Origin of the sequence: Pantanalinema rosaneae CENA516 (genome assembly GCF_050753385.1) — a bacterium.
GTDB classification, from domain to species: Bacteria; Cyanobacteriota; Cyanobacteriia; order Leptolyngbyales; family Leptolyngbyaceae; genus Pantanalinema; species Pantanalinema rosaneae.
Map to the genome: position 1 here is coordinate 1 of NZ_JBLZFZ010000030.1, position 57,671 is coordinate 57,671.

Sequence of the window (57,671 nt, forward strand, 5' to 3'; positions counted from 1 at the left end):
GTCGGCAGCGTCAGATGTGTATAAGAGACAGCTCCCCATCTCCCCATCTCCCCATTTCCCCATCTCCCTATCTCAGTCTCTACACATACTCTGGCTGTTTCACCGACTCCATCGCGGGTTCTTCTGGGGGTAGCCCTTTCGCATCCCGATAGAGTTTGACGTACTCCGCCGCCGATTGCTTCCAACTGAAGTTTTCTGACATGCCGCGTTGCTGGAGTTCTTGCCACTCTTTCTTGTAGTGGAAGCCTTCCCATGCCCGCACCAAGCAGGTATACAGATCGAGTGGTTCGTAGCGATCGAAGCAATACCCTGTTCCCGCATGATTCATCGGATCGTGGTGGGTGACGGTATCGACTAAACCCCCTGTACGGCGGACGATCGGGACGGAACCATACCGCAATGCCATCATTTGGCTGATGCCGCAGGGTTCAAATCGGGAGGGCATCAGGAAGGCATCGGTTCCGGCATAAATCCGGCGAGCTAGAATATCGTTATGCAGCAAGTACACCGACATCCGACCGGGATAGCGGGAAGCCAGTTGCCACATTTGGGTTTCGTAGTAGCGATCGCCTGTCCCCAACAGAATCATTTGAGCATTGGAATACGCCATGAAGCGATCGAGGATCTGAATCACCAAATCCAACCCTTTTTGCTCCACCAACCGCGTTACCATGCCCATTAAGAACGCGCCCGAGTTCACCTCTAAGCCCACTTCTTCCTGTAGGGCAATCTTGTTGGCGACCCGGCGATCGAGGGAATCGGCAGTAAAGGTTTGGGGCAGGCTCTTATCCACTGCGGGATTGTAGGAGTCGGTATCAATGCCATTCAGAATCCCGGATAGCTTGCCACTAATAAAGGACAGTAACCCTTCCAACCCTTCCCCATACGAAGGGGTTTGGATCTGTTTGGCATAGGTTGGCGATACGGTGTTAACGCGATCGGCGAACTGTACCGCCGCCGCCATGGTGTTATGTCCTTGCATAAACCAGGGACACCAGGTAATCTGCTCTAACCGCCAACGCCAGGGCCCTTGATAGGCAAGGTTATGAATTGTGAATACCGTGGCTACTTCGGGATCTTCATGCAGCCAAACTGGGATCATGCCCGTATGCCAATCGTGGCAATGGACAACATCAGGCTTCCAGTAATGCCAAATGAATTCAACTGCCCCATTGGCAAAAAAGGTAAACCGCCAGTCTTCGTCTTCCCCAAAATAGATGCGGCGGGGAATGAAGACGGGATGTCCAAATAAGTAGAGCGGCACATCGCTACCCGGCAACGCCGATTCATAGATCTCGAATTCTTGGAACATGGCACTGCCACGCCAGATCGGTTCCTTGGGAATTTTGAGCTTGTCAGGAAGGAATCCGTAATACGGCATTAATACCCTCACATCATGCCCCATTGCCTTCAACACTTTGGGGAGTGAGCCTACGACATCTCCCATGCCGCCCACTTTTGCCAGTGGAGCCGCTTCTGCGGCAACAAACAGAATTCGCATGCTTACCTATGTACCCCCTAATTGGTCTTGCCGATCTCAATGTCCTAACTAGTAGCCAAGAGTAGCACTGTCATCATAAACCAGTCAGGGGTCTGAGTCTGTTCATCTGGTTCAGATTTTTTTAATCATTGTAGCCATGCGACTTTGGCAATTGTTTCTTAAAAGCAAAATGATCCCTGGGGGAGTGCGGCTACTGCCGATCGAGCAGGAAATAGGTTTGCATCTGCCCCCGACCTTTTACCTGAATGCTGCCTCGGGGTTCAAAGCGGTATTGGTCTTTTAGCAATCCATAGGTAGATTCCGTCACCTGAATTCCACCGGCAATCCCATGAGACTCCATCCGGCTTGCCATATTCACCGCATCGCCCCACAGATCATAGATAAATTTCTTCTTGCCGATCACCCCCGCCACAACCGCGCCAGTGTTAATCCCCACTCGTACCGCGATCGGATCTCCTTCGTAGGTGCTAAATTGCTGCATCTCGGCTTGCATGTCTAACGCCATTTCCGCGATCGCCTGGGCATGATCCGATCGCGGCTGAGGTAAGCCACCCACCACCATATAAGCATCGCCAATAGTTTTGATCTTCTCTAAGCCGTGTTTGTCACATAGATCATCAAACATCAAGAAAATTCGGTTCAGTAACCCGACTAAATCCGCCGGAGAAATATTGGCAGACAGCGTTGTAAAGTTGACGATATCCGCAAAGAGGACAGTCACCGATTCAAAGCTATCGGCAATCAATGCCTTGCTATGGGCAGGTTGCTCAATCAAATCCTCACTTTGTTTCAGCCGATCGGCGATCGCTCCTGGCAAGATGTTCAGTAACAATCGCTCAGACTTTGCTTGCTCAGCTCGGAGGGCAATCTCTACCTGTTTGCGGGCAGTGATATCCTGCACAATCCCTTCGTAGTACAACAAACGCCCCCGTTCATCTCTGACCGCCCGAGCATTCTCCGAAATCCAGATCACACTGCCATCTTTGCGGTACACCTGCGACTCAAACGCCGCCACTTCTCCCTGAGCTTGAATTAACTGAATAAACTCGGCTCGGCGCTGCGGTTCCACATATAACTGTTGGGCAATATTGTGGAGGTTATTAAACAGATCCAAGGGGGAATCAAACCCATAAATTCGTGCTAAAGCTGGGTTGGCACTCAGGTAATGACCATCAAAAGTGGTTTGAAAAATTCCTTCAACCGCATTCTCAAAAATACTGCGATACTTTTCTTCCGCGTCCTGTAAGGCTTTTTCAGCCCGCAGACGAGCCTGGGCTTCGATCGCCAAAGAGGTCAAGTCAGCCAATGACCCGGCAAAATTTTGTTCTTCGATCGTCCATTGGCGGGGTTCCCCGATCTGCTCCAGGCAGAGAATTCCCATAATTTGCCCACCCAGTTGAATGGAAATATCCAATAGGGATGTCACCCCTAACGGCGATAGATAAGCATGGTAAAACTCACGAGTTTTGGGATTGGTTTGGGCATCATCGGCACAGATGATCCAATCCTCGGCGAGAGCCTGGAAATAGGTCGGGTAGTCTGTGGCGGTCAGTGTCATGCCTTTGGAGTGACGATCGCGGCTAGACTCAAACAGATCGTGGCAACGGAGTTGGGTTTTCATCTCGTCATACAGCCAAATGCTGGCCCGTTCAATTCCCAGGGTATAGGCGGCAGCATGGGTGATTTCGCGCAGGGCGATCGTCAAATCCCCCCGATACAAGGCTTTATTCCGAGACAACGACATCAATACAGTATTCTGATTCCGCAGTTGTAGTTCACTCTGGCGTAATGCCGCCTCTGCCCGTTGCCGCTCTTGAATTTCTTGAGAGAGTTGACTATTTTTCTGACTCAGTTCCAGTGTCCGGACTTCAACCCGGTGTTCTAAGGTGCGAGAGTATTCTTCTAGCGATCGATAGGAGGCATTCAGGGTTTCCCACAGGATATAGGCTTTGTTCACCACGGTAGCGCCAATCATGGCAAGCATCGGCGGTACCACAATGATCCAGCCGCCCTGGAGAAACAGCAAATAGGCACTCACTCCTACCGCCGCATTCGCTAGTAGCAGATTGACGATCGTCCAACGGGGTGGTTTTAGCGTCCAACCTAAACGCGCCCCCACAAGTGCCCAACCCAAAATCCACAACCACTCAGCAGTCTCTGACCAACTCCAGAGTAACGGACGACCATCTAAAGCAGCACTAATAATTTGGCTAACCACATTGGCATGGATGCTGACTCCTGCCGAGCGATCGATCAAATCTGTACTATAGGACGTATAAAAATAATCCCCTAAACTTTCTGCCGTCGCCCCTAGTAGCACCACCTTGTCCCGCAGCAGATCCCTGGGAATCTTGCCATTCACCACATCCGTAAATGAAATGCTGGGGAAGGGATGGATCGGATGGCGAAAATTTGCCAGAATTTGGTAGCCACCTACTTCAATATTGGCATAGCCCCCCTCCTGCTCTTGCATCGGCGTAAAGATGGCTTTGCCAAGCTGGAGTTTACTGGGGTCGGAGTCTAAAACCTTTGCTTCAATCCCTTCCGCCTGGAGGTACATGATTGCCAACTTCGTCCCCAGGGCGGAGATCGTTCTGTTCTGGCTATCTTTTAACGACAGCAAGATCCGCCGGATTTTGCCATCGCCATCAATGACTAAATCACTGGCTCCAACCTGTCCTAACTTGTCTAAGGTCGGGGGAGGTTGCACCGCCGAACCCAGGGGATTACTGACAATTTTGCCAATGCCAATCAGATTTGGGGTCGATTCAAACACCTGAATTAACTGTTCCCGTCCCGGCGCGATCGGCAATTCTCGATACAAATCAATCCCGATCGCGCGGGGTTGCTGCTGTTTCAGGGTCGTTAATGCCTGTGCCAAGCGAGCATCAGTAATCGGCCAGCCTTGTTGGGCAATATCGGTTTCATCGATCGTCACCAACACGATCCGAGGGTCTGCGGGTTCAGCCGAACGCCAGCGAAAAAACTGATCAAGCGTTGCCCACTCCAGCAGTTGCAGGGCACCCGTAAAGCGCAGGGCAACCACAGCTAACGTCATCGTGGGAGCCGTAATCCAAATCCCCCGCCCTTGCCATAGGCGCTGTCTAAGTTGTTTTGCCCACATCCTGGTGGTATCTACGGTAATGTGTACAGCGGACAATCTGGCAAAAATCGATCGTGACCCGTTCAACGTGAACTAAGCCCATCAGCTTTTACGGTTGTACCAGCGATCTGGAAGTTGGGAATGGGTCACCCTGATGGGATCTGTCTGATCAGGTAAATATTGCTGTAGATGCCGTCGATCGCCCTAATTACACTACAACCGCTGTTGTGAGGAATATCAGGATTAATTGCTTCAGTTTAGAGGATGAAAATGAGTTTCAGCTATTGAGCCGCCAGTTTCAAGGGAGCCGCCGCGATCGCCGCCAACCCAACCGACTGCAACAACTTTTGCCAAGCGGCGGTTAATTCTGGGTCATTAGGCTGGGACGATCGTAGCGCTACCAAGCTATTCACCGCTTCAAACCAGATGCCCGACCTGGCATACAGCGTCACTTGCTCTAATGGGGTAGCTTGAGCCAATTGGCTGACTAAGGCAGAATCCGCTTTAATCCGGCGAACGCGACCTCGGACTAAGGCATCCTCCACATCCCCCTCCTCACCACAAACCATTGAAAACACCCAGGCATACTCCTGATCGAGTTGCAGTGGAGTCGCGAGATCGGGCGTAAAACTGTAAATCCCCGGCGATTCTGGGATATTGACGACGGCACGAACTAACCGCTGACCGGACTGTACATCATCCAGCACAAACTCAGCCGTTTTCGCCGCCGTTTTTGGGACATAGAAGAGGAAGGTAGGACGCTCTGCCAAGACCAGCCCTGTCATATTTGAGGGCATCAATGCCACGAGCGATTGCTCCAGCATGGAAGCAGGGCTATTGCTACAGATGCCTCCCTGCCGTCTCCCTCCACCCGCCGTTTGACTGGGGGCACCCTTCCCCACGGGTGGTTCAAATTGTGCCAACTTTAGGGTTGGGTGAGCGGGGACTGCCGCGATCGCCAAACACTGCATAGGCGAAATGATCATGAAGGCAGCGACTGCAATATAGGTGCCAACGGAGTAAATTTTTGTCCAACCCACCGTAAGTAGCCTCCTATGCTCAATTCGTTCAACGTGAGTCCAGCACACCCAAAACCTGATGAATCACCCTAACGTTTGCCACTGGCAGGAACCACACGACTCACTGACTTCAATTTCAGGTGACAGCCAAAAAATCCTTGCTTCACTATCTTAAGCAATCCCCTCTGCCGCCATCGGCTAAATCAACGAAATGTTAAAGCCAATTGCCGACTAAAACGAACGGTGCCCAATAGTAAGGATGGGCAAATCCGGGCTGTTTTTGCAAGGCTAGTTGGGCTTGCCGCAGCGCTTCAGCCTTCGTCAGGCTGGGTTGAGCCAACTTTTGATAGAACTGTGCCATCAAGTAAGCCGTGGATTGATCATCCACAGACCACAGAGTTGCCAACGTGCTGCGGGCACCCGATCGCACCGCCACTCCTGCCAGTCCTAAGGTCGCCCGCCGATCGCCCGCCGCCGTTTGACAGGCACTCAGCACCAAGAGTTCAATTGGACGGCGATCGCGTTGTCCCCTCGCCCGCAACAACCCATCCAATTGTTTGACATTAATCGGGTTATCCCATGCCAAAATAAACGTCTCCTTGGCATTCGAGCTAAATTGACCGTGGGTTGCCAGATGGACGATCGGGTAAGGAGCAGCCGCAATCTGATCCTGTAACGTGGTGCTGGTAAATTGTTGATTCAGCAATACCTGAGCGGGCACTTCGGAGGTAACTTGTTGAACTTCTGAGGCAACCCCCGGTAGGGCAGAAAATCCCTGACTGGCTTCGGTCAGTCCACCCACCAACACCCGAATTTGCTCCCGCTCCAACCGTTGTGGATCAAACAGTTGTAACCCTGGAGCCAGGGCAATACTGTATTTCTCTACCAAATACTGTGTGCCATCGTAGAGTGCTGCCATGGGGATACTCTGCAACGCCCCATCTAAGACAAACACCAACGTCTCCACCCCACTCATGGTCAGATCGGCTGCCATCGGTCGCATCATTAAGTCATACACCTGCTGAGAAATTTGCAGGCGTTCCTCCGTGGGAGCGGTCAGCCGCAATAACCGGCGAGCTTTATCCAATAGCGTGTCCATTTGGGACTGGCTAATCGGGGTGGCATAGTGGCGCAGGGGCTGGTTCGGCAAGGACAGGATGACTTCTAAATGATTGGGCAGGATGATCGAATAAATTACTGCCGCTTTAGTATCTACCCGATCGATCTGGGCTCGTTGGGCATTCAGGCAGGCTTCCTGAAAGAAGTTATCCAGTTGTGCCAGTTGTAACGACTCAATCACCTCTCGTGCTTGCTGCAAATGATCTGGCGTGACATCCCCTTGCTGCGGCTCTAACAGAAGTTCCACTAACTCGCGATAGACTGGCTCTACCTGTTCCCGGAAGGAGAATTGGATATCGGTGCTAATTGCCACCAGATCATTACGCAGGGCTTGCAGGGTAGTGATGGCATCCGTGTAGGCGGCGATCGCAGAATTTGCCGAATTTGCCGAGTTTGGTGACTGCGCCTTCAGCAACCGTCCCATCTGCCACTGCCACTGATAGGCAATATGAGGGGCATTAATACTGTGGGCTAACACAAGTGCCTGTTGGGTCAAGTCTTGTGCCTCTGTCCACTGTTGCGTTTTTTCATACAGACCACCTAAAGTTCCCAGGGCATAGGATTCTGCCTGAGCATCCCCTAAGGTGCGAGCCTGTTGCACCGCCGTAGCCGCGATTTTGGCAATGTCTGTCCAGGCAGGAGTAGATTGGGTAGTCTGTAAACGGATCAAACTTTGAATGAAATTGATCTGGGCATAAACCGCCGATCGACTCAGTGGCAAACTTGTCACCTGGGGCAGCAGTTGGGTTTGGAGGGATTGCGCCTCTGCCCATTGTCGCCGATCGATCAGCACACTTAGACGATTCAGTTGTGCCTGAGCTTGCAGTAAGGGGGAGGTGGATTGCACTGCGACCTGCTGGTAAATGTTTAAGGCTGTCACCAGATCGTTTTTTGCCCGAGCCGTATTGCCTAGACTCAGGCGAATTTCACTGTCATCGGGGAGTTGGAGTTGTTGCGCCAGAGTGAGACTTTGTTGTAACACCCGTTGAGCCGCCTCCAGATCACCGATCGACCGCAGTACATCCCCCAAATTCTGCAACCCGAACACTTTTACCTCTGAGTCCGGTTGCTGCTGAAGCGATCGTTCTACCTCCATTAAGGTTTTCTTCGCTTGCAGATAGAAGCCGAGCGATCGTTGTGCCTGGGTTTGGTTAATCAAACTGCCAATCCGACCCAGTTCATCCCCCGCCTGTTGATAGGTCTGTGCTGCCTGCTCCCAGGTTGCCAGTGCGGCTTCTGCCTGCCCCTGAGCCAATTGCAAACTACCCTGCGTATTCAGAACTTGTGCCAAAATGGGACGCTTTGTAGCCGCATCTAACGGTTGAATTAACGCTAGACTCTGGGCGATCGTCGTTTTCGCGATCGCCAATTGTCCTAACTGTTGCTGGGCTAATGCCAGATAGCTTAATGCCAAGGCTTGGTTAACGGGATCAGCCTGCGTTTGATAGATCGCGGCAGCCTGTTGCCAGAATTGCGCGGCTTCAGTCAACTGTCCTACCTGATACCGTTGCCGCCCCTGTTGCAGCAATTGGGCAGGATCACGGCTAGCCATTACCTCAGTCGCCGGATGGGCGATCGCAGGTGTTCCCCCAATTAAAGAGGGTAGGTTGACTGTCTCCCCTTGTCCTCCCAGCAGTAAACAGATAATCAGTCCCAGGCAAATTCGTGTCAAAAAGCGCCGTTGGTATCGCCACAACCTGGCTAGTGTTAATGCCATGTTCTCTACCCAGTTCGATCGGCCACAAACCTATGGACTTTTATACTGTAGGAGGGAAGCATACACCGAGTTTCTACAACAATTCTGCATATTTGCCAGCCGCGATCGGTGTCCCTGAGAGATTTTCGCTCAATCTGCGGTCTGAAGCGCTAGAGTTAGAAACATGAGTGACAATAGTACGGGATACAAAATCGTTAGTGACAACCGCCAAGCTAGGTTCCAGTACGAGATTCTGGAAACCTATGAAGCAGGGGTGGAGTTGTTCGGCACAGAGGTCAAATCAATTCGGGCGGGTAAAGTGAACCTCCGAGATGGCTTCGCATTGATTCGCAATGGTGAGGTACTTTTGCTCAATGTGCATATCTCGCCCCACCATACAACAAGTCAGGTGTTTAACCATGACCCGCGCCGTACCCGCAAACTCTTGTTGCACCGGGAGCAAATTCGCAAGTTAACCGGCAAAGTGGAACAGCAGGGACTCACCCTGGTGCCACTAAAAATGTACCTGAAACGCGGCTGGATCAAGATTGATCTGGCATTGGTACGCGGTAAGAAACTGCATGATAAGCGAGAAGATGTCAAACGTCGGGACGACCAACGGGAAATGCAACGGGCGCTGAAAAACCGTTAAGAGGGCGAGTCCGGTTGGGTTGGTTGCCCCGGAACCAGTTTGGAGGTAAATTTGGTGACTTCCAGATGTTGGTTCTCTGACCAGGTGCGATAGCGAATCGTGCTGCCACTGGGGAGGGATAATTTTTCAAAGCCCTCATCCTGCCCCGGTTTGCGATAAATTTTATTGTCCAATAACACTAACGTTCGTACTTGTTTGGGTAGCACGATCGGTTGTCGTTCAACTAAGCGAGACAGATGCCGGAACTGAAATTCCGGTAAATGCACATCCGGCAGCCGTCCGTAATGTTTTTGTGCCAGAACCGCCGTACTTTCTGGGGGAAAATTGGCTCGGACAAATTCAATTCGCTCCGTGAACTTTGTATCGAATGCCTGGATACTATGCAAGCTGCGAATACTACTGGGTGCTAACAGAAAGAACAGCGCATTGACACTGACGATCGCCGCCACAACCAGCAATCCGGCATGACGATATTGTTTCTCTAAACGATCGCCCAATCCCACGATCGCTAATCCTGCCAGTAAGAGAAACGCTGGCATCACTGTAAAGGTATGTCCCTGTCGTTGTAAATGCACAAAGGTAAAGTACATTACGCCTGGAAAGAGCCAGAGGGCGATCGCCTGACAGCGCCAATCGCGATTTAACCGCCGGATAAACGCCGAGCCATTCTGCCAGAACAACCCTAACATCGGCAGGGCGGCTACTCCCACGACAAACACCACCGTTTTCAGGAAGAAAATTACATTATCCAAAACTTCGATCAAGGTCGTGGCATCATCCACATGCCCCCGCATCCAGCCCTGAATCATCTCCCAGTAGGTGACAGGCCCCCCGGCAATGATTAACAGAGGAATTAACCAGACCGCCAGCGCCGCGACCCCGATCGCCACTGCTGCCAGAACATGCGGTACTTTAAAGCGTCGGGTCTGCAAGCCGCGCACCACCGCAAATAACGCTAGGGGTAATAAGAAAATGGGTGTATTGGGACGAATGCCTCCGGCTAATCCCATCAACATGCCTAAAAATGGTAAAGCGGTGCGTTCTCCTAACCCCGTGAAGTAGGCAGCCAGGACAATTAGCGTCACGGTACAGAATTCTGGCATATAGGACAACGGCATTTCGCCATAAAACCAGACCAGAGGACTGGCTAGCATCAGTAGTGCTGTTGCCCAACCGACCCGCGCATTAAACCAGAGCGTTCCGATCGTATATAACGCTGCCGCCGCAATTCCTGACGCGATCACACTCACCATCGTTAGACTGGCAGTGGGATTGTCCAGCACCATATTCAGGCAACGAGCCAGAGACACATAAATCAAAAAAGTGCCGGGACGGTGCGGTTGCTCCAGTTGTAGATTATAGTTCTCTACAGCCAAGGCAAAATTACCCGCATCCCATTCCTGCACGAGTTCTGCTTGAAACGGTAAACGAGTCGCAATCCCCAAGCCAAACAGCAGCAGAATGGGGGCAAACCGGGCGATCGTTTGGGGAATCAAGCGATCTGGGCGAGCGTCACGAACCTCGGTCTGGAGCATGATGAAATTCCAGCATCTAACTGTAGGGTGATGTCAACCTGATGGGTTGCAGCAAAACTGTTGCCGATTGTGCCCTGATTTCGCTGAGTTGACAATACAGTAGTTCAGATTTCCGTTAGGTTCGTGACGCGATCGCTACAGTTTGAAGGTTTGGGTAATCCGTTGCATGGCTTCGTTGACTGCCTCCCGACTGTTAAAGGCGGAAATCCGGAAGTAGCCTTCGCCAGCGGCACCAAAGCCGGAACCCGGTGTGCCAACGACATTACAGGTTTGCAGCAACTTATCGAAGAAATCCCAACTGGACAACCCGTTGGGCGTTTTTACCCAAACATAAGGAGCATTTACCCCTCCGTAGACGGCTAATCCAGCCGCTGTCAGTTGTTCCCGGATGATGGTGGCATTCTCTAGATAAAACCGCACTAACGCCTGGGTTTGTTGTTGTCCGGCTTCAGAGTAAACTGCTTCTGCCCCCCGTTGGACAATGTAGGATACGCCATTGAACTTGGTGGATTGGCGCCGGTTCCAGAGTTTCCATAATTCGACATCACTACCATCGGCAGCTTTGGCAGTCAAGGTTTTGGGAACGACCGTGAGGGCACAACGAGTGCCGGTGAAGCCTGCGTTTTTGGAGAATGACCGGAATTCGATCGCGCAGTCTCTAGCACCCTCAATTTCGTAAATCGAATGGGGAATGGCGGGATCGGTAATAAACGCTTCGTAAGCGGCATCAAAGAAAATAATTGAACCGTGGGCGCGAGCATAGTCTACCCAGGCTTGCAGATGGGCTTTACTGGCAACGGCTCCCGTGGGATTGTTGGGGAAACAGAGATAAATCAGATCCACTTTCTGACTGGGAATCTCGGCTGTGAAGTTGTTTTCCGCCGTAACGGGTAAATAAACTAAACCACCATATTCCCCTTGATCATTGGCATCCCCGGTATGTCCTGCCATAACGTTGGTATCGACATACACGGGATAGACCGGATCTGTCACCGCAATCACATTGTTCTTACCAAAGATGTCCAGAATATTCCCGGTATCACACTTGGAGCCATCGGAGATAAAGATTTCGGAGGCATCTACCTCGCAACCTCGCGACTGGAAATCATGCTTGGCGATCGCCTCGCGTAACCAGGCATAACCCTGTTCGGGGCCGTACCCTTTGAACGTAGTGCGATCGCCCATTTCCTCTACCGCCTGAATCATCGCGGTACGGCAGGCTGCGGGCAATGGTTCGGTGACATCGCCAATCCCTAACCGAATGATTTTGGCAGATGGATTTGCCTCCGCAAACGCATTCACCCGCCGAGCAATTTCGGGAAACAAGTAACCCGCTTTTAGTTTGAGGTAATTATCATTAATCGTTGCCATGTTGAATCGCCATAAACCCCGTACAACAGCTTATCGCGTTCTTGGCAATAGACAACTTTAGACCGTTTGCACTGGCAAAGTTACTATAAAGGTGGTTCCCTGTCCCTCTTGGCTCTCAAACTCAATTCGTCCACCATGTAATTCCACACAGTTTTTGGCGATCGCCAATCCTAGCCCAGTGCCTTGAATTCTAGAGACATTACTAGCGCGATGGAAGGGATCAAATAACCGCTCGTGATCCTGGGACGGAATCCCAATACCGTGATCCTGAATCTGGAAAACGGCAAGGCCGTCATGACACTCTAGATCGAACTGAACGGTGCCACCCATCGGGGAATACTTGATCGCGTTTGATAACAAATTCGTCAGGATGTGATGCAGTAACACGCGATCGGCGATTACATGATCGGATTGCCCCGTGTAGGTATAAAGCACCTGATGATGCGGATTCACCAGCACCTGAAGACCTTCGACCAGTTCACTACAGAAATCCCACAAATCAATCCGTTCTGGGTGATAGCCAAAGCTGCCAGACTCGGTTTTGCCCAGTAGTAGCACTTCATCCAACAGTTGAGTCATGCCATGAATTGCTGTCTGGATTTGCTTGAAGTAGCGATCGCGTTGCTGATTCGATAATGTCTGGCGTTCTAATAGCTCGGCACAGAGACGAATCGCTGTCATTGGTGCGCGAAATTCATGGGACACCATTGACACAAAGCGAGACTTCAAGCGGTTCAATTCCCGCTCTTTTTTCAAAGCACTCCGGATTTCGGCTTCTGTCAGAATGCGATCGCGGATTTCATTTTCCAGGTCTGGAATTGAGGTCGGTTGCCAATCCGCCAAAGTGGCTTCTGAGATTGCAGCCAGGTTAGGAGCGGTAGCCTTCATGGGACAATGTTGAGCTTGCCGACAAAACTGGGTCACATCCTGGATCGAGAGTAGGGCATTAAAGCCAGTCCCATCAGTACGCCGGATCGGTTCGATGATCGAGCGCTGAATTTGGAATGTCCCATTCGCCAGCCGACAGGGAATCAAATGGGGATGAAATTGGGCTGAAAATACAACCCGTCTGCCCTGGTGAAATGTGCGATTCAGGCGATCGCGATACTTAGGTTCCGCAAAATGGGGGAAATAACTCGCGATCGAATGCCCGACAACTTGCGTCCGAGCAATGCCTGTCCATAGTTCTAAAAAGGCATTCCAGAACAGAACAATGCCATCATTTTGAAGAACACATACTCCCATTGGGATCGCATCCAACGCCATGAATGATTCTGCTGATAGATTGAGCAGTGGTTTCTGTTGCTTCACCAATGGGCACCCTTGTAGAGGCTAGAAATAGGTTGACAGAATCTTGAGGAGTCAAAGCATTTGCCGCCCAATAGCAGTTCAACCCAGGCTGCTACATGCTGGCATCATAAGTCGCAAATCTAAAGAACTAATGGGGAATTGAGCTTTTTATTCAATTAACAAAAATTTGAATTTGCTCCACAAAAAAGCAGCTTCGATCGCGATCGAAGCTGCTGAAGTTATTCTCGTTTCGGGATTAGAACAGATCGAAGACTAAGCCGCTAGATTAGCTGCCACAAAGTCCCAGTTCACCAGGTTATCCAGGAAGTTTTTGATAAACGCGGGACGGGCATTGCGGAAGTCAATATAGTAGGCGTGCTCCCATACATCCAAAGTCAGTAACGCTTTCTGACCGTGAACTAAAGGATTCTCAGCATTTGGAGTTTTAGTGACTTTCAGAGTGCCACCATCATCCACCAGCCACGCCCAACCACTACCAAATTGAGTGGCAGCCGCGTTAGAAAACTCTTCTCTAAACTTATCGTAGCTACCAAAGGCACTGTCGATTTTGGCAGCCAGGTCGCCTGTTGGTGTGCCACCGCCGCCAGCTTTCAAACAGTTCCAGAAGAACGTGTGGTTCCAAACCTGAGCGGCATTGTTAAAGACACCCGCGTTACCATCTTTGTAAGCGGTCTGAATCACCTCTTCCAAAGACTTATTTGCCAAGTCAGAACCTTCAGTTAGCTTGTTCAGGTTGTCCACATACGCTTTGTGATGCTTGCCGTAGTGATATTCAAACGTTTCCGCTTTCATGCCATACGGTTCAAGCGCACCCATTGCAAAGGGAAGGGGGGGCTGTTCAAATGCCATTGTGTTCTTCTCTCTCTCTAGTCTTGCGTTAAAGTCTATCAGCCTTGCTTGCCCGGTCAATTATCCTGGCAAACTGTCTTCATCCAGAAAAATGTCTATGTAATGGACGGAAACAGAACTTAACACCTGGATTTTACCTTAGATAGTACAAGCCGCACTATCGCAAAGCGTATTTCTAGGGATAGAGATTTATCTAAACAGGAGGTGAATGTTGCGTCGTTTTAGCCAAATGCTGGTTCTAGGCAGCCTGTTGCTACTGGGGAGTTGCCGGGAGGGGGAGTGGACGGTGTCCATTCAACGAAATTCCCCCGATCGCCCTGCGTCACCTGCTCCCCAAGCGTCGATCGCCGATCGTCCGTCACCTAACCCCGATCGTCCCGGTGATCCCGCTTCTGCCACTATCCTTTATGTTGATCCACAAGCCGAACGGGCAGGCACAGGGACGGAGGCAGATCCATTTCGGACAATTACCCAGGCTCTGGCAGTGGCAAAAGCGGGTAGCACAGTGCAACTGCGTCCGGGAACTTACACCAGTCAATCTGGCGAAACCTTTCCGTTGATTCTGCCCACCGGAGTCACCCTGCGGGGAGAACCGTCTTCCCGAGGGCGAGGGATTGAGATTAGTGGGGGTGGTAAGTTTCTCAGTCCCAGTTGGGCGGGACAAAATGTGACGATCGTTGCCAAGGATGGTTCCACGGTATCCGGACTGACGTTGAAAAATGCCAATACTCGTGGCTCCGCTGTCTGGGTGGAAGCGGGTTCTCCCACGATCGCCAACAACACGTTTATCGACAACAACCGGGAAGGAGTATTTGTCTCGACTACAGCCACTCCGATCGTGCGCGATAACCTGTTTAATCAAAATCAGGGCAATGGGGTATCCTTTACCCGCGACAGTGGCGGATTGCTGGAACGTAACATTATTCGGGATAGTGGGTACGGTGTCGCGATCGGCGAGCGAGCCAAGCCAGAACTGATTAACAACCAAGTGATTCAAAATCTCGATGGATTAGTGATCGTCGGTAATTCCCGTCCTACCCTCCGCCAAAACTTGATTGCCAACAACAAACGGGACGGTATTGTGGTGGCGGGTGATGCCCAACCGATGTTGCAGGCAAATGTTCTGCGGGAGAATGGGCAATTTGATGTGCAGAATGCCAGTAACCAACCCCTAAAAGTGACGACTGGCGACCTGGCAAACCTTAAGGTGGATGGCAAGGTGGAATAGATCCATCACCCACTCATGATCCAGGACTATGGCAACCGGGCGATCGTCAATCTGGAGGGATCGAGTTCTGATGAATAGATCGCATTAAGATTGAGGGAGCGATCGCAAGAATTATAGATAGAGGTCATGCACGTATTTGTCTTGCTGTTTAACCCCGGAACCGATAATGAAGGACTTCATACCCTGCAAGTTGGCGAGCATAACCTGGTGTTGATGTTTGAAGACGAGGATGATGCCACTCGGTATGCCCTGTTGCTCGAAGCACAAGACTTTCCCGCGCCTTCGGTCGAAGAGATTGAGCAGGAAGAGATTGAGGAATTTTGTCAAAGTGCCGGGTACATCTGCCAGATCGTTCCCAGTGGCTTTGTGCCCCAAACCGATGCGGAACGGTTACTGATCGTGCCACCCGAAAAGAACGTGGATGCGACAGATTGGCAGCTTGAGGCGGAAGCTGAAGAATCGACCTTACCCGACAGTGATTTAGATTCGATTCGTCGCCGCTTAGAAGGCTTGTTGTAACCACAGACCTCGCAACCGGAAGGGATAGCACACCAGAACTATGCAGAATTTAACCGAACGGGGTCACTTGTTGACCGAACAAGCCAACCCCAATAGTCACAATCTGGATCAATTGACGGCATTAGAATTAGTTGATTTATTTAACCAGGAGGATGCCAAAACGATCGCCGCGATCGCGGCTGCCCGTCAATCCCTGGCAACGGCGATCGAGCTAACCACAGCAGCCTTGCGACGTGGGGGACGATTGTTTTACGTCGGAGCCGGTACCAGTGGTCGGTTAGGTGTGCTGGATGCCGCCGAATGCCCACCCACCTTTTGCACCGATCCAGAGTTAGTCCAGGGCATCATTGCTGGCGGGGCAGGAGCTTTGATCCGCAGTTCGGAAGACCTGGAGGATCGAGAAGAGGATGGGGCTACGGCGATCGCGCACCACCGCATTACCCAATTAGATGTGGTCGTTGGCATTACGGCAGGGGGAACCACTCCCTATGTGCATGGAGCGTTACAGGCGGCGCGGCAACGGGGTGCTACCACAATGTTGATTGCCTGTGTTCCCACCGAACAAGTCAGCCTGCCGGTGGATGTGGATATCCGGTTACTGGTGGGCCCCGAAGTATTAGCTGGCTCTACCCGCCTCAAAGCTGGCACCGTTACTAAACTAGCCCTGAATATTCTGTCAACGGGGGTGATGGTGCAACTGGGGAAGGTGTACGGCAACCGCATGGTGGATGTGGCAGTCACCAATACCAAATTGCACGATCGGGCGCTGCGAATTATTTGTGACCTGACGGATTTAAGCCGTGAAGATGCGGGATATTTACTGGAAAAGAGCGGTCGTAACGTGAAATTGGCGTTAGTGATGCACTGGACTGGGTTGGATGCTGAAGCCAGCGATCGACTGTTGACTGACCACCACGGCAACTTGCGGCAAGCCGTTCTCAGTCAAACAGTAACGAGTCAACCAGAGAAGTAGATGAGTTGTAGATGCACCTGAGTAGGAGTTAGGACTTAGCTTTGCGTGCCATCCGTTTTTTCAAAAATGCCCCGAAGCCAAATACACCGATTCCTGCCATCGTGGTTGGCTCGGGAACGGCTTCCACGGGTCCGGTGATAGTACCAAATTCTAGCGGAATTCTTACACTCAGATCGGGTTTCTCTGCTACGCCATAGAGAGTCAGGAACGAAAAGGTAGAATTGAACCCGCAGGGAGCGCGATCGGGAACAGAATTGCGATCGCCCGAATAGCAGTTAAAGTACATATTGAAATCTGCCAGGGTCGGATTGTACTGGGAATGGTTGCCTACCGTTGCCCCCCGAATGGGAGTTGTAAACTCATCAATTTCGATCGCGGCTTTCGTGGTCTTCGGACCATAGGTGAGAGTGGATTGGAAGCCGGGGTAATGATCATTCGTAATAGTGATCACAAAGTCAAGCAGTGAATAAATCCCCCACTCGGGATCATCGGGGGCTTCATCCTTGCCATTGAAGTTGTAGATCAATTGCCCGGTAAACTGGGCGTTTTGATATTCCTTAAAGTAATTGGCATTCTCCCCAAATAGAGAACCCGTTGTCCCCGAGATCAAAAATTGCTTGAGCAAAATCGGCGGCTCTGGTTCAGACAATCCATAGGCATTAGCAGGAGCAATGCTGCCTACCGCCAGTGCTGCGGCACCAGCCGTCGCCAAAGCAAATTTCTGCATTACGGTAGTCATTCAACTTATCTCCTAAAGCAAAAATGTAGATGAAACAATGCAGCAGGTGTCGCTTTTGGCTTGAGGAGAAGTTCTTAACATAGAGATGAAGTAGCATTTCCATCCCTATAAACGTAGTTTCACGTAGATGGCGGATTAGCAAAATTAGCCATAATATCCCTATCCCTCTATTCCCTTAAAGGCTGGTTGGGATGATTAAATTACTAAAAAATTCTACGTGCCCCAAGTTCCGTAGGACTGCCCTCAACTAGTAGGAAGCTTAAACGCTACGGCATATCGGCAACCAGTGTTTATACTGAAACTTTAAAGAAAAAATATAGTTATACAGTCCGTGGATTACCTGAGTCAGCCGGAAAAGCTGAATTTCTGGCTGACAGAGGCATTTAGGCTCTCCAGGGAATAAGTAAAAAGTTCATGAAGTTGTGATTGTAGTCACGCAGGTTTTGTCAAGTCCCAGAGTGACAGATCGGGTCATTGGCTCGGTGACTCATGGATGGTGCTCGGGTTCGCTGAAGGCAGGACAATCACCAGGCGACCAGACGGTGGGAGGGAATCCAGTTGCTGTAGAGGCAATCAACACAATCTGACCATCCGGTTGGGTGATCCAGCCTTGAGCCTCCACGATCGCGTCCGGTTGGGATGGTGACGTTTGCTGGTGGGGCGATCGTTGCGCCACGGTAGGCGGCAATGGTCGGAAGTCTTGCCAGGTTGAGATAGGATTCAGGATATCACCAGGAGCCGATGGCAACCCACCCCGACCCGTGATAATAAATTCTCCTTGCTTGGTGGCAAGATTACTCCCACCAGGAGCACAACTTTGAGTGACTAACTGAGAAGCATCCACCGGATTGTCGGGCAGATCTGCCAGTCCCTGGGTGGGATCCAGATTCGGCGTAGTAATGGAAACGATCCCAGCTACCCCAAACTCCGAACTGGCAGTAATGTCACTCAGGGGAGTAAGACGGGGACGAAACTGAATCCCAAAAATTCCCTGGGTGGCAATCTCCACCCTGCCGCCATTCCCTAGAAAGGCATTCGCGGTAATATCACTATTTTCCAAATCAGCCGCTACGATAAAGCCTGCTTGAATCTGAATGTTGCCCCCATTGCCCCCTGCCCCAATCGTGCCCGCCGTGGTTGAGATCTGACTTTGCCGTCGCATTAATAGGATTCCAGGGACTTGCAGAGCAATATTTCCCCCAGTATTACTAGCGGTTTCCGCCGAGATTCTGGCATTTCGATCTACTGTCAGTGAACCAGCCTGAATCTGAATATCACCGCCGATCCCGCTACCATCACTATCGACCGAAATCTCTGCCCGATCGCGGAGGAACAGTTGGTTGGGAGTAGCGATCGTAATTCTGCCCCCATTCCCGGAGGAACGGTTCGCGGTACTGGCAAACAGCCCACTATTTTTATCCTGCACCACAATTTTGTTTGCCGCCCGGATACTGAGATTACCCGCATCTCCCTGTCCACTGGTATTACTGCGAAGTTGCCCGCCGCCTGACAGAACTAATGAGTCTACATCTAGACTAATATCTCCGCCCCGCCCACTCACCGTTGCCCCACGGCTACCCGTTCTGGTTTCAGTCGTAGCACTAATGGCTGCTTGATTTGTGAGTGAGACTGTTCCTGCCTGGATCGTAATGGCTCCACCATTCCCTACGGCGGTTGAGAGAGCCGCACTGGTAATGCCACTGGGTCGCTCGGTACTACGAGCCACACCATCCAACACCAACACATCTGCCGCGATCGCCACATTCCCCGCATTGCCAATTCCCAGCGTTGCTGTCCGAATTTGGGCACCATTCGTCAGCGTTAGGGAGGGAGTCTGGATCCAAATATTCCCCCCCTGGCCAATGGCATCAGGTTGGACGGTACTGACAGCCCCCGTAGGCACAGTATCAACCAGGCGATCGACCGTTGCCTCATCCACGATCGCGCCATCAAACCGGATCAACTCACTGGCAACCAGAGTGATATTCCCCGCATTACCCTGTCCCAAAGTCGTTGCCACCAGTTGAGAAGCATTCCGAGCCGATAGCGATCGGGTGAACAGCGTCAGATTCCCAGCATTACCGACTCCACCCGCCAATACCAACGTCCCCATCTGACTGGTAGTGTTCAGCGTTCCAGCCAAGTTTTCCAGCACCACCGAATCCGCATTAACCGTGACATCCCCTGTATTTCCTAATCCCAGGTTCACGGCTAGAATCGACCCGTTGTTTTGAGTCAGCGATCGGGTGTTAACGGTAATCTTACCGCCATTGCCACTCGCACCCGGAAAGACTGCCGTATCTGCCTCACTGTTATCGATCGAAATCGTGTCTGCTGTTAAATTCAGATCACCGCCCTGGGCTGTACCGGCGGTTGCGGCTAGGAGGGTTCCGGCATTCCGGAGCGTCAGATTGCGAGCCGTCACACTCACATCTCCCCCCTTTGCCGTGGTCGAATCCGAGGTACTAATGCTCCAAACCGCAAAATTCTGGCGATCGCCCGCTCCGGTAATCGTCAGATCCGCGTCACTCTGGAGCGTAATCCGACCGCCCAATGCGCCAATTGCCTGAATGGCGGTGCCGCCTGCCGTCGCCGTTAAGTTAATATTCCCGGCTGCCAGCATGGTGACATTCCCGGCATCATCAAAGGCTGAGGTATCAACTAAGCCAGTGCCTGTAATCGTACTCCGACTATCGATCACTACAGCACCGCCTTGCATGTCGCTTGCTACAGTGATATCACTAATTTGAATCCCGTTGGGACTGTTGAGAGCAGAGTTGGGTTGATGGCGGTTGGAGAGATACACCAGACCGTTGGGTTGCGTGATGGTGATAGTGCCAACGGTGATATCTGCACTAGAGGGAGTACCAGCCAGGGTTAAACCCATTGGAGATGGTAGCCCGGTTAAACCGATCGGACTGTTAAATGCTGTTGTTCCCGCGCGGATATCTAAAGTGGGTTGGGTGCTGCCATCGATCGCGAGCGTTGTGCCATCCGACAGGGTAACGGTTTCCTGTAAAGAACTGGTGGCTGGAGCCGTCCCGTTAATCGTAATCGTCCCTGCCGTGACCGAGCCACCGGCCAGGATATGCAAGGAGCCACCCGTATAACTGGTAAAACTGACATCGCCACTAGCCCGAATGATCGGATCATCCCCACTACCCCAGTCGCCTGGACTACCATTGAGTTGCTCGACCCGAAAACTGCCACCTGTGGTGTAATGAGCATCCCCATTGATCGGATTTGCCGATCGCAAGACTATATCCCCCCTCGCAAACAAACCACTATTGGGATGGTTCAGGGCATACAGATCGATGCCGCGATCGCCCTGAATCAGTAATTGCCCTCCAGCGCTGGCTGTAAACGGTGTGGTTACGCTGTCCCGCACTTGCACAGTATCAGTCGCTTGCAGTGTCAGGTTTTGTCCGGCTTGGAGTGACCCTTGCAACAAGAGATTGCCGCCTGCCAGAGTCAAATCTTGTCCGACTGTCAGGTTGCCAGTATTGGTGATCGTGCCAGGGTTGCTACCGTACTGTAAGCCGGGACGAAGATTGATCGTCAGTAATGGCGCGGCTTGGGGATTGACGGCACTGAACTCTAGCCCCTGACCAAACACCAAGCGATCGGCGGTACTGGCAACAAAGGATCCGGCAATATCCAGGCGGGCATTTTGCCCAAACAGAATGCCATTGGGATTGAGCAGAAACAGATTGGCAACCCCGTCTACTCCGAGGGTTCCAAGAATATGGGAGGGATTGGTTCCTGTAACCCGCGTCAGAATATTTTCGATCCCAACCGGATTGGCAAAATAGACTCGCTGCAACTCCGCTACATTTAAATCCTGAAAGCTGTGAAACAGATTCACCCCTCGCTGCGCCCCACCCTCAATCCGATCGCCACGACTGCCCCGAATTAGCACATTTGGAGTCACGACGGACGGCTCATTGCCTAACGTGCGATCGGGAATCAGTTGAGCATGGGCGACCTCGATCGCGAAGGCTCCTATCAGGCAGCAATAGCTTACCAAACCCAACTGCCAGCCTACTCTCCCCCAGCATCGAGTCATGATGAATTCCTTTGTCCTTAAAATTTTCAGGAACAGACTAATTCCGTACACCCTGGCAATGGCACCATGCAGATGCCCCGGACGCTGAATATGCTCAGAATTTTTTCTTATTATGAAGATAAAAAGTATACCTGGATTACGCCTGAGAGAAGTTTAAGCTTTACTGAAATAATTCAATCTAAGGTTTAGATAACGGTTGCGATCGCTAGCAGGCATGACAGTACCAAAAAATAAGGGGAAGCGGTAAGCTTCCCCCTGGTGGTATTTGCTGATTGTGCGGCGATGGTGGTGATTGATCTTTGAGCTTTTGCCGTAGAGCTTGAAACTGTTTGCGGCGCTGGCGTTGGCGGGCAGACCCACCCTTACCTTTATCATTGCGCCCCTGTCGTCGAGGCGATTCCCAGCGTTTTAGCCGTTGTGCCATCTGAATTCTCCGAAACGTTGACTCACCTTATAGAATAGCAATCACTTGTTGTTGCTCAGATTCCGGATGTCCCCATCCTGAATTCTGGTTTTCCTCCCCTGTGTAATTTATGAGTTCGTTCTGGCAATCCCTGACTTTATCTACAATTGCCTTGCCTCAATGGGTCAGTGGCAGTTATTTGCATCGCCCGATCGGGATGTTGCGCCATTGGCGGCAAAGTAGCTGGCTGATGCAATGGGCAGACGAAATTGGCACCGTACTGATCATGCTGGTGTTTGGACTGGTTCCCTTTGCCAATAATGCCCTGATTGGACTTCTGATGGCAGCCACCGGAGCCTACTGGTTCCTGCTCACCCTATCCGATGAGGTCGGCTATGGGTCATGGTCGAGCAGTAGTGGCGATCGGCGTGCGGCTGGTGTCATGACTCCCATTCACTTGCTGGTGTTGCTGTATTGGGGGGTGGCGATCGTGGCAACTGCCATGTCTCCTGTCAAAGCCGCTGCCTTGAGTGGATTGCTCAAACTGACCCTTTACCTGTGTTTGTTTGTGCTGATGGCGCGGGTATTGCGATCGCCCCGCATCCGTAACTGGCTGCTGACCCTTTACCTGCATGTCACTTTGATTGTCAGTGTCTATGGGTTACAGCAATGGTTTTCCGGAACTCCTGCCTTAGCCACCTGGGTTGATCCAGAATCACCGTTATCTAAAACAACGCGGGTCTTTAGCTATCTGGGAAACCCGAATTTGCTGGCGGGGTATCTCGTACCGGCGGTGATCTTCAGTATTGGGGCGGTATTTGTTTGGCAACGCTGGCTTCCTAAAGCCCTGGCTATGACGATGGTATTGGTGAATGCTGCCTGCCTGGTCTTAACCTTTAGTCGTGGCGGCTGGATTGGCATGGTAGTGTCCCTGTTTGCCATGGGCATTCTGCTCGTGCATTGGTGGAGTATTTATCTACCTGGATTTTGGCAACGCTGGGCAATGCCGATCGTGGTTGGCAGTGCGGCGGCGGTGTTAGTGCTAGCTGTTCTGGTGGTTGACCCCCTGCGCGATCGCGTCTTTAGCATCTTTGCCGGACGGGGGGATAGCAGTAATAACTTTCGGATCAATGTCTGGGAATCAGTGATCGAAATGATTAAGGATCGCCCGGTGATTGGGATTGGTCCCGGCAATAGTGCCTTCAACAAAATCTACCCAATCTACCAACGCCCCAAATTTTCTGCCCTCAGTGCCTACTCGATTTACCTGGAAGTCTTAGTAGAAGCGGGCATTATTGGATTTACCTGTTTCCTCTGGTTGCTTCTGGTCACGTTTAATCTCGGTTGGAGTCAGTTGCAACGGCTGCGATCGCTCGGTGATCCGCAGGGGTTCTGGTTGATGGCAGCGATCGCGTCGTTAGTTGGCATGATGGGGCATGGCTTAGTGGATACGGTGCTGTACCGTCCCGAGGTCAATACTCTGTGGTGGTTCACGATCGCGTTGATTGCCAGCTTTTATCGTCCACCATCTGCCGCAGGTAGCCGTTAAACCATGTTTTAGCAGCCCTCCTTAACCACCTCAAGATCCAGATTTTGCCCCCCTAGCCCCCCAAATTTGGGGGGAATTAGAACCTTCAAAGTCCCCCAGCATTGGGGGATATAGGGGGCGAGACAGCCTTAACCATCAAACAGATACTTGTGTGTACACAGTATTTTAGGGAAAAAGGGTGGAGAGCGGAAAAATGCTCCTATGGTTAATGGGGTGAATGATCACATGCCAAGCGAATGATCTAAACAGCGACTAGAGGCTGTAGACGAGCTTGCAAATCTGCCGGAGCGATCGCCCCATGTTCGGTAATAATGGCGGCGATTAAGTGGGCTGGTGTGACATCAAACGCGGGATTGTAGAATTCAGCGCCTTCTGGACAAAGTATCGTGTCACCTACGGAGTAAACCTCACTGGGATGGCGTTCTTCGATCGGGATCTGACTACCATCCGTAATCGCAAAATCGATCGTGGATAACGGTGCTGCTACAAAGAACGGAATGTTGTGAGCTTTGGCAACCAGTGCCACGCTATAAGTGCCAATTTTATTGGCGGTATCGCCATTTGCCGCAATCCGATCGGCTCCTACCACCACCGCATCAATCATGCCGCGCTGCATACAGTGAGCCGCCATATTATCGGTAATCACTGTGACGGGAATCCCTTCCTGTACACATTCCCAGGCGGTTAGTTTTGCCCCTTGCAAACGCGGACGAGTTTCATCGGCAAATACCCGTTCTAACCGTCCGGCTGTCCATGCCGATCGCACGACTCCGAGGGCTGTCCCATACCCGGCGGTGGCTAAGGCTCCGGCATTACAGTGAGTCAGCAATCGCAGTTTTCCGGGCTGGCTAGGTAACACGGTTAAGCCATGATCGCCAATTTGCTGGCAGGTTCGCACATCATCGGTATTAATGGTTTGAGCCGTTTCTAACAGTACCGCTTTAATGTGATCAACCTCACCCGTGGTTTGATGAGCGGTTTTCAGCATCAGATCGATCGCCCAAAACAGATTCACCGCCGTAGGACGAGTTGCCCGTAGCCGCTTCGCCACTAATTCCAGTTGCGCCAGGAATTGCGTCCGATCGTGGGTCTGAATCTCTCGCGCTCCCAGGTACATACCATAGGCTGCTGCCACTCCAATTGCAGGCGCACCCCGGACAATCATGGTTTCGATCGCCGTTGCCATGTCTTCGGATTGGTGGATATCTACCACCTCATACTCATTCGGTAAACGGGTTTGGTCAATTAACAGGACGCGATCGTCCTTCCAGATCACGGGATATACCGGATTAGCAGCCATGAATTTTGCTTCGGGAGTCAACAGCACTCCTCATTCTACTAGTCCCCCTGGGGTCATTTGTCGCCGTAGGTCACGCAACATCTGACTACTACCCACTTGTAAGGCTTTAGCAATTAACTCAGGAACGAGGACAGAAATAGCCAGATGAGGAAATACTTGACTGACAGTTGATTCCTGGTATTGCCCGTTCTCCAGCAGATAAATCATCAGCTTGCCACTGTCATAAATCCAGACTTCGGGGACTTGTAGCAGTTCGTAAGCATCCAGAGTCGTTTTAGAGGTGACATCTGCTTCGATCGCCAGATCAGGCGGTGGATACACACTTAAATCCATCCGCAGACAATCCCGCACCGCCTCAGCATGAGCGATATAAAAACAGGTATCCGGTTCCAGTCCAACTTTTTTCGCTTTTTCTTTAAAAGTGGTAGAACCAAAGTCCTCCCAATCCCGTTCCTGGGCATCTAATAGCGTAGTGACAATAGCAGCAATCAGCCGATGAAACCGCTCGTAAGCCGGTAACGGTGACATAATCTCCAACACACCATTGCAGTATGCGATCCGAGTCCGACGGTCTTCTCCTAGTTCAGTCAGGATGGCTTCAAACTCCTCCCAACTCACCTCGGTGATCGTCACCATGCTGCCGGTCGCTAATTGCAAATTTTTAATCGGAATTTTGACTGGAGCGGCGATCGTCATAACAGCACAACTCTCCCTTACCGATAAGTCGGATTAGCCATAGCCTAACGCATCCCAAAATGAATGAATTGACCTATCCCAGCAACAGGAAAGTCGATCGTAGGGATGCTCCCGCGATCGACTTCTTAAGCTGATCAATTTAACGCAATTACTCAGGAGATCTCTGAGAAAGATCTTACCCCTGTACGGGTTTAGCATTCGGCAGATTATCTCTGACCGATTGCGAAGACTATTGACCGAATGCCAAACCCCTACAATTTGTGGAGATAAATTCTTCTGGAAATGGCTTTAAACATTGACAGCAGATGGTTGCTGGCTAAATAGCTTCAGAATCCGTTCTGCCATTTGCGGTGGCGTTAACCCCAGTTCGGACTTGGATTCGTTCGGTTCAGCATGATCCACCAAGATATCCGGAACGCCAATGCGAGTCACTGGCACAGTCACCTCCGCATCCAGCAGGGCTTCCGCGATCGCAGAGCCAAAGCCACCAGGGAGACAACCTTCTTCCAGCGTCACCACCCGACCGATCTTTTGAGCCAGAGGCAGAATCAATTCGGTGTCTAGCGGTTTGGCAAAGCGGGCATTGACTACCGTTGCCTCGATCCCATGTTCACTGAGGATTTCTGCCGTTTGCATCGCTGGATAAACCATTGAGCCATAACCCACCAGCAACACATCATCGCCCTGGCGGAGAATTTCCCCTTTCCCGATCGGCAACGGCTCCCAGCCTTCTTCCATTAAGGGTACTCCGTAACCATTGCCTCGGGGATAGCGCATGGCGATCGGACCTGTGTACTGAATTCCGGTGACGAGCATTTGTTGCAGTTCCGCTTCATCCTTGGGAGCCATCAGCACCATGTTGGGAATACAACGGAGATAGGAAATGTCATACATTCCCTGGTGCGTCGGTCCATCGGCACCCACAATCCCCGCCCGATCCATACAGAAGAATACAGGCAGATTTTGAATACAGACATCGTGAATAATCTGGTCAAATGCCCGTTGCAGGAAGGTGGAGTAAATCGTCGCTACGGGGCGCATACCCTCACAGGCTAAGCCTGCGGCTAGTGTTACCGCATGTTGCTCGGCAATCCCCACGTCAATGTACTGATTGGGCACCCGTTTTTGCAGAATGTCCAATCCCGTCCCCGTCGCCATTGCCGCCGTAATCCCAAGAATCCGAGGATCGTTTTCTGCCAACTTGCTCAAGGTCTCGCCAAACACCTTGGAATAGCTGGGTGGCTTGGGTTTGTTCGATGGAATGGCTTTGCCAGTAGCGAGATTAAACGGCGATTGGGCATGGTAGCCAACCTGGTCTTTTTCAGCTAGTTCGTAGCCTTTTCCTTTTACCGTTGCCACATGCACCAGCACTGGCCCTGGTTGTTTATGGGCTTGCTGGAAGGTAGCGATCAGTTCCTCCAGGTTGTGACCATCGATCGGTCCCATGTAGGTAAAGCCCAATTCTTCAAACACCGCCCCGACTTTGGGCACTGCTAACCGCTTCATCCCTTCCTTGACCCGACCCAATTCGGGAGCCAGAGAACCGCCGACAAAGGGCAGATGCTTAAACTGCTCCTCCAAATTCTCAGACAGGAATTGTACCGGTGGACTTAAGCGAAGTTTGTTCAGGTAACGGGGAATGGCTCCCACATTAGGAGAGATCGACATTTCGTTGTCATTCAGGACAACTAGCAAATTCGTTTTGGGTAGATGACCCGCGTGGTTAATGGCTTCCAACGCCATGCCACCTGTCAAGGCTCCATCCCCAATCACCGCCGCCACTTTGTATTTGTCCCCTTGCAGATCCCGCGCTAATGCCATGCCTAACGCTGCCGAAATACTGGTGGAGGCATGACCTGCACCGAAGTGATCAAACTTGCTTTCACAGCGCTTGAGATAGCCCGCAATGCCATCTTTTTGTCGCAAGGTATGAAAACGGGAGTAACGACCAGTCAACAACTTATGCGGATATGCCTGGTGTCCTACGTCCCACACGACTTTGTCGCGATCGAGATCCAGAGTGTGGTACAACGCAAGGGTCAGTTCTACCACCCCCAAACCAGGTCCGAGGTGACCACCAGATGCCGCGATCGTTTGCAAATGCTTCTCACGAATCTGGCGGGCAAGCTGCTGGAGTTGATGTATCGAAAGGTCGTGCAACTGGTTCGGGTGGGTAATTTCACTCAGATGCATACCGGGGTATCCTCTGGCTTATTGAAGTTTGCTTGTTTACTCTTACCAGAGTAGAGGATTAAGGGTCATGAATTCGGGTAAAGTGGTAGCATTTTTTATTTCGATTCTGAGTTAAAAATTAGGCTTTCTTTACAGAGAACCGCTTGCCAGCAACACCAACTCCTGCATTCCCTATGTAACATTTCTGGCTCAAATTATCACTGCCCTGGGAAATAGACAGGCTATAATCACTGCGCCGATGCCTGCCACACTGAAAGATATGCGAAGATAACGGCAGCATTATGGCTTCTGCCTGTCAGTGCAAGGTTTTACCATGTCATACCCATCATTCCCATTCTCAACCCTGATGAAATTTCTCCGACCGCTTTACTTCAGCCGAGGTCTGGCTGGGTTCAGCATCATGGCTGGTCTATTTGCCGTTACCTTCCCCCTAGACCCCGCGATCGCGAATGACTTTGACAGTTGCACCAACCGCCTAGTCGGGTTGCAAATTGCACCAGAAGCGGCGGCGGATGCCTGTTCCCGCGCCCTGAGACCCAATGACATTTCGGATTGTGTTAGCCGGATCAGTCGTAATTCACCGATCGCGGCGGGAGCAGCACTAGAAGCCTGTCGCCAAGTGAGACGACCTGTGGAGATGGCAAGGTGTGTGCTGGATGTGCGGGGACAAGTTTCAACGGCTCTGGATGATACTGTTTTGGATTACTGTCGGCGCAGCCTGTTGCCCGATCGCTATGCTAGCTGTGTCACAGGGGTCAGTAGAGGAGCAAAAATTGCGGCGGCTCCCGCCCTGGAAGCCTGTATTGATGCCTATGATTTCCCACGGGAAGTTGACCCCACGTTTATTCCTGTGAGTGCCATTCCACAACCGGTGATTACACCCGACCCAGTCACCCCACCCGTGGTTCAACCGATTCCATCCCCTCCCCCGCAGACCACTACGCCAACTCCACCATCAGGTCCGGCTGTACCCGCCTTGTGGTAGGTCAGGCACAGGAAGCAACTATCCATCGAAAGCCCCTCGCCCGCTCTGGGAGAGGGGTTGGGGTGAGGGCAATTTAAGTTTTGTCCGTTACTCAGCCATTGCTCTACTCATTCATTTCCTTATAGGTCGCCACGGCAGAAGGCGAAATGCGGTTGAGGTAGCGGAAAATCCAATACTTGAAGATCGTATCTAAAATCACCGGGAAGGTGGCGATAAACAGAAAAATAAAGGCATGGTTAGCCGGTAATCCCAAGTGTTTGGCAACGCCATCCAGTAACACTTCCCAACCGTGGGGAGAGTGAAAGCCGACAAACATATCGGTAAACAAAATAATAATAAAGGCTTTAGCACTGTCACTTAGCCCATACACCACATCATCCATAAAGGATTTGAGGGCTTCAATACCTCGGCGATTCGTCACAATGACGATCGCAAATGCAACGAGGGATATGGCATCAGCAAACACATTTTTGATCGCATTGGAACTCTGCCGACTATACACATCAGCGATTTCCCTTGCCTTTTCCTCTACTAACGTTTCCAGTTCTTCAGCCGCAATTCTAGGCGCTCGACCAATTAAGGCGTTAAATCGCAATCGTTCTTCAAAAATATGTAGTTCTCGCAGCGCTTCTTCTTCTAATTCATAGTTAATAAATGGTTCAGCAACTGCCGGATCTCTGACCCGATCGACAATTTGACTGATGAACACATTTTTAGCAATCTGTTGGGTTAATAACGGGACAATAATCAACAACAATAGAAACCGGATCGCGGTAGCTGTTTTATTTTTAGAACTCCGAAACGTTTGAACCACTTCCTGTTCGGAATTCGGATCTAGATCCCGTTTAATCCGATTCAAGGTGCCGAGAATTGATCGGGGCAATACACCCGTTTTATCCAACACCATTTCGCCACCGCCTTTCCGGGGCGTTCTTCCACCAGCGGCTGAACCCGGCACAAAGGTTTGTTGAGTCACTTTACCGTCTGAAGGCGGGTTATTGACCAGTCTGCCATTTTCATCCACTCCACTCACAGAATTGGGCGACGCGACTGGCACTAATGAGGTAGAAGAATTCGGAGTTTTATAGCGATCGATCACCTGATCAATAAACTTCAATTTTTCTAAGATCTCCTCAATTTGCTCCCGAGTTCTAGCCGGATAGGAACCCGATCGCACACTGGCAGAAAAATCAGTCAGATTAAAAAAGAACCGACTTGCCCTGAATTCGCTTAACCGCAACTCAGCAATCTTCAAGTAATTTCTTAAATCCGCTTGAAAACATGCCAGGGTATTTTGGCTGTAGCGCGTTGAATTTGTAGTGATTTTGCTCCCCTCAAAATGCTCATCTTCGATCGCCCGAATCATTAAAGCCGCATCGTAAGCTTGATCTAAGGCACGTTCTGGGGTGTCTTCATACCACCGTTTCGCGTTTTGAATATATTGATTCAAGGTTGTAAAGAGAGATGTTCTCATGACACATGCCAACCGCAATAAGTCCGAATTTAATAACCAGAGAACTGAATAGAGCTAAATTCTGAAGCGATCGTAGCCAGAGGCGAGGCTAATGCAACATTTCTAACCATCATGGCCGGTTGCTTCAGCCCCATCAACCGTCTAGAGATGAAGCATCAAATCTTGAGAGCGCTACAGTTGAAGTACCAAGAGATTGTAACAAAATCATTTGAGGGTAATTGGTGAATTACGAGGCAGTTTGGATTACCGGAGCCACCCGCCGTGGCAAAACAACTCGGCTAATTCAGCAGTTCTGTCGCTGGATGGCACAGGTTGACCCGCAGAGTCACGCTGGCATAGGGGTAGCAGAGCCAATAGGCGATCATTCCCCATCCCTGGAGATGCCGGGAGTGCTGGCGTTAGCCGCGATCGGGGATAACCGCTTTGATCTGGTCGATCGGCTGACTCGGGCAACGGCAGGCAAATATCCCGTTCACGCCACAACCCCCCTTGGCTTTTTTGAAACCGAAGTGATTCTGTTCTGGCCGCTATTAATTCAACAACTCGACCTCAAAGCCCAATTTCCCCTGCGATTAAACCCAGAAAATGAGCAGGAACTAGCCACCCGCCTCTGGCGAGCCCAGATTGATCGGGCGATCGGACAATCAGCCGTGAATGAGTCGCGGTTAGTCCGGCGGGTCTTGGATTTATTGCAACTGGCGGCTTTAGCTCAAATCCCGATCGCGGAGATTCCCACCATTCTGGAGCAAGGCTTGGGCGACAGGAATAGTGAGTTACCAATTCCGCCTCAAACGGTGGGGGAAATGCTGCAACAGTGGCAGAACTGGTGCTTAGAACGGGGCTTGTTAACCTACGGCATCACCACCGGACTGTATGGACAATACCTGCTCCCCCATCCCACCTATCAGCAACATCTTTGCCAACGTTACGCGATCGTGCTCGCCGATGATGTCGATGAATATCCAGCGATCGCCCGACATCTGTTTGAAGTCATGCTGGATGCCGGAGTCAAGGCGGCCTTTACCTACAACCCGGATGGTGCGGTACGGCTGGGTTTGGGAGCCGATCCTGAGTATTTGGCAGGTCTGGCGGATCGGTGTGACGTTGAGGTGTTAGCCACTCCAGTTGAGCCTGGTTTAAGCCTGGAATTAGGCGCATCTGTCGTGGAACTTGCCACTAATCCCACCTTTTTTGCCGCTCTGCCAGAAACCATACAGACGATCCAAACCATTTCCCGCGCTCAACTGCTGCGCCGAGTTGCTGAGGTGATTCTGGAAGCGGTACAGACCCATCAGGTTGAACCCCAGGAGGTTGCAGTAATCAGTCCGGGCTTGGATGCGATCGCCCGGTATAGTTTGAGTGAAATTCTGTCCAAACATCACATTCCCGTGGAATCGCTCAACGATCAGCGTCCACTCACCAGTTCGCCGATCATTCGGGCTTTATTAACCTTGCTCACACTGGTCTATCCCTATTTAGGGCGATTAGTCGATCGCGATGCCGTGGCTGAAATGTTGGTGGTGTTAAGTCAATCCCCTGGCAGGGGTAGAGGCTGGCGAGATCGGGGAGATGGGGGAGATGGAGAAGGTGAAGAACGGGATGGATCACGTCTATCCTTAAGTTCAGCGCTGTATCCCGCCTTGATTGATCCGGTACGAGCAGGATTGTTAGCAGACTTCTGCTTTGCTCCGCACCCCGATCGCCCCCGGTTGTTACCCACCACAACCTTCCCCCGGTGGGATCGCCTGGGTTATCAAGCCTCTACCGCCTATCAAACCATTGTGGATTGGATTGAACAGCAACAAACCCAACTGTCACAGCGATTAATTCCGAGTGCGGTTGCCTGTCTCGATCGCGCCATTCAGCAATTTTTCCTGGGTGGGGGAGCATTACCCTTCGATCAACTCGCGTCCCTGCGGCAGTTTATGGAGACAGCCCAGCATTATTGGGAGATCAGCGATCGGTTGCGGCGGAGCGATCGTAGTGATTCGGCTGGTTTTCAAACGATCAGCCAGTTCATCCAGCTTTTGCAAAGTGGCACTGTCACGGCTAATCCCTACCCCGTTCGCCCGATCGGACCTGCTAGTAATGCCGTCACCTTAGCGAATGTGTTTCAGTACCGCTCCAGTCGGCGGGCACATCGCTGGCAATTTTGGCTGGATGCTGGCTCACCTCGGTGGTTAAGTGGAGTCGATGCCTTATTTGCTGCCCCCTTATTCCTGCAATCCTGGTCTGGACGCGCCTGGACAGCAACAGACCTGATGACCAGTAATGAACAGCGATTACGGCGAATTTTACTGGATTTACTGGGACGATCGCGGGAAAAAGTGTATCTCTGCCACAGTGATCTGGCAACGAGTGGTCAGGAACAAACTGGCGTATTACTTTCGCTGCTGAATGCGGCAACGCCTTTGGAAACTTGGCTGCCTGCATAAGGGACAATTGCCCCAGCCTGGAGCAGTCACCCAGTTTGCCCCTACCGCATCAAGCTCCAGGGGTGAACGAAGAGGCTTTATGACCCGATCGGTCCATTGGAGTCTACGGTTACAGTCCAATTCGCTGGATCAACCGTCACCGTTGTCTGCACCGTAGGAGTCGTAAATCCGGGTCTACCCCCTTGAAAGGTAAAGGTCATGGTACCGTTATCGTTAGCAGTGCAATTCACTCCCCCGATCGGACCATGCATGGCATTCTCCGCATGATAATTGCCCAGTCCACCATTGGCAGATTCAGCCGCTTGACGGGCTAAATTCTTCGCTCTACCGACCGCCAAGATGTTTACAGTCGGATTCTCACTCGCACGAGCCTGGTTTACACAGGAATTGGTTTGACCATCAGAGACAAAGCCACTGGGCTGTGCTTGAACGGCTACAGAGCTAACAGCCAGAGTCAGGAGGGTAGCTACAGAGGTGATTGAGATCCGCTTCATATTGCCAAAAATTACTCAATAAATGCTGTTAAAGGCGTGTTCGATCGTGTGTGAGTAGCTTTTGCGTAATTTAGCAGGTTATAGGAAAAATGTCAGGTGATACCGACGTGATAGATCTGGGTAGTCAACCGCCAATCGCCCTAAAAAAGTTCGGATTTTGCGTATAAAAAATGACCTTTTGGCATTTATACTTAGCGACTAATTATTCGACGATCGACTGTTTCATCATAGGTTTACCTGAAAGAATCCTTCCGTAGGATTCCTGTAAACCTCAAAACGATCCCTTGACTATTAACGATCTCAAAAACTACAGTGGGAGCAAATAAAGCTCGCTAGTTTATGTCTACAACCATCTGAATCGGTACATCGGGTTGGTCACTCAGCCGAAGTAACAAATTAACCAGCCAGCAACCGTGATGTTACAGGTGCAGATTTACTCAGGGTGCAGAACTCATACTTTGCTCTACCTCTTCATCACTCCCAGGAGTTCAACCAATGTCTGCCAATACGGATATCAAAGTGCTGCAACCGTCTGGTATTTTGACGGCAGCGACCGCGCCAGATTTACTACAAGAATTTAATCATTGCCTCAAAGGTAAGCCGCCATTGATATTAGTCAATCTCCAGTCAGTGGATTTCATTGATAGTTCTGGCTTAGGGAGCATCGTCTCAATGCATACCAGAATGCGACTGGCGGGAGGCAAACTCTGTCTTTGTGGTCTGAATGATCAAGCCAAGAGCCTGTTTGATATTTCTGATATGGATCGAATCCTGGAAATTTTTGATACCGCAACAGAGTTTTTTGCCAAAACTGAGAAAAAACATCTAGCCGTTTTAGTAGAGTGACGGTCTGAAAAAGTCGTGCTAATCTGACACAGGATTGCTTAACTTCGTAAGAGTCGGGATTAGCGTTCATGGCTTTGGTGGATTCTAAAGGACGGTTGTTTGGTAAGGTTAACCTGCTGGATGTGGGGGCTGCCCTGGTGATCGTGTTCGTCCTCATCGGCATTTTTGTGTTTCCGGGTGCCTCTAGCTCGGTGGCTCAAATTGGTATTCCGACAAAACCGGTGGAAGTGGAGGTCGTGATTAGAACGGCATCCCAAAATGTCGGGACGTTAATGAAACCCGGCGAAAAGACCAATTTGATTATCCGCAACGAACCCTATGGGGAAGTGACGATTAAATCGGTAGAGAGATTGCCGGAGAGTCTGGCAGTGCCTCAACCCGATGGTCAGGTCAAAGCCCTCCCCGACCCCCGACCGGAAGCACGACTCAGTAGTAATATGTTGGTGACCTTAGCGGGAAAAGCCAAAATTACCAAAGATGGGCCGGTGCTGGGCAACAAGAAGATTAAGATTGGCACTCCGATCGAAATTGAGGGATTCCGCTACTCCTTCGGGAATCTGAACGTGCGGGACATTCGCATCCTGGAGTCCTAGTCTTGCAGCAGCTTCAGGTAACGACGAATTAACCCGATCGTCACGGCGGGTAATTCCAGATGAGGCGTGAGTCCGGTGTCATCCAGAATTTGAAAGGCTTTTACTGCCTGAGGATTCAGATCTGCCAATCGCTGCCCGATCGCTGGACCGGTGAACTGCGAAGCTTTGCCCCAATAGATGGCTGTCGGTACCGTAAGTTGCGGCATGTAGAGGGATAGATCGAAGCAGAGATCACCGCCAACAAAGGAGAGGGCAGCATATTCCGCGTTTGGTCGCTGGGCAGATTCCAGGTAAGCCTGGACAATTTCGGGATAGATGCGGTTAGGTTGGGCAAACTGACGTTGTTCCAGAAACGTACTGACCCCTTCGCGGGTGGCTACGCCGGTACTGTAGATCAGGCGATCGAGAATCGGCACTTTAACAATTTGAGCAAATAAGCTGCGGGTGTAATTCTCGCCAAAGTCCGAGAGTCCGGCGGGGGTAGACAGAATCAAACATTGGAACAAATCGGGACGGGCGATCGCGGCTCGAATCACGATCGCGGCGGTCAGGGAAGATGCGATTACCGGAGTAGCGCCGCTACAGGTTTGTTCTAAAAACTCGATGATGGTTGTGATGTAGTCATCTACCTGATAACGGCGGGCAGGATGATCCGATTGTCCCCAACCGATCAAATCCGGTGCCAGAATCCGATGATCGGTGGCGAAGGCAGGAAACACCTTTGACCATTCGTAAGCCGATGAGCCGCCGCCAAACCCATGCAAAAATACCAGCGTCGGTAATGAGTCACTATGTTCGTCCAGGTGCGGTGTCCAAAAGGTCGGATCCGCCGTCTGGTAAACCATTCTGCCAAGTTTGGTGACAATCGATCGTTGAGCAAAACCGGAAGGTAAAAACATCACGATCCTCATAGTAATACTGCAATACCCAGTTCCCCAGGCATTACCGTGATTCTACAAAACTTTACAGATGGGCTTGTAGTCCGCGAGAAGAATCTTGCTCCAGGTAAGCAGACCACATTTGCCGATACGCCGTTTCCATGTCGTGGGTAAACTGCTGGGCATTCCAGAGGGGTGACGTTTGCCGCGATCGCCACAGTTTCCAGGCAATCTGCTGCCGTAAGGCGGGATCTGTACCCAACCGCACTCCCCACTCCACGTACTCCGCCGCACTCCAGGCAATGCCCTCCTCAATCCCAGCGTTGATCATCATGGTGTAGCTATTCCGGCTCGAAAAGTGTTCTCCTACCCGTGTCACCAGGGGGATACCCATCCACAGGGTTTCTAGTGTGGTGGTTGCGCCATTGTAGGGGTAGGTATCCAACACCACATCCGCGATCGCCAGATTAGCTCGATGCACCATCTCTAACCGCACATCGGGCAAAAAGCGTAAGCGATCGGGATCAACGCCCTCCTCCTGAGCCATTTGCAAGAAATAATTCTGAATCGATTGTTCTCCCGTTAATCCTTTCACCAGCAAGTAACTATTCGGGACGGCTTTAATGATTTGAAGTTGCGATCGCACCATGTCAGGATGCCGTTTGTAGGAACTTTGACCGCTCCAGTAAACGATCGCATCCTTCGGAATCCCCAAATCCTCCCGGCGCAAGGTTGGCACACCGACTTCAAACCCATCCACCGCAATGTAGGTTTGGGGCAATCGCCAGAGCTTTTCTGAGTAATGGGCATCTGCCCACTCCGGCACCACGTAGGAATCAACCAAAAAGTAATCGACGGCTGGAATTCCCGAGGCATCCCAGCCTAACCAGGTGGCTTGAATCGGTGCCGGTTTAAGTGCCAGCACTTCACAGCCAATGTCGGCAGTAATGCTATCCAGATCAATCAAAATATCGATCTGATCGGCAAAAATGCGATCGGCAATTTCGCCACTATGGCGCTTAAACGTGCGTACCTGATCCACATGGTCAAAAAACCATTGCTGAAGTTCATCATTCGCCTGGGGCTGATAATTCCAGAAGTACCCATAAATTTGGAACTGCTGGCGATCGTGGTACTGAAACAACCAGCGACATAACCAGCCGACCGAATGCCGTTTCAGACAATGGGAGACATAGCCAATCCGTAGGGGTCGGGTAGAGGGGCGATCGTGGCGACGTTGGGCAATCCCCTGCCGATACCGATCTGCCCGTTCTTGCATGTAAACCTGGACACTGGATTGACACAGTTGAAACACCCGGTTCTGCGTCAAGCGATTGTTTGCCAGATCATCCCGGATATAGGGTTGGAAAAAGGTCGAGGTTGCCAGCCGAAAGACGGTGCTTTGATCCAATGGTTCGGTCTGGGTCGCTGCCAATTGCTCAATTAACGTCTGTTGGTGATCAAAGATCGGAAAAATCTCTTGCCAGTAGCCTCCGGCTCGCATCAGCGATCGCATCAGTAAAAATGCGGCGAATACCTGATCGGGCAATGCCCGTACCATCAGGCAAAGCTGTCTCGCCGTCTCGATCGCCTGCTGGTGCTGATCGGCATTCTGGTAGAAGTAGCAGAGGTGCTGCATCAAATCCAAATTATCAGGATAAATCTGCAAGCATAATTGGGCGTACCGCACCGCCTGAAGCGGTTTCCCCATACCATGTGCCACATCGATCGCGGTATCCATCAATAACCGAACATAGTCAATCGGTTCGGGAATGCGCGGCAAACAGGCTTCTGCCATATCCGCCACGATCGGCTCTACCGGCATCAAACTCAGTAAACCTTGCAGGACTTGCAGTAGGAATACAGGATCGACGGATCGCTCAGACTGCAAGACACTGACTATCTCCAATTCCGCTAACGCATCCGGAGTCAGGGTACGGAGTTTAATCCCTAAATCAACAAGATGCAGCAGATTCACCAGATCCTCTGGATGCAGTTCACGGATGTACTGACGAATTGCCCAGGCGATTGCCCAGTCTTGCAGCCCGGTTTGGCGATCGGCTTCGGTTTGCAAGATGGCGGCTAATTCCGTCGTCCATTGCTCTACTTGCTCCGGTTCCCCATCCACCATCGCCAGCATCCAGGTCGCCTGCGCTTCCGCCTCTTCTCCCTGAAGGAGTAAAGCTAATCCCAAATACCAATAGGGGGTTTTAACGGCAGGTTCCGCTTCGATCAGATGTTGATATAGCTGAATCGCTTGCGGGTAATCTCCAGCCACCAACTGCTGATATGCGTGATCTTGAGTCATTGAATTCACGGCAACGCCCTTCATCCTACGGAAGCCATTCTACTCCTGGCTTTAGTATGCCCGGATGGCGATCGTGAGTTTCAGGACAACGTATTTTTACGGGCTGAATCCATAATCTACATCAATCCCCCACAAATTCCTCTGAGATTCTCAGTAGTTCATCTTAATAGATAACCAGAGAATTGATCAGGCTAACAATTTAATCGTGATCAAGATCACTTCTTTAGATTTAATTCATATTCAAATCCGAATCTTCTGTTAAGAGTTTATGCTTAAAACGCTTATTTAAAGAGTTGATTGATCTCTGTGATTTAGCTCAACCGTTAATAGGTTTAATCACCGATAATACAGATATGGCAGTCATCTGTCCGTGGGTGCAATGACTGAATCAAAGGGAATGCTATGGGGTCGATCAATTCTGCTTTACCACTTCAGCAGTTAGGAAGTGGGCAACTGTTATGTATCGTTCCGAATTTTCAAGTTGGGTTGATTTTGCAGCAACCTCATTACGCCGAATTTGTCGGAGTTGGCGCGATCGTGGGGGGCAGTTTTGATATTAAATGTAAGTCTATTTATGCGATCGGCAAGATTGATTTCTCGGTGCCAACCACCTATCGCGAACGGCAACGCGGCTTTCAACTGCGAATTAACTATATGAAGCAGCAGCAAGCCATTACTGCCGTCAGCTCTCCCCTGAAACGCGCTTGCTTGATCGTGCAACAGTTATGTAGCTGGATCGGCACTACGGAAGCCCGACAAATTCCTTGCCATCTGGTTGCCCAATTAGTTGGGGTATTACCTGGAACCGTGGAAACCGCATGGCAATGCTATCAGCGCGGCGATCGGGTCACTGCCCATCCCGAACCCCATTTCCAATTGTTTGAACCACCCGTTTCACAATCCCGACTAACCCGCAGAACCACGTTAATGTGACCGTAAAGCAGCAATCATAAAGACACTCCGACGGTGCGAGTGTGAAATAGCCGCGTGACCGACTGCCCTAGAGATAGCGAGAGTTTAACCGCCAGGGATTTAGCACAGTAACCACTCGGAGCCGGTTGAAGCACCAGGAATTTGACCTGCCAGGTCGCGGGGCGAATTGTCCAGGCGTTGGGGATACCATCACTGGCATAGCTAGGGCAAATCGCTTGCGGACAGTAATCAACACCGATCGCATCAAACTGCGCATTTAACTGAGACAACCGTTGCCGAATCGTCTGCCAGTCATATTCCGGCTTAGAACTGAGTGGGGTTTCACCTTCCAACAGAGTAGCGCCCAGGAGCCAAACTAGCCGAGCACAAATTTCCTCCAGGCGTAAGCGATCGCCTTTCAGCAACATGGCTTCTTCTGGCAACAGAATCCCGTTTGTCGGAGGTAGCCAAAGCTCAAAGCAGGTATAGGCATCGATCGGAATCGTGGCAAGCTTTAGATTGAATAGGGTGCCTAATGGGTTAGGAGCAACCGCAAGTTCGTCGGCAATAAAGGTTTCAATCATTGGCTGGAAAATGGCAAAGGGCTTCAGCGCAAATCAGGCAGGGAAATGAAATCCATGAACAAACTGCTGTTTGACCCACTATTCCGGAGTGGGTATGGCAGGTGATGATTACCGAGGATCTGGATATTATCGAATTTCCCTTCCTAGAAATTCATCTTTCCCTAGGATGGCTTTTCTGGTCGGCAATTTCATTCAGTATTTATAAGGACATCGTAAAGCCAGTATAAAGTTTTTTATAGTAAATGTAGAAAAACCTACAGACACCCTTGCGGCGTTCCGCGATCGCAGACAACGGGCTGCACAGTCTAAGATGTTGAAAGACTGATCTTTAGTGAGTCAACCCACCGCAGCAACTATGAATCACACTGTTGCAGAAACTACTGCAATTGACCAACAGCTATCTCATCGGCATATTGACCTTGATCCCGGTGGCTATTTCGTCATCTATATTAATCGGGATGAACAATTGATCCAGGCAAAACATTACAGTAACGTGATCAACGAGCAAGGGGTGGCGTGTGATCCTGCCACGGGTAAGCCCATTCCCTGCAATGGTCAGGTGCAACGCATTCCCACTCAGATTTATAGCGGCAGAACGGCGAAAGAGATTTGTGTGCAGCTATTTGAGCAGACCCAACCTTGCCCAGTCACCATGCTGGATCATGCTGCCTATTTGGGACGCGAATTTCAACGGGCGGAAGCAGCCCTTTTACAGGGTCAAGAGTATATTCAGGACTAAGGACTGGGAATTAAATCAGTTCGATATGGGATAGGGGCGGGTTTTGCGTCAAATCCATTGCCGATTGCAGATTGGTTTGCGCAACCATGATCCCCCTAGCCCCCTTTTACAAGGGGAAACCGAGCCTATCGCACATACCAGTAGTACGTCACCATCGGGACGATCGTCGCAATGGCTAGAATTCCGATTACCCAAGCGGTGGCATTACTGGACTTGGTTTCCTCCGGAGTGGCAAAGGTGCCCTCGACCTGCACGTTATCTTTGAGCGCCGGAGGCCCCGGATCGGGATTACCTGACAGCACTGCTACTAAGCGATCGCTGGCATCGGTAAAGGCTTGATTGTACTTATTCCCTTCTTTGAGCGGAACCAAGACCGTTTCATGGGCGATGCTTTCCGCGATTTCATCCGACATCACCGATTTCACCTGTGACCCAGTGCGAATTCCCGTATTGTCCGTGACATTATCAATCACCAGTAATACCTGATTCGCCTGGGCTTCGGGAGTGGGAAACCACTTCTCAAATAATTGGTCAGCAAAGCTTTGGGCGGTTTCTTCGTAATCCAAGCGGTGAATGCTGACGATCCGCGCTTCGTAGCCCGTCTGTTCAGCTAACTGCTTTAAATCCGAGCTAATTTTGCCTTCACTAATCCGGCTGAGAATTTCGGCTTTATCCAGCACCCAGGTATCTGGAGTCAAAGGCGGGATCTCATAGACTCCCGTGGCATAGGCGGGTGTTGCTAATAGACCGATCGTTAGCAATATCACTGCAATTGATAATGCCAGATAGCGAAATGCTGCCTTCCAGGAAGTCAGTAGGTTCAAAAGCTGTCTCATAAGTGTTGCTTGGCGGACATATCTTCTGAGAATACTATGTGCCTGCGGATCATTTCACCCTGATCTAAGGATCATGGATTAAATAAAGTCGAATATTCTGCCCTCTGAAGGGGCGAACGGCCGTTCGCTCGTACAAAAAAGTATCGAACTTATTTAATTTTCATTCCTAAGTAGATTTCCTCCCAACAGTAGACTAGTGAGTGCAATCGTATGGTGACGGCGGATCATACGGAATGGAACGATCGCAATCCGTTTGTTACGAGTCACAATTGAATTTATTCCAGCAGCAGGTTAAATTCCGATCGCAGCGCCTCAAAGGTGGATAACCGGGACACTAAGAGATTCTGTGAGCCTGCATCGTTCAGGCGGTTTTTCCAATGATGAACACTGTCGGTATTTCGCATCCAGAAGTCGATCACCGTTTGAATCGCCTGATCGACATGCCAGCCAGAATGCGGCGGCACCGTTTCCACAGACTCAATCAGGGCATCCAACGTGCAACGATAGGCTCCCAAATAGTTCACGGCTGGTCGGGACGGCTGGTGCAGAATAGTTTGTTGATAGTTGAAAAAATCTACTACAGGAGATACGCCGAGAATTTCAAATGTATATGCCATACACAATCCTCCAACTCAATATCAATCGCCTATTTGAGGATTGCATTGTAGTCAGCCATGATGGAGGATGCACAGGGTTTGTCACACACTTTTAAGCACTCATGCAGATGGACTGCTATCTGGGGATTGACTTTGGCACATCAGGCGCTCGGGCGATCGCGATTGATGCCACCACTCAAGTCTGCGCTCAAGTTAGTCAACGGTTTATAGATAGTCCAATTCAGGGTAAGGCAACCACATGGCGAAACCTGTTATTCACGTTAATCCAGCAGCTTCCAGAAAGTGTTCGGGGCAGACTGCGGGCGATCGCGATTAATGGCACATCCTCTACGGTGCTGTTGTGTGACGCTAGTGGACAACCGCTAACCGAACCATTGCTCTACAACGATGCCAGGGGTGTGGCGGAATTGGCAACCTTACAGGCATTATTTGCCACACAACCGGATGCCCCCTGCCGGAATAATGTTGGCAATGCCACCTCTAGCCTGGTGAAACTATTGTGGTGGCGACGACAACCGATCTATACCCAGGCAAAATACTTTCTGCATCAAGCCGATTGGTTAGCTTTTCTGCTGCATGGTCAGCTTGGCATCAGCGACTATCACAACAGTCTGAAACTGGGCTATGACGTACATCAACTCACCTATCCCGATTGGTTAATGGCGTTGGAGGTATCTCCCCTATTCCCCCAGGTCTTACCACCGGGAACTCCAGTTAGCCCGATTCAACCGCCGATCGCGGCTGATTTAGGACTACCTACAGATTGTCAGATTTGTACCGGAACCACCGACAGTATTGCCGCCTTTCTTGCCAGTGGAGCAACGCGATCAGGGGAAGCCGTCACTTCCCTGGGATCAACCCTGGTTCTGAAGCTGTTGAGTGACACGCCGATCGAACATGGCACCTATGGCATTTATAGTCACCGCCTGGGCAATCGCTGGTTGGTGGGAGGCGCATCGAATACCGGCGGAGCCGTCCTCCAGCAATTCTTCACCTCGACTGAATTAGCGACCTTGAGCCAACAGATTCCCGTTGATCAACCCAGTCCGCTCGACTACTATCCCTTGCTGAAACCGGGAGAACGCTTTCCAATCAATGATCCGAATTTACCGCCACGACTGTCTCCCCAACCGAGCGATCGCAGGGAATTTCTCCACGGCTTATTGACAAGTATTGCCCGAATTGAGGCTCAGGGCTATCACCTATTGCAAACCTTAGGAGCCACGCCATTAATGCAGGTGTATACCGCCGGAGGTGGAGCGAATAATCCTACCTGGACAGCAATCCGTCAACAGTTGTTGGGTATCCCTGTGATAGCTTCACGGCATACAGAAGCCGCCTATGGGACGGCATTATTGGCGCGACGATCGCAGATAAATACCAGCGAATAAATCCCCTTAAAAAAATTACATTTGTCCTTTCAAAAAGAATTTTCTGATTGCCAATTTTTCGGCGCTCATTCAGCGATTTTACGCAAAATTATGACGTTAATTGCTGAATTTTCTAGGGAATAATAATTAGAGTTTTGCCTTAGAAAAAAATAATGCCCTCAGTTCTACATCATCTATTGAGTTCAGAACAATTTGTCCCGCATGGACACTGTTACCTGTGGAAATCTGGATTAGTTTCACTCAATGTTGCCTCAGATGCTGTAATTGGCACAGCCTATTATTCAATACCCCTACTACTGCTGTATATCGTGCGTAAACGGGGTGACGTGCCGTTTGATTGGGTATTTTTTCTGTTTGCCAGCTTCATTCTTGCCTGTGGCACTGGGCATTTAATGGATATTTGGACACTCTGGCATCCGACCTATTGGCTATCGGGAACGATTAAAGCCCTTACCGCCGCCATTTCGTTAGGCACTGGCATTGTCCTCGTATCCCTCATTCCTAAAATTCTGGCAATTCCCAGCCCGAAACAACTGCGGTTTGCTTATGAACGGTTGGAGCAGGAAGTTGTCGATCGTCGTCAAACCGAAGCAGAATTACAAACGTCCGAAGCGTTATTGCGGGAACAAACTCAGCAATTAGTCCAAACCCTGAATGAACTTAAGCAAACCCAAACTCAGTTAATTCATACGGAAAAAATGTCGAGTTTGGGACAATTGGTAGCGGGGGTTGCCCATGAAATTAACAATCCCGTGAGTTTCATCTACGGCAACCTCAATCATGTTGAGATCTATACTCAGGATTTACTTCGTCTGATCAAGTTATATCAACAACCTGCGGTGAGCTCTGCTGCCATTCAGCAATACCAGCATGAGATTGATTTAGATTTTTTAGTAGACGATTTACCCAAAACCCTATCCTCCATGAAACTCGGAGCCGATCGCATCCGGCAAATTGTCTTGTCATTACGCAATTTCTCCCGCTTTGACCAGGCAGAGATCAAACCTGTTGATATCCATGAAGGGATTGATAGTACGGTGCTGATTTTGCAACATCGCTTAAAGGCACAATCTCACCGCTCTGAAATTATCGTCAACAAACTCTATGGTCAACTGCCCTTAGTCGAATGCTATCCCGGGTCATTAAATCAGGTATTCATGAATATTTTGAGTAACGCGATCGATGCCTTAGAAACTCGTTGGGAGTCGGGTACAGATGCGTCCTCTGCCAGTCCGATCGCTACACCAACTTCTGTCTCTGCATCAGGAGGGACAGCTTGGCAGCCAGAAATTCGGATTGACACGGAAGTTATCGAGCCACAGCAGATCAAAATTCGGATTGCCGATAATGGTACAGGGATTCCAGAAGCGATCCGATCGCGCTTATTTGATCCGTTCTTTACCACTAAACCGATTGGCAAAGGCACCGGATTAGGCTTATCGATTAGCTACCAAATTATTGTCGAGAAACATGGTGGCAGCCTGGAATGTAAGTCTGAACTGGGGCAGGGGACAGAGTTTGTGATCACAATTCCGATCCAACCGCAACAATCTTCAATTGGATCTTCTCCCCCACCGCGATCGGTTACTGTTAGTTGTTGACATTGGTTTAAGCACAACTGTCATGGCTTCTGACTCGCCTGCTACACCTCTACCCGTTACCTATGCTGATATTGTTGCGGCTGCCACACGGTTAACCGGACAGGCACACCGCACCCCTGTTTTCACCTCTACCACCGTCAATCAGCGTACCCGTAGCCAGGTTTTCTTTAAATGTGAGAATTTCCAACGCACCGGATCATTTAAATTTCGGGGGGCTTACAATGCCCTAGCGCAACTCTCGGCTGAGGAGCGGCAACAAGGCGTGTTAGCAATGTCCTCCGGCAATCATGCCCAGGCGATCGCCTTAGCCGGACGGTTACTGAAGATTCCCACGACGATCGTCATGCCCGATGATGCCCCAGAGGTGAAACAGGAAGCCACGCGAGGTTATGGTGCCGAGGTGATCTTATTTAATCGGTTGACCACCAATCGGGAAGAATTCGCCCAGACGATCGCCACCGATCGGGGTTTAACCCTGATCCATCCCTATGACAATGCCCAGGTAATAGCTGGACAGGGAACCGCCGCCAAAGAACTGCTGGAAGAAGTCGGCACATTAGATCTGTTACTGGTGTGTTGTGGTGGGGGAGGTTTGCTATCCGGCAGCGCGATCGCGGCGAGTGCCCTGGCTCCAGGCTGCAAAGTCGTCGGGGTGGAACCCAAACGCGCCGATGATGCCACCCGATCGTTCTACAGCAAAACCCTACAAACCGTCCAGAATCCCGATACGATCGCCGACGGTGCCCGCACTCCCTCGCTCGGTCAGTTGACCTTTCCCTTAGTGCTGCATTATGTGTCAGATATGGTGACGGTGTCAGAAGCCGCGATCGCTCGCACTGTCGCCTTTCTCTGGGAACGGATGAAAATTGTGGTGGAACCAACGGGTGCCTTGGCCGCCGCCGCATTGCTAGAAGGAGTTGTGGCACTGCCGGATGCCCGGATTGGAGTGCTGATTACGGGTGGCAATGTGGATGTGAAACAGATTAGTAAACTGCTGGCAAAAACGGGTAAACCACCCAAAGGGCAGGTAAAGCAACCCTGGGCGGGGGAGTTGAGTTGAGGGGGATAGGAGATGGGGGAGATAAGGGAGAGGATGAGTTAGAACGGTAGTTAATTCTTAAGGTCTGGGATCATTTTTATTGGATTGTTCCCAAAGGAACTTAATTTTTACTTTATGTTGCTAAGCCCCTTCCAGAAACTAGGGTTAAGGGTGGGTTCACGATCGCCAATTGTCAATCACTCAAGGTTTTACAAACGTAATCTGAATCATAAATCCAACTAAACAAAAGAAAAGGTTAAGGAAAGCTAACTTAAATTTACATTGCTTTACCTTATTAGGTATGTCGTTATGCTTGCACCACCCGTCTTTGCTTGACCTGTGATCTGCATCGATCGCCTGTCATGACTTCTGTGGTTGCAAGGTTTTGGGCTGTTTCAAACCATGATTACAGCAAGCCAACGAGCCTAAGAGCATACTGTCTAATCCACAGCACATGGAGAAACTGAGTTCGGAAGAGTTACTGTCACAATATGCAACTGGGAGGCGAGATTTTCGGTATGTAGATGTTAGTGATGCGTATCTGTTTGAAGCTAATCTACCTGAAGCGGATTTTTCACACAGTAATTTAACTGGGGTACATTTACCCTATGCCAATTTAAATCAAGTTAATCTGTCAAAAGCAAATTTGCAGAAGGCAGAATTGGGTGATATTCAACTTTATCAAGCCGATCTTTCGGGAGCCGATCTGCGAGGAGCGAATCTCTCGCGGGCAAATCTCCGGTTTGCCAAGTTGCAGCAGGTTAATTTAGCCGATGCCGATCTCCAGGGCGCAGATTTTTATCATGCTGACTTGACAGATTGCAATTTGACCAATGCCAATCTCAGTCGTGCCAATTTAGACAAAGCCCAGTTTGTCAATGCTCAACTGAGTGGAGCCAATTTGTTTCGGGCACAGCAGGCAGACTTGACGGGAGCCTACCTGGACAAAACCACCACCTTTCCCGATGGGCATCGCCAGGATGCAGCAGATTAATCCTGCTCAAATGCCTTCCCTAAAGCCGCCGGAGGGGTACTACTAATAGTCTGGGTCGCCATCCGCCGGACACGATCGGGAAGCTGACTAAACAGCATTTCTAGCCAACGGCTAGAGGTCAACACTAACAGCAGGATCATCAGGACAAAGGGGGCGATCGGCAAAACCTGGGTGGGCACTTGCGGGATGGTACTCTGCACCACACTCGCCAGGGATTGCAGGATGCCAAACAAGTAACAACTCAGGGCAACCCGGAGCGGATTCCAGCCCCCAAAAATCACGATCGCCAGCGCAATCCAGCCATACCCTGCCGTATGCCGATAACTCCAACCTGCCTTGAAATCGAGGGAAAAAGCTGCCCCCGCCATGCCCATCAAGGCTCCCCCCAGCATGGTATACAGGTAGCGCATTCGCACGACATTAGTTCCCCGCGCAAACGCCGCCGCCGGTTGTTCTCCGATCGCTCGTAACATCAATCCTGGGCGCGATCGATAGAAATACAGCCAGGTCAGCAGAATCAGCAAATAGCTGGCATAGACTAAGACATCACTTTGAAAGAACAGTTCACCAAGCACCGGAATCTGTTGCAGTCCTGGCAGTTTGAAACTGGGCACCGTGGGTCCTGGAATCCGCACGAACGCATTACCGAGAAACGCGGATAGATCGGCACAAAGTAGGGCCAGCACAAACCCGATCGCAACCTGAGATTGCTTGAGCGTCAAAGCGCCAAATGCCACGATCGCAGCGATCAGTGCCCCAACCAATCCGGCTCCCGCAAACCCTAATACCAAGCAGGGAAACGTACCCAACCCTTCGGTCGTTTTGGCGATCGCAAAGGCGGTCATGGCGGCTAACATCACAGTCCCCTCTGCCGACAGGTTAATCACCCCCGATCGTTCTGTAATGGTTTCACCGAGGCAAGCGAAGACTAACGGGGTAGAGGTGGCGATCGCGACTGAGAGGATGGGGATAATTGGCGGGAGGGACATAGGGAGGTCAGGAAGATAGGGGAGATGGGGTTATGGGGAGGTGGGCCTGGTAATCTGGCTCAAGCCGCGACTGAGAATAGCGAATAGCACTAACACGCCTTGAATCACCCCGGAGAGTGATGATTCCAGGTTCAGAGACAGCGGCAGTTGCAGACTACCCACATTCAGCAGGCTAAAAAAGCTAGCCACAGGCACTATCAACCAGATGTTCGACCCAATCAACATGGCAACTAAGAGTCCCAGGAAGCCTAAACCACTGGAAACATTGGGGATTAAGCGATGAAAAATTCCTAAAACCTGTAAGGCTCCCGCCAGTCCCGCTAAGCCACCACAAATAGCAAAGGCACTCATGAGTTGCCGAATGGCAGGAATGCCTAAAATGTAGGAGGCTCGCAGGTTTTGTCCCACGGCCCGGAGTTGCAGACCGAAGTAAGTACCCCGTAACACAATGAAGGTTAGGACAACAGCCGCTAATCCTAATAGGAGGGCGATCGGGCTAAAGTCGGTGCGTCCCCAGGTGGGCAACCAGAGCGATTCAGGCAATTGTTCGGTGCCACTCATCGAAGCAACTCCAGCTTTCTTCCAGGGCCCAAAGATCAGGTAGAGTGCCAAGCCATCGGCAACGAAGTTTAAGCCCAACCCGGCAAAGATATCATTCACCCGTCCGTAGACATGTAACACTCCAGCCAGTAAGCCCCAGAGCATCCCGCCGATCATGCCTGCCCCGATCGCCAGTAGCATTACCAGCCCAGGTGGCAATACGGCTTGAGTCAGCCGGACGACAAAGGTCGCCGCGATCGCTCCACTGACGATTTGACCTTCAATCCCTAAGTTATATAAGCCAGCCGTAAAGGTGAATAACAGACCACTGGTACAGAGCAACAATGGAGCTAAGGTAGCCGCGACTCGGGCAAGACGATCGGGGGTACCCAAGGCACCCATGCCGATACTGGTCAGCACTTGCCACGGTGAACCCCCGGCGATCAGGATAATGCCGCCAATCAGCCCTAGCGATAAAATTAACGCGGCGGTTTGATAGGACAGCGATCGGGTCATGATGAACGAGCCTCCAAGCGACCGCCGATCAGTTCTCCCAGGCGATCAACGGTCAGTTCCGTGACTGGAATCGGGGCAGACAGTTGTCCACCACTAAACACCAGCACCCGATCGCTATATTGCATGATTTCATCCAGATCCGAGGACATAAATAAAATGGTCGTGCCACCCTGGCAGCGGGCAATCAATTGCTGCCAGACCCATAGGGCTGATTCAATATCCAAACCACGGGTCGGATGTTCCATTAACAACAGATTTAGGGGCACAGGTAACAATGCCAATTGGGTGCGTTGCTGATTACCACCAGACAGTTGTTCCACCCGCGACTGAGGTTGCCCTCGAATATTAAATACCGCGATCGTCTGCTGGGCTTTAGTCAACATCCTTTGCCAATCGATCAACCAGCGATGGCTCGGAGTCCGCAGGGCAATATGGTCTTGAATGGTTAAACCGGGAACTAAGCCATCCTGCAAGCGATCGGCAGGGGAGTAGCCCACTCCAGCCTGGAGATACTCGGCATAGGGTTTGTGGGTCATGTCCACCCCATCCAGCGTCACCGTTCCACTAGCAGCAGGCAACAATCCCGCACACAACAGTAACAATGCTTGCTGACCACTGCCTTCCAACCCTGCCAAGCCAAGGATTTCGCCTTGATGTACGGTCAGATTACCCAGTTTCATCGCCAGTCGATCGGTGGCTATCCGCACATCCGTTAATTGCACAGCCACCTCTGGGCGACGAGTCGGTGGCTTGGTAGGCGTTGCCAGTTCCCGCCCGAACATAAGCTGTACTAACCGTTGGTCGGAGCAAGGCATGGGTAAATGCCCCACGACCTGCCCCTGCCGCATCACCGTAACCTGATCACACAATTCAGCCACATCTTCGAGCTTATGGGAGACAAAAATGATGGCTTTGCCCTGGGCAGCCAGTTGTTTCAGTGCCGCAAACAGGGCGGTTTTCTGAGAAGCAGAAATGCCTGTAGTCGGCTCATCTAAAATTAATACCTGCACTCCCAAAGATAACAGCCGCAGTAGTTCTAGCTGTTGGCGTTCACCCACGGTCAGATGCCGCACAATGGCATAGGGATCAAGATCAAAATCGAATTGAGCCGCGAGTCGCTGTAATATATGGCGGGCTTGAGGGCGATCGAGCCAGATGTCCCCCGGTCTACCTGCCATAAAGTTATCCAACACTGACAGGGGCGGAAAATCCAACGGATCTTGATGCAACATGCCGATGCCCGCTCGAATAGCCGCCGCCGGAGTGTGCAGATCAACGGGTCGCCCTGATAGTTTGACTTGACCCGCATCACGGGTAACAAATCCACTAAGGATCTTAACTAGAGTGCTTTTGCCAGCCCCGTTTTCTCCCAATAGACCATGAATGCAGCCTGCCTCTACGGCGAGAGAAACATCATCATTAGCCTTTACCTGACCAAAGCGTTTCTGAATATGTAGCAGTTCCACCTTCATCGCGATCAATCGTATCAGCGATCGCCTCCATTGTGCCTATTTCATCCGTTCTCAACTGATTACTTGGAACATTTGAGGACTGTTGCCATGCGCGAATCATGGGTGGCAAAGGCGATCGCGATCGTCAGTCGCCGGATTTAGCGGCTGGTTGCATACACCTTAGATGGGCGAGTGCTCCGCTCGTATTGCTGAATACACCGTTGCCAAAATCGCGTGGGTTCTTCCGATGGGAAAAAGTAACGGATGGCTTGATACGCTTGCCGGGAAATGCGATCGCGCAATTCAGCCTGCTCTAACTCCAGCAAACACTGTGCCGCCGCTTCCGGCGTTTCAGCAACCATTGCCGTTTGTCTATGCTCCATACAGAAGTTGGCACCTCGCGCGGTTTTCCCAACCACTACAACCCCCGATGCCATTGATTCCTGCGGCGGCAACGCACACCCTTCCACGTCAGCAGAAGCCAGGAAAACTTGCGGACGACGAAACTCATGGGCTAATTCACGAATCGTTAATCCGTCAATTAACTCAAATCGCCAATAGTTCCCTCCCAGTCGTTGATACGCTGCCTGGGTTTGGGCAATGTACTCAGGTCCTTTCCGGGGAAAGGCAAATACTAAGCCGGGTTCCCGTTGGGACTGGGGCACAAAGGGAAACAATTGGTTATCCACAATGTTTGGCACAATCTCGATCGCCTTGCCGGGATAAGTCCTTTCACAAATCTCCTGCATGAAGGGAGAATCCGTCCAAAGTGCCACCCGATCGGCTTGATAGTCGAAATTATTTAATGTAAAGGTGGGAACTTGCAAGTAAGCGATCGCACGACCTTCGACTTCATCAATTAAATCGCTCACAAAGTCGGGCACAATGCAGACATCATCCGGCTGTCGATCTGCCCAGCGCATAAACGGGATGCCAGGAATGCCAGCTTTGCCGTAGGTATCAATGCCGCGAATGGTTGCCATGTAAGCATCGGCACCACAATCACGAGCAATTTTGCAGTGACGCATCAAATTGAGGGTGCCACCGAAGGCAAAATCCGTCCGCATAAACCGTTTGCGTTCTAAATCTTTGAAAAATTGCAGCCGAGCCTTTTGGGTTAACCGTGCAACGACTTTCCGGAAACGACTTGTATCCAGTTCGGGAATGAGAAAAATAAACCGCATTAGATTACCCTGATAAGATATTAAAAATGGCGGAAAACCGCTTAGCTCTGCTTGATAACGGGCACGTTAAGCCAGGACGCGATCGCTTAAGATCGCTTCCTCAGCCGCTATAGAATCAGCTATCCAATGAAAGAGAAACTATCACGAGAACAATGGCGTTCTCATCTTCATTGAGATAGATTCTCAGTTACAAACCGTTTGATCCAACAAAAAATAGGGCACATCTGAGATGTGCCCCTGCTTGCTCATGCAATTGTTCCAAGTTGAGCTTAGATTCCCGCTCCATCAAAAAACTCTTCCAGAATACGATCGCTGAGCCGACATTTAGGAGCGCTGCCAGGATTCTGATGGTCTAACGGCAAGGCTTCCCGGTCTGCACTAACTCCGACTGGAACTAAAGCCCTCTCGGCTGGCGCACCAACAGGCTGTTGTAACCCTTGCAATTGCTGTTCTAATGCCTCAATCCGATCGACCAAGGCACGAATCGCTTGGGCTTCCGAATCCGGCAACCGTCCATGCTCCAACGGACCCACCCGTTCCCCCGAGCGGAAAACAATCCGACCCGGCACACCGACGACCGTACAATCCGACGGCACATCCCGTAACACGACTGAGCCAGCGCCAATCCGGACATTATTGCCAATCAGCAGATTTCCTAAAACTTTAGCGCCTGCTCCAACGACGACATTTTCTCCCAGGGTCGGGTGGCGTTTCCCGCTTTCTTTCCCAGTTCCACCCAATGTCACCCCTTGATAGATCAGGGCATAGTCACCGACGATCGCGGTTTCCCCAATCACCACTCCCATCCCGTGATCAATAAACACGCCCTGCCCAATTTGGGCACCCGGATGAATCTCAATCCCGGTCAGAAACCGCGCGATATGCGAAATCAGCCGAGGAATGAATGGTAATCCCAGGACATATAACCAGTGGGCAAAGCGATGGAATAGGAGCGCCTGCAAACCGGGATAGCAAAACAGCACCTCTAGCGCGTTGCGGGCAGCCGGATCGCGTTCAAAAATAATACGGAAGTCAGCAAGGAGAGTCGATAACACGGTGAAGTCTAGCCTTGACTAAATGACCTCAATCTATCTTAACCTTCTAGCGATCGCCCGTGATAAACCACTAGTTAAGAAATGGCATACCATGTCAAGGCTTGATGAAGCATGAGTAGATCCCCGGTGATTTCGCTCCCTCAGACCTATGGGCGAATCGTCAAGGTATAGTCTCGCCGCATCCCCGGAGTCGCCGCACCCACCCAGACTTTATAGATCCCCGTCTTCCAGTTCGTGTCGGTAATGCTGGCATCCTTATTCGTTCCGGTATCGTCGCCACACCGCACCGTCCCATCCGATCCTTGGACAACAAGAGTCGTATCGGCTCCGCCACTGTTGACTTGTAAGGTTAATCGCGACATGTCCTCTTTGAGGATCAAGGTATGGTCAGGATTCGGATCGCCAAAGCCCAAGCACTTCCTCTGATGCATGTCGGTATTACTGACGATCGCCGGTAGGGAGGTGGCTCCCGCGATCGTGCCGGACAAACGACCCGATGGCTGGCTAGAACTAAGGGTTAATGAGCCAAAATTAGGCGGCTGCGCTACGGCGGGAGATAGCCCTACCCCTAGCAGCAAGATTACCCAGCCCACCCGTTGATAATTCGTCTTCATATCCATTCAATCCTAAAAATGATTCGTTTCGCGATCACCCTAATAACAACATCAGGCGTGGTGACAACAATTACGCAAGCTTGAATTCCGGCGATCGCTTCAGTTCTGGATACAATCAAGTTTTGCACCCGTGGTTCAGTGGAGTGACAATGCAGGTTTTCAGTTGGGGTTAATTCTGTCAGAATTGCAGAGTCTGATCGAGTTGGCAGAGCACAATGGCTTTAGGACTTTTGGCAGTCCTGATTTTACTAGGATGGATGTTTAACCAATTATTTGTGGTGCCGTTCGGATGGCTGCACATCCCAACCTGGATAGGCTGGGCGATCGGTCTAGGATTGTTATCCTGGTTTCTGCGGGATTGATCCACATCGGCAACCTAGTCTCCCAAGAGTGGCGCAATGGTCGCGATCGCCCAAGTCATGGTTTCAGCACTGGTTAATCCTGAGGTTCGCGGGAACTCTTAGAAGAAGAGGACAGTGATTAATTTATCCGATAACAAACTAATGGTTATCAACAATCTATAACGACTCTGTCCCTTGGCGATCTAAAGTTGTGAATTGAGGCTAGAAACGGATTATGACAGCGCCACCGCCTGACAAACCAGTAGCCCAAACGGCTTTATATCGACTTCAGGAACTAGACCCCCACCTGAGCCATGAGCTGTTTAGCAACGCCTTCCACTATGCCCCGATCGGCATGGCATTGGTGGCGATCGAGGGTCAGTGGTTACAGGTGAATCGCTCCCTCTGTGCGATCGTTGGCTACTCTGAGGCAGAATTGTTAGCCACTACCTTTCAGGCACTTACCCACCCCGATGATCTGGAAACCGACCTGGCATACGCCGAACAGTTGATCAAAGGTGAAATTGAATCCTATCAACTAGAGAAACGCTATTTCCATCAGCAGGGACATATTGTTTGGGTATTACTTAGCGTTTCCTTGCTCCGCAGCAGTCATAACAGACCACCCTGCTTTATTTCCCAGATTCAAGACATTACTGAGCGCAAACGCATTGAAGCAGCATTACGCAAAAGTGAAGAGCGGAATCATCTCTTGCTCAACGCCATTCCTGACTTAATGTTACGCGTCAGTCGCAATGGTACTTATCTGGACGTGAAGCCTGCCAAACATTTTGACACCATTGTTCCCTGGCAAGAGGTGATTGGCAAACGCGAGGAGGAGTTACTGCCACCTGCGATCGCAGCCGAGCGGCGACAGTGTCGAGAACAGGCGTTAGCGACGGGTGAAACTCAATTTTGTGAATATCAACTGTTGATCAACAACGTCCTACACGACGAGGAAGCCCGGATTGTCGCAACGGGTGAAGACGAAGTGCTGATGATTATCCGGGATGTCAGCGAACGTAAACATACCCAACAACGTTTGAGCTTGCAATATGCGGCGGCTCAGCTATTATCCGAATCCACCAGTCTGCAAGAAGCGACTCCTCGACTCCTGCAAGCCATCTGCCAAACCCTAGGCTGGGATTTGGGGCAACTCTGGGCGATCGATCAATCGGCAAACTTACTGCGTTGGGTCGCGAGTTGGCATCGTGATCCGTTAAACCTGGCTGAATTTGAGCAAGTTACCCAAGAGTGTACATTTGCCCCCGGAGAAGGCGGAGCCGGGCGGGTCTGGAGTTCTGGCGAACCCTTATGGATTAATGATATTGCGGATGACGATAACTTCTTGAATCAAGAGGTCGCCATTCGTGGTGGCTTACACAGTGCCTTTGGCTTTCCCATCCTGAGCGGCAACGGTTCCCTGGGAGTGATCACCTTATTTAGTCGGGAAGTGCGGCACCCAGATAATGGCTTGATGCAAATGATGGCGGCGATCGGTCGGCAAATTGGTCAATTCATGGAGCGCAAACGAGCCGAGGAAGCCTTGCACCGGAGTAACTCGCTGCTCAAAGCCCAGCAGGAAGCGGTAATCGACGGCATTCTGGTCTTAGACGAACAAAAAAATATTGTTAGCTATAACCATCGCTTTTGCCAGATCTGGCAACTCCCAGAAGACCTGCTGGAATGGGGGGATCTAGAACAGCTATTTGCCTGGATGCGATCGCAACTGCATCGCCCCGAGATTTGTCCAGAAACCAGTTGTTATATTCACAACTATCCCCAGGGGGTCATCTACGACGAAATTTTGCTCAAAGATGGACGAGTCCTCGATCGCTACTCCAGTCCGATCCTGTCTCCCGATGGCGAACCCTACGGTCGGCTGTGGTACTACCGGGACATTACCGATCGCAGACAAGCAGAAGAAGAACTGCAAAGTCAAAACCATCAAGCCTATTTGCTGGCAGCGATTACCCTACGAATTCGCCAATCTTTGAACCTGGATGAAATTCTCAATACCACCGTGGCAGAAGTGCGGCAATTCCTCCAGGCAGACCGGGTGTTGATTTATCGGTTTGAGCCAGATTGGTCGGGCACGATCGTAGTGGAAGCGGTTAATAGTCAATGTGTATCCGCATTGGGTGTGCAAATCCACGACACCTGCTTTCAGGATGGACTCTGGCAAAAATATTATCGTTGGGGCACTAGTGTCATGGTGGATATTGCCCAGGCAGACCTGAGTCCCTGCTACCGCCAAATGCTAGAGCAATTTCAGGTCAAAGCCAGTTTGGTCGTACCGATTATTCAGGGACGCGGGGCTACCCAAAAACCGCAACTTTGGGGGCTATTGATTGCCCATCAATGTACGAGTTCCCGCCAATGGCGATCGTTTGAAACGGAGTTCTTGAGTCAACTGGCGGATCAGGTGGGCATCGCGATCGCCCAGGCCTACTTACTGGAGCAAGAAACCCAACAACGGGAACAACTTGCCCAGCAAAATCTGGCATTGGAGCAAGCCCGCCGAGAAGCAGAACGGGCATCGCAGATGAAGAGTACCTTTCTGGCAACCATGAGCCACGAAATCCGGACTCCCATGAATGCCGTTTTGGGCATGACCGGATTGTTAATGGATACCAACTTGGATGCCGAGCAACGCGATTTTGTCGAAACCATTCGCGGCAGCGGCGAAACCTTGCTGACCTTGATTAATGAAATCCTCGACTTCTCGAAACTGGAAGCGGGCGAGATGGAACTGGAAATTCTCGACTTTGATCTCAATACCTGTATTGAAGAAGTGGCGGATCTGCTGGCGGCGGCTGCCCATACAAAGGGTTTGGAATTGGCAACATTGATCTATCGCAACTTACCCACCCAACTCAAAGGAGATGTCAGCCGATTACGCCAAATCCTGACCAATTTAGTCAGTAATGCTATCAAATTTACGGAAACAGGGGAGGTGGTGATTCAGGCGGCTCTGAAGGCAGAAGCAGCCACAACCGCAACCATTACCTTTTCGGTGATTGATACCGGCATTGGCATCCCGCCCGAAGCCCAACAAAAACTGTTCCGTCCCTTCTGTCAGGTTGATGCGTCTACCACCCGTCGCTACGGTGGCACAGGGTTAGGGCTGGCAATCTCCCGGCAACTGGTGGAACTGATGGGCGGTGAGATTGGCGTAGACAGCGTGGAAGGTCAGGGATCCCGGTTCTGGTTTACGGTGACGCTGAACAAACAAGCGCCCACGATCGCTTCGGTTAATCATCTGATTCCCCCCTCACTGGACTTAAGTCAGCTACGGTTACTGGTAGTCGATGATAATGCTACTAATCGCAAGGTCTTGCGCTATCAGGTGTCTGCCTGGGGCATGCAGGTGGACGAAGCCGAAGGGGCGATCGCGGCGTTGGAGCAATTACGCCACCAGGCAAAGGCAGGACAGCCCTACGATCTAGTAATTTTGGATATGCAAATGCCCTTGATGGATGGCGAAATGTTAGGGCGACAGATTAAAGCCGATCCCCTGTTGGCAGACACCAAGCTGATCATGATGACTTCTCTGAATCATTGGGGTGGAGCCAGACGCATGCTGCAAATGGGCTTCTCTGCCTATCTGGTCAAACCCGTCAAACAATCCCGGCTATTAGATTGCATTGTCAATACCCTGGCACAATCTCCGGATCAGTTGCGATCGGGGGCGGCTCCAGCCCCAAGCTGCCCGACGACACCTCCCGCCGGAAAACCCATTTCCAAGCTAAAAATTTTGCTGGTTGAGGATAACATCGTTAACCAAAAAGTCACCCTGAACCAGTTAAAAAATCTGGGTTATCTGGCAGATGTCGCCGCCAACGGTCAAGAAGCGTTACAGATGATGGCACAGATTACCTACGACCTGGTGCTGATGGACTGTCAGATGCCGGTATTGGATGGCTACACCACGACGCAAGAAATTCGGCGGTTAGAAAGTGACACCCACCACACCATCATCATTGCCTTAACCGCTAACGCCATGAAGGAAGATCGGCGACGGTGTCTGGATGCAGGCATGGACGACTACTTAAGTAAACCAATTCTCAAAGCGAAGCTTGCGAGTAAACTGACTTATTGGAGTGACATCTTACGATCCATGCCTCAAGAATCGGTTCATCCTGCTACCACCACTGCTGAGCTCAGTACCGTCGATCGGCGAAATCCGTCGTCCATCACAGAGTTACCGATCGATTGGGAACATTTGCACCAAATTTGTGATGACAGCCCAGAGTTTGAGCTAGAAATTCTCCAAACCTTTGTCAACGATACCGATCTGCACTTAAAAACCATTCAACAGGCGATCGCCGAACAAAATTTTCTGGCACTGGAACAGGCAGCCCATCACGTTAAAGGAGCCAGCGCCAATGTCGGACTCTACCTGATGCAAGCAACGGCTTCTGAGTTAGAAC

The 57,671-nt window shown here is 50.9% G+C and carries 44 protein-coding genes (1 of these 44 running past the window's edge); 17 read left to right on the forward strand and 27 right to left on the reverse strand.

Features of this window, described 5'->3' with window-relative positions:
• Positions 1–79: 79 nt before the first annotated feature.
• The 4 genes from glgA to ACN4EK_RS17615 all read right to left on the reverse strand — a co-directional run bounded on the left by glgA (position 80) and on the right by ACN4EK_RS17615 (position 8,459).
• Entirely contained in the window at positions 80–1,501 is a 1,422-nt protein-coding gene (gene glgA / locus ACN4EK_RS17600) for a glycogen synthase GlgA (protein WP_431659373.1), read from the reverse strand.
• A gap of 190 nt (positions 1,502–1,691) precedes the next feature.
• Positions 1,692–4,661: a CHASE2 domain-containing protein gene (locus ACN4EK_RS17605; protein WP_431659374.1), complete on the reverse strand. Its 2,970-nt coding sequence runs from the start codon at positions 4,659–4,661 to the stop codon at positions 1,692–1,694.
• Between the two features lie 224 nt (positions 4,662–4,885).
• On the reverse strand, positions 4,886–5,644 hold the full coding sequence (locus ACN4EK_RS17610) for a DUF928 domain-containing protein (RefSeq protein WP_431659375.1): 759 nt from the start codon (positions 5,642–5,644) through the stop codon (positions 4,886–4,888).
• A gap of 193 nt (positions 5,645–5,837) precedes the next feature.
• On the reverse strand, positions 5,838–8,459 hold the full coding sequence (locus tag ACN4EK_RS17615) for a CHAT domain-containing protein (protein ID WP_431659376.1): 2,622 nt from the start codon (positions 8,457–8,459) through the stop codon (positions 5,838–5,840).
• 163 nt (positions 8,460–8,622) lie between these two features.
• Here ACN4EK_RS17615 and smpB point away from each other — a divergent pair, with 163 nt between their 5' ends.
• Entirely contained in the window at positions 8,623–9,090 is a 468-nt protein-coding gene (smpB, locus tag ACN4EK_RS17620; RefSeq protein ID WP_431659377.1) for an SsrA-binding protein SmpB, read from the forward strand.
• Here smpB and ACN4EK_RS17625 read toward each other — a convergent pair.
• From ACN4EK_RS17625 to sodB, 4 genes are all read right to left on the reverse strand, one after another.
• The gene (locus tag ACN4EK_RS17625) at positions 9,087–10,625 is read right to left on the reverse strand and encodes an ArnT family glycosyltransferase (RefSeq protein ID WP_431659378.1); all 1,539 of its coding nucleotides are present in this window, start codon (positions 10,623–10,625) and stop codon (positions 9,087–9,089) included. The two genes, smpB and ACN4EK_RS17625, sit on opposite strands and share 4 nt — an antisense overlap.
• 135 nt (positions 10,626–10,760) lie before the next feature.
• Positions 10,761–11,996 carry an LL-diaminopimelate aminotransferase gene (locus tag ACN4EK_RS17630; protein ID WP_431659379.1) on the reverse strand — a complete coding sequence of 412 codons (1,236 nt, stop codon included), beginning with the start codon at positions 11,994–11,996 and terminating at the stop codon, positions 10,761–10,763.
• A 57-nt stretch (positions 11,997–12,053) separates the two neighbouring features.
• A complete protein-coding gene (locus tag ACN4EK_RS17635; RefSeq protein WP_431659380.1) occupies positions 12,054–13,262 on the reverse strand; it encodes a sensor histidine kinase in 1,209 nt (402 codons plus the stop codon).
• A gap of 297 nt (positions 13,263–13,559) precedes the next feature.
• Positions 13,560–14,156, reverse strand: coding sequence for a superoxide dismutase [Fe] (sodB, locus tag ACN4EK_RS17640; protein WP_431659381.1), 597 nt, complete (start codon positions 14,154–14,156; stop codon positions 13,560–13,562).
• 208 nt (positions 14,157–14,364) lie between these two features.
• On the opposite strand from sodB, the gene ACN4EK_RS17645 reads away from it, so the two are divergent.
• From ACN4EK_RS17645 to murQ, 3 genes are all read left to right on the forward strand, one after another.
• Positions 14,365–15,384, forward strand: a complete 1,020-nt coding sequence (locus tag ACN4EK_RS17645; protein WP_431659383.1) for a DUF1565 domain-containing protein — start codon at positions 14,365–14,367, stop codon at positions 15,382–15,384.
• Between the two features lie 126 nt (positions 15,385–15,510).
• Positions 15,511–15,903: a DUF3110 domain-containing protein gene (locus ACN4EK_RS17650; RefSeq protein ID WP_431659384.1), complete on the forward strand. Its 393-nt coding sequence runs from the start codon at positions 15,511–15,513 to the stop codon at positions 15,901–15,903.
• Between the two features lie 40 nt (positions 15,904–15,943).
• Entirely contained in the window at positions 15,944–16,876 is a 933-nt protein-coding gene (gene murQ / locus ACN4EK_RS17655) for an N-acetylmuramic acid 6-phosphate etherase (RefSeq protein WP_431659385.1), read from the forward strand.
• A 28-nt stretch (positions 16,877–16,904) separates the two neighbouring features.
• Here murQ and ACN4EK_RS17660 read toward each other — a convergent pair whose 3' ends face one another.
• The 3 genes from ACN4EK_RS17660 to ACN4EK_RS17670 all read right to left on the reverse strand — a co-directional run bounded on the left by ACN4EK_RS17660 (position 16,905) and on the right by ACN4EK_RS17670 (position 22,105).
• Complete coding sequence (locus tag ACN4EK_RS17660) at positions 16,905–17,615, reverse strand: PEP-CTERM sorting domain-containing protein (RefSeq protein ID WP_431659386.1); 711 nt, start codon at positions 17,613–17,615, stop codon at positions 16,905–16,907.
• 487 nt (positions 17,616–18,102) lie between these two features.
• Complete coding sequence (locus ACN4EK_RS17665) at positions 18,103–21,681, reverse strand: two-partner secretion domain-containing protein (RefSeq protein ID WP_431659387.1); 3,579 nt, start codon at positions 21,679–21,681, stop codon at positions 18,103–18,105.
• A 205-nt stretch (positions 21,682–21,886) separates the two neighbouring features.
• Positions 21,887–22,105, reverse strand: a complete 219-nt coding sequence (locus ACN4EK_RS17670; RefSeq protein WP_431659388.1) for a hypothetical protein — start codon at positions 22,103–22,105, stop codon at positions 21,887–21,889.
• A 109-nt stretch (positions 22,106–22,214) separates the two neighbouring features.
• Between ACN4EK_RS17670 and ACN4EK_RS17675 the strand changes: the two genes are divergently transcribed.
• Positions 22,215–23,633: an IctB family putative bicarbonate transporter gene (locus ACN4EK_RS17675; RefSeq protein WP_431659389.1), complete on the forward strand. Its 1,419-nt coding sequence runs from the start codon at positions 22,215–22,217 to the stop codon at positions 23,631–23,633.
• A 241-nt stretch (positions 23,634–23,874) separates the two neighbouring features.
• Here the strand turns inward: ACN4EK_RS17675 and mtnA are convergent, their stop codons facing one another.
• The 3 genes from mtnA to dxs all read right to left on the reverse strand — a co-directional run bounded on the left by mtnA (position 23,875) and on the right by dxs (position 27,822).
• Positions 23,875–24,933, reverse strand: a complete 1,059-nt coding sequence (gene mtnA, locus ACN4EK_RS17680) for an S-methyl-5-thioribose-1-phosphate isomerase (RefSeq protein ID WP_431659390.1) — start codon at positions 24,931–24,933, stop codon at positions 23,875–23,877.
• Positions 24,934–24,963: 30 nt separating this feature from the next.
• Positions 24,964–25,629, reverse strand: coding sequence for a Uma2 family endonuclease (locus tag ACN4EK_RS17685; RefSeq protein WP_431659391.1), 666 nt, complete (start codon positions 25,627–25,629; stop codon positions 24,964–24,966).
• A gap of 288 nt (positions 25,630–25,917) precedes the next feature.
• Complete coding sequence (gene dxs / locus ACN4EK_RS17690) at positions 25,918–27,822, reverse strand: 1-deoxy-D-xylulose-5-phosphate synthase (RefSeq protein ID WP_431659392.1); 1,905 nt, start codon at positions 27,820–27,822, stop codon at positions 25,918–25,920.
• A gap of 313 nt (positions 27,823–28,135) precedes the next feature.
• Between dxs and ACN4EK_RS17695 the strand changes: the two genes are divergently transcribed.
• The gene (locus tag ACN4EK_RS17695; RefSeq protein ID WP_431659393.1) at positions 28,136–28,807 is read left to right on the forward strand and encodes a hypothetical protein; all 672 of its coding nucleotides are present in this window, start codon (positions 28,136–28,138) and stop codon (positions 28,805–28,807) included.
• Between the two features lie 103 nt (positions 28,808–28,910).
• On the opposite strand, the gene ACN4EK_RS17700 is transcribed toward ACN4EK_RS17695, so the two are convergent.
• Positions 28,911–30,281 carry a proton extrusion protein PcxA gene (locus ACN4EK_RS17700; RefSeq protein WP_431659394.1) on the reverse strand — a complete coding sequence of 457 codons (1,371 nt, stop codon included), beginning with the start codon at positions 30,279–30,281 and terminating at the stop codon, positions 28,911–28,913.
• A gap of 221 nt (positions 30,282–30,502) precedes the next feature.
• Between ACN4EK_RS17700 and ACN4EK_RS17705 the strand changes: the two genes are divergently transcribed.
• Positions 30,503–32,716, forward strand: coding sequence for a recombinase family protein (locus ACN4EK_RS17705; RefSeq protein WP_431659395.1), 2,214 nt, complete (start codon positions 30,503–30,505; stop codon positions 32,714–32,716).
• Between the two features lie 77 nt (positions 32,717–32,793).
• On the opposite strand, the gene ACN4EK_RS17710 is transcribed toward ACN4EK_RS17705, so the two are convergent.
• The gene (locus ACN4EK_RS17710; protein ID WP_431659396.1) at positions 32,794–33,210 is read right to left on the reverse strand and encodes a hypothetical protein; all 417 of its coding nucleotides are present in this window, start codon (positions 33,208–33,210) and stop codon (positions 32,794–32,796) included.
• Between the two features lie 495 nt (positions 33,211–33,705).
• Between ACN4EK_RS17710 and ACN4EK_RS17715 the strand changes: the two genes are divergently transcribed.
• Positions 33,706–34,056, forward strand: a complete 351-nt coding sequence (locus tag ACN4EK_RS17715; protein WP_431659397.1) for an STAS domain-containing protein — start codon at positions 33,706–33,708, stop codon at positions 34,054–34,056.
• A gap of 68 nt (positions 34,057–34,124) precedes the next feature.
• A complete protein-coding gene (locus ACN4EK_RS17720) occupies positions 34,125–34,649 on the forward strand; it encodes a DUF4330 domain-containing protein (RefSeq protein WP_431659398.1) in 525 nt (174 codons plus the stop codon).
• Here ACN4EK_RS17720 and ACN4EK_RS17725 read toward each other — a convergent pair.
• Positions 34,646–35,548: an alpha/beta fold hydrolase gene (locus ACN4EK_RS17725; RefSeq protein ID WP_431659399.1), complete on the reverse strand. Its 903-nt coding sequence runs from the start codon at positions 35,546–35,548 to the stop codon at positions 34,646–34,648. The two genes, ACN4EK_RS17720 and ACN4EK_RS17725, sit on opposite strands and share 4 nt — an antisense overlap.
• Before the next feature lie 64 nt (positions 35,549–35,612).
• Positions 35,613–37,835, reverse strand: coding sequence for an O-linked N-acetylglucosamine transferase, SPINDLY family protein (locus ACN4EK_RS17730; RefSeq protein WP_431659400.1), 2,223 nt, complete (start codon positions 37,833–37,835; stop codon positions 35,613–35,615).
• A 402-nt stretch (positions 37,836–38,237) separates the two neighbouring features.
• Here ACN4EK_RS17730 and ACN4EK_RS17735 point away from each other — a divergent pair, with 402 nt between their 5' ends.
• Entirely contained in the window at positions 38,238–38,768 is a 531-nt protein-coding gene (locus ACN4EK_RS17735) for a hypothetical protein (RefSeq protein WP_431659401.1), read from the forward strand.
• Positions 38,769–38,782: 14 nt separating this feature from the next.
• On the opposite strand, the gene ACN4EK_RS17740 is transcribed toward ACN4EK_RS17735, so the two are convergent.
• On the reverse strand, positions 38,783–39,331 hold the full coding sequence (locus ACN4EK_RS17740; protein WP_431659402.1) for a hypothetical protein: 549 nt from the start codon (positions 39,329–39,331) through the stop codon (positions 38,783–38,785).
• A gap of 355 nt (positions 39,332–39,686) precedes the next feature.
• Here ACN4EK_RS17740 and ACN4EK_RS17745 point away from each other — a divergent pair, with 355 nt between their 5' ends.
• On the forward strand, positions 39,687–40,070 hold the full coding sequence (locus tag ACN4EK_RS17745) for a DUF4346 domain-containing protein (protein WP_431659404.1): 384 nt from the start codon (positions 39,687–39,689) through the stop codon (positions 40,068–40,070).
• Positions 40,071–40,195: 125 nt separating this feature from the next.
• Here ACN4EK_RS17745 and psb32 read toward each other — a convergent pair whose 3' ends face one another.
• On the reverse strand, positions 40,196–40,906 hold the full coding sequence (gene psb32, locus ACN4EK_RS17750) for a photosystem II repair protein Psb32 (protein WP_431659406.1): 711 nt from the start codon (positions 40,904–40,906) through the stop codon (positions 40,196–40,198).
• A 275-nt stretch (positions 40,907–41,181) separates the two neighbouring features.
• Positions 41,182–41,523, reverse strand: a complete 342-nt coding sequence (locus ACN4EK_RS17755; RefSeq protein WP_431659408.1) for a hypothetical protein — start codon at positions 41,521–41,523, stop codon at positions 41,182–41,184.
• A 101-nt stretch (positions 41,524–41,624) separates the two neighbouring features.
• Here ACN4EK_RS17755 and ACN4EK_RS17760 point away from each other — a divergent pair, with 101 nt between their 5' ends.
• The 4 genes from ACN4EK_RS17760 to ACN4EK_RS17775 all read left to right on the forward strand — a co-directional run bounded on the left by ACN4EK_RS17760 (position 41,625) and on the right by ACN4EK_RS17775 (position 46,548).
• Entirely contained in the window at positions 41,625–42,914 is a 1,290-nt protein-coding gene (locus ACN4EK_RS17760) for an FGGY-family carbohydrate kinase (protein WP_431659409.1), read from the forward strand.
• 152 nt (positions 42,915–43,066) lie between these two features.
• On the forward strand, positions 43,067–44,515 hold the full coding sequence (locus tag ACN4EK_RS17765; protein WP_431659410.1) for a sensor histidine kinase: 1,449 nt from the start codon (positions 43,067–43,069) through the stop codon (positions 44,513–44,515).
• Between the two features lie 22 nt (positions 44,516–44,537).
• The gene (locus ACN4EK_RS17770; RefSeq protein ID WP_431659412.1) at positions 44,538–45,575 is read left to right on the forward strand and encodes a threo-3-hydroxy-L-aspartate ammonia-lyase; all 1,038 of its coding nucleotides are present in this window, start codon (positions 44,538–44,540) and stop codon (positions 45,573–45,575) included.
• Positions 45,576–46,008: 433 nt separating this feature from the next.
• On the forward strand, positions 46,009–46,548 hold the full coding sequence (locus tag ACN4EK_RS17775) for a pentapeptide repeat-containing protein (protein ID WP_431659413.1): 540 nt from the start codon (positions 46,009–46,011) through the stop codon (positions 46,546–46,548).
• On the opposite strand, the gene ACN4EK_RS17780 is transcribed toward ACN4EK_RS17775, so the two are convergent.
• From ACN4EK_RS17780 to ACN4EK_RS17805, 6 genes are all read right to left on the reverse strand, one after another.
• Positions 46,545–47,537 carry an ABC transporter permease gene (locus ACN4EK_RS17780; protein ID WP_431659414.1) on the reverse strand — a complete coding sequence of 331 codons (993 nt, stop codon included), beginning with the start codon at positions 47,535–47,537 and terminating at the stop codon, positions 46,545–46,547. The two genes, ACN4EK_RS17775 and ACN4EK_RS17780, sit on opposite strands and share 4 nt — an antisense overlap.
• A gap of 30 nt (positions 47,538–47,567) precedes the next feature.
• Positions 47,568–48,593 (reverse strand): ABC transporter permease, encoded by a 1,026-nt coding sequence (locus ACN4EK_RS17785; protein WP_431659416.1) that lies wholly within the window; start codon positions 48,591–48,593, stop codon positions 47,568–47,570.
• On the reverse strand, positions 48,590–50,065 hold the full coding sequence (locus ACN4EK_RS17790) for an ABC transporter ATP-binding protein (RefSeq protein WP_431659417.1): 1,476 nt from the start codon (positions 50,063–50,065) through the stop codon (positions 48,590–48,592). Before ACN4EK_RS17790 ends, ACN4EK_RS17785 begins: the two co-directional genes overlap by 4 nt.
• Positions 50,066–50,202: 137 nt before the next feature.
• The gene (locus ACN4EK_RS17795; protein ID WP_431659418.1) at positions 50,203–51,228 is read right to left on the reverse strand and encodes a glycosyltransferase family protein; all 1,026 of its coding nucleotides are present in this window, start codon (positions 51,226–51,228) and stop codon (positions 50,203–50,205) included.
• Between the two features lie 269 nt (positions 51,229–51,497).
• The gene (gene cysE / locus ACN4EK_RS17800; protein ID WP_431659419.1) at positions 51,498–52,283 is read right to left on the reverse strand and encodes a serine O-acetyltransferase; all 786 of its coding nucleotides are present in this window, start codon (positions 52,281–52,283) and stop codon (positions 51,498–51,500) included.
• A 146-nt stretch (positions 52,284–52,429) separates the two neighbouring features.
• Complete coding sequence (locus tag ACN4EK_RS17805; protein ID WP_431659420.1) at positions 52,430–52,897, reverse strand: hypothetical protein; 468 nt, start codon at positions 52,895–52,897, stop codon at positions 52,430–52,432.
• 289 nt (positions 52,898–53,186) lie between these two features.
• On the opposite strand from ACN4EK_RS17805, the gene ACN4EK_RS17810 reads away from it, so the two are divergent.
• Complete coding sequence (locus ACN4EK_RS17810; protein ID WP_431659422.1) at positions 53,187–53,336, forward strand: hypothetical protein; 150 nt, start codon at positions 53,187–53,189, stop codon at positions 53,334–53,336.
• 137 nt (positions 53,337–53,473) lie between these two features.
• Positions 53,474–57,671 carry the 5' portion of a response regulator gene (locus ACN4EK_RS17815; RefSeq protein WP_431659423.1) on the forward strand. It continues 101 nt past the right edge of the window, so only the first 4,198 of its 4,299 coding nucleotides appear in the window; its start codon is at positions 53,474–53,476; the stop codon falls past the right edge of the window.

Bases quoted from the DNA above. Each gene is read 5' to 3' on its own strand.
- ACN4EK_RS17730 (WP_431659400.1), bottom strand. From the start codon at position 37,835: ATGACTCAAGATCACGCATATCAGCAGTTGGTGGCTGGAGATTACCCG.
- ACN4EK_RS17740 (WP_431659402.1), bottom strand. From the start codon at position 39,331: ATGATTGAAACCTTTATTGCCGACGAACTTGCGGTTGCTCCTAACCCA.
- ACN4EK_RS17635 (WP_431659380.1), bottom strand. From the start codon at position 13,262: ATGGCGTTGGATGCGATCCCAATGGGAGTATGTGTTCTTCAAAATGAT.
- ACN4EK_RS17760 (WP_431659409.1), top strand. From the start codon at position 41,625: ATGCAGATGGACTGCTATCTGGGGATTGACTTTGGCACATCAGGCGCT.
- ACN4EK_RS17790 (WP_431659417.1), bottom strand. From the start codon at position 50,065: ATGAAGGTGGAACTGCTACATATTCAGAAACGCTTTGGTCAGGTAAAG.
- ACN4EK_RS17615 (WP_431659376.1), bottom strand. From the start codon at position 8,459: ATGGCATTAACACTAGCCAGGTTGTGGCGATACCAACGGCGCTTTTTG.
- ACN4EK_RS17685 (WP_431659391.1), bottom strand. From the start codon at position 25,629: ATGACGATCGCCGCTCCAGTCAAAATTCCGATTAAAAATTTGCAATTA.
- ACN4EK_RS17645 (WP_431659383.1), top strand. From the start codon at position 14,365: ATGTTGCGTCGTTTTAGCCAAATGCTGGTTCTAGGCAGCCTGTTGCTA.
- ACN4EK_RS17720 (WP_431659398.1), top strand. From the start codon at position 34,125: ATGGCTTTGGTGGATTCTAAAGGACGGTTGTTTGGTAAGGTTAACCTG.
- ACN4EK_RS17625 (WP_431659378.1), bottom strand. From the start codon at position 10,625: ATGCTCCAGACCGAGGTTCGTGACGCTCGCCCAGATCGCTTGATTCCC.
- ACN4EK_RS17785 (WP_431659416.1), bottom strand. From the start codon at position 48,593: ATGACCCGATCGCTGTCCTATCAAACCGCCGCGTTAATTTTATCGCTA.
- ACN4EK_RS17660 (WP_431659386.1), bottom strand. From the start codon at position 17,615: ATGACTACCGTAATGCAGAAATTTGCTTTGGCGACGGCTGGTGCCGCA.
- smpB (WP_431659377.1), top strand. From the start codon at position 8,623: ATGAGTGACAATAGTACGGGATACAAAATCGTTAGTGACAACCGCCAA.
- ACN4EK_RS17735 (WP_431659401.1), top strand. From the start codon at position 38,238: ATGGGGTCGATCAATTCTGCTTTACCACTTCAGCAGTTAGGAAGTGGG.
- murQ (WP_431659385.1), top strand. From the start codon at position 15,944: ATGCAGAATTTAACCGAACGGGGTCACTTGTTGACCGAACAAGCCAAC.
- ACN4EK_RS17765 (WP_431659410.1), top strand. From the start codon at position 43,067: ATGCCCTCAGTTCTACATCATCTATTGAGTTCAGAACAATTTGTCCCG.
- ACN4EK_RS17755 (WP_431659408.1), bottom strand. From the start codon at position 41,523: ATGGCATATACATTTGAAATTCTCGGCGTATCTCCTGTAGTAGATTTT.
- ACN4EK_RS17795 (WP_431659418.1), bottom strand. From the start codon at position 51,228: ATGCGGTTTATTTTTCTCATTCCCGAACTGGATACAAGTCGTTTCCGG.
- ACN4EK_RS17630 (WP_431659379.1), bottom strand. From the start codon at position 11,996: ATGGCAACGATTAATGATAATTACCTCAAACTAAAAGCGGGTTACTTG.
- ACN4EK_RS17770 (WP_431659412.1), top strand. From the start codon at position 44,538: ATGGCTTCTGACTCGCCTGCTACACCTCTACCCGTTACCTATGCTGAT.
- ACN4EK_RS17775 (WP_431659413.1), top strand. From the start codon at position 46,009: ATGGAGAAACTGAGTTCGGAAGAGTTACTGTCACAATATGCAACTGGG.
- mtnA (WP_431659390.1), bottom strand. From the start codon at position 24,933: ATGGCTGCTAATCCGGTATATCCCGTGATCTGGAAGGACGATCGCGTC.
- ACN4EK_RS17695 (WP_431659393.1), top strand. From the start codon at position 28,136: ATGTCATACCCATCATTCCCATTCTCAACCCTGATGAAATTTCTCCGA.
- ACN4EK_RS17670 (WP_431659388.1), bottom strand. From the start codon at position 22,105: ATGGCACAACGGCTAAAACGCTGGGAATCGCCTCGACGACAGGGGCGC.
- ACN4EK_RS17745 (WP_431659404.1), top strand. From the start codon at position 39,687: ATGAATCACACTGTTGCAGAAACTACTGCAATTGACCAACAGCTATCT.
- psb32 (WP_431659406.1), bottom strand. From the start codon at position 40,906: ATGAGACAGCTTTTGAACCTACTGACTTCCTGGAAGGCAGCATTTCGC.
- ACN4EK_RS17780 (WP_431659414.1), bottom strand. From the start codon at position 47,537: ATGTCCCTCCCGCCAATTATCCCCATCCTCTCAGTCGCGATCGCCACC.
- ACN4EK_RS17725 (WP_431659399.1), bottom strand. From the start codon at position 35,548: ATGTTTTTACCTTCCGGTTTTGCTCAACGATCGATTGTCACCAAACTT.
- ACN4EK_RS17700 (WP_431659394.1), bottom strand. From the start codon at position 30,281: ATGAGAACATCTCTCTTTACAACCTTGAATCAATATATTCAAAACGCG.
- ACN4EK_RS17715 (WP_431659397.1), top strand. From the start codon at position 33,706: ATGTCTGCCAATACGGATATCAAAGTGCTGCAACCGTCTGGTATTTTG.
- glgA (WP_431659373.1), bottom strand. From the start codon at position 1,501: ATGCGAATTCTGTTTGTTGCCGCAGAAGCGGCTCCACTGGCAAAAGTG.
- dxs (WP_431659392.1), bottom strand. From the start codon at position 27,822: ATGCATCTGAGTGAAATTACCCACCCGAACCAGTTGCACGACCTTTCG.
- ACN4EK_RS17665 (WP_431659387.1), bottom strand. From the start codon at position 21,681: ATGACTCGATGCTGGGGGAGAGTAGGCTGGCAGTTGGGTTTGGTAAGC.
- ACN4EK_RS17810 (WP_431659422.1), top strand. From the start codon at position 53,187: ATGGCTGCACATCCCAACCTGGATAGGCTGGGCGATCGGTCTAGGATT.
- ACN4EK_RS17675 (WP_431659389.1), top strand. From the start codon at position 22,215: ATGAGTTCGTTCTGGCAATCCCTGACTTTATCTACAATTGCCTTGCCT.
- ACN4EK_RS17650 (WP_431659384.1), top strand. From the start codon at position 15,511: ATGCACGTATTTGTCTTGCTGTTTAACCCCGGAACCGATAATGAAGGA.
- ACN4EK_RS17805 (WP_431659420.1), bottom strand. From the start codon at position 52,897: ATGAAGACGAATTATCAACGGGTGGGCTGGGTAATCTTGCTGCTAGGG.
- sodB (WP_431659381.1), bottom strand. From the start codon at position 14,156: ATGGCATTTGAACAGCCCCCCCTTCCCTTTGCAATGGGTGCGCTTGAA.
- ACN4EK_RS17710 (WP_431659396.1), bottom strand. From the start codon at position 33,210: ATGAAGCGGATCTCAATCACCTCTGTAGCTACCCTCCTGACTCTGGCT.